Source organism: Kribbella sp. NPDC004536 (assembly GCF_042873835.1).
Classification (GTDB): Bacteria; Actinomycetota; Actinomycetes; order Propionibacteriales; family Kribbellaceae; genus Kribbella.
The window spans coordinates 505,890-562,355 of sequence record NZ_JBIALY010000003.1 but is presented as its reverse complement, the minus strand read 5'-3'; the positions used below and the strand labels follow the sequence as shown (position 1 = coordinate 562,355).

The 56,466-nt window shown below is 68.5% G+C and carries 55 protein-coding genes (2 of these 55 running past the window's edge); 23 read left to right on the top strand and 32 right to left on the bottom strand.

Translation table 11 applies throughout. From position 1 onward, the window contains the following. The 6 genes from ACFYRU_RS27880 to ACFYRU_RS27855 all read right to left on the bottom strand — a co-directional run. Positions 1-1,128: the 5' portion of a hypothetical protein gene (locus ACFYRU_RS27880; protein ID WP_387663706.1), read on the bottom strand. Its footprint begins 252 nt before the window's first position; 1,128 of the gene's 1,380 nt are visible here — the first part of the coding sequence; it begins with the start codon at positions 1,126-1,128; its stop codon lies beyond the left edge, outside the window. Further along, entirely contained in the window at positions 1,125-2,183 is a 1,059-nt protein-coding gene (locus ACFYRU_RS27875) for a glycosidase (protein ID WP_387663704.1), read from the bottom strand. Before ACFYRU_RS27875 ends, ACFYRU_RS27880 begins: the two co-directional genes overlap by 4 nt. 17 nt (positions 2,184-2,200) lie before the next feature. Beyond that, a complete protein-coding gene (locus ACFYRU_RS27870) occupies positions 2,201-3,019 on the bottom strand; it encodes a carbohydrate ABC transporter permease (protein ID WP_387663702.1) in 819 nt (272 codons plus the stop codon). Further along, positions 3,016-5,169, bottom strand: coding sequence for an extracellular solute-binding protein (locus ACFYRU_RS27865; RefSeq protein WP_387663700.1), 2,154 nt, complete (start codon positions 5,167-5,169; stop codon positions 3,016-3,018). The genes ACFYRU_RS27870 and ACFYRU_RS27865 overlap by 4 nt, the downstream gene beginning before the upstream one ends. Before the next feature lie 8 nt (positions 5,170-5,177). Continuing rightward, positions 5,178-6,200 carry a LacI family DNA-binding transcriptional regulator gene (locus ACFYRU_RS27860; protein WP_387663698.1) on the bottom strand — a complete coding sequence of 341 codons (1,023 nt, stop codon included), beginning with the start codon at positions 6,198-6,200 and terminating at the stop codon, positions 5,178-5,180. 67 nt (positions 6,201-6,267) lie between these two features. After that, the gene (locus ACFYRU_RS27855) at positions 6,268-6,498 is read right to left on the bottom strand and encodes a hypothetical protein (protein WP_387663696.1); all 231 of its coding nucleotides are present in this window, start codon (positions 6,496-6,498) and stop codon (positions 6,268-6,270) included. Positions 6,499-6,538: 40 nt separating this feature from the next. Between ACFYRU_RS27855 and ACFYRU_RS27850 the strand changes: the two genes are divergently transcribed. The 10 genes from ACFYRU_RS27850 to ACFYRU_RS27805 all read left to right on the top strand — a co-directional run bounded on the left by ACFYRU_RS27850 (position 6,539) and on the right by ACFYRU_RS27805 (position 15,329). Then, on the top strand, positions 6,539-7,375 hold the full coding sequence (locus tag ACFYRU_RS27850; protein WP_387663694.1) for an NAD(P)H-binding protein: 837 nt from the start codon (positions 6,539-6,541) through the stop codon (positions 7,373-7,375). Next, positions 7,372-8,034, top strand: a complete 663-nt coding sequence (locus tag ACFYRU_RS27845) for an alpha/beta fold hydrolase (RefSeq protein ID WP_387663692.1) — start codon at positions 7,372-7,374, stop codon at positions 8,032-8,034. The genes ACFYRU_RS27850 and ACFYRU_RS27845 overlap by 4 nt, the downstream gene beginning before the upstream one ends. A gap of 65 nt (positions 8,035-8,099) precedes the next feature. Further along, positions 8,100-8,285, top strand: a complete 186-nt coding sequence (locus ACFYRU_RS27840) for a hypothetical protein (RefSeq protein WP_387663690.1) — start codon at positions 8,100-8,102, stop codon at positions 8,283-8,285. Positions 8,286-8,333: 48 nt separating this feature from the next. Then, entirely contained in the window at positions 8,334-8,825 is a 492-nt protein-coding gene (locus tag ACFYRU_RS27835; protein ID WP_387663688.1) for a MarR family transcriptional regulator, read from the top strand. Between the two features lie 207 nt (positions 8,826-9,032). Further along, on the top strand, positions 9,033-9,836 hold the full coding sequence (locus ACFYRU_RS27830) for an endo alpha-1,4 polygalactosaminidase (RefSeq protein WP_387663686.1): 804 nt from the start codon (positions 9,033-9,035) through the stop codon (positions 9,834-9,836). A gap of 33 nt (positions 9,837-9,869) precedes the next feature. Further along, positions 9,870-11,177: an ABC transporter substrate-binding protein gene (locus ACFYRU_RS27825; RefSeq protein WP_387663684.1), complete on the top strand. Its 1,308-nt coding sequence runs from the start codon at positions 9,870-9,872 to the stop codon at positions 11,175-11,177. Continuing rightward, positions 11,177-12,100 carry a carbohydrate ABC transporter permease gene (locus ACFYRU_RS27820; protein WP_387663682.1) on the top strand — a complete coding sequence of 308 codons (924 nt, stop codon included), beginning with the start codon at positions 11,177-11,179 and terminating at the stop codon, positions 12,098-12,100. The genes ACFYRU_RS27825 and ACFYRU_RS27820 overlap by 1 nt, the downstream gene beginning before the upstream one ends. Next, positions 12,097-12,909 (top strand): carbohydrate ABC transporter permease, encoded by an 813-nt coding sequence (locus ACFYRU_RS27815; RefSeq protein ID WP_387663680.1) that lies wholly within the window; start codon positions 12,097-12,099, stop codon positions 12,907-12,909. The genes ACFYRU_RS27820 and ACFYRU_RS27815 overlap by 4 nt, the downstream gene beginning before the upstream one ends. A 6-nt stretch (positions 12,910-12,915) precedes the next feature. Beyond that, positions 12,916-13,839, top strand: a complete 924-nt coding sequence (locus ACFYRU_RS27810) for a carbohydrate kinase family protein (protein WP_387663678.1) — start codon at positions 12,916-12,918, stop codon at positions 13,837-13,839. Next, the gene (locus ACFYRU_RS27805; protein ID WP_387663676.1) at positions 13,836-15,329 is read left to right on the top strand and encodes an alpha-glucosidase/alpha-galactosidase; all 1,494 of its coding nucleotides are present in this window, start codon (positions 13,836-13,838) and stop codon (positions 15,327-15,329) included. Before ACFYRU_RS27810 ends, ACFYRU_RS27805 begins: the two co-directional genes overlap by 4 nt. Here the strand turns inward: ACFYRU_RS27805 and ACFYRU_RS27800 are convergent. The 3 genes from ACFYRU_RS27800 to ACFYRU_RS27790 form a co-directional block, all read right to left on the bottom strand. Beyond that, complete coding sequence (locus tag ACFYRU_RS27800) at positions 15,293-16,249, bottom strand: NAD(P)H-dependent flavin oxidoreductase (protein ID WP_387663674.1); 957 nt, start codon at positions 16,247-16,249, stop codon at positions 15,293-15,295. The genes ACFYRU_RS27805 and ACFYRU_RS27800 overlap by 37 nt on opposite strands. Positions 16,250-16,368: 119 nt before the next feature. Beyond that, on the bottom strand, positions 16,369-19,338 hold the full coding sequence (gene secA, locus ACFYRU_RS27795; RefSeq protein WP_387663672.1) for a preprotein translocase subunit SecA: 2,970 nt from the start codon (positions 19,336-19,338) through the stop codon (positions 16,369-16,371). A gap of 187 nt (positions 19,339-19,525) precedes the next feature. Continuing rightward, on the bottom strand, positions 19,526-20,737 hold the full coding sequence (locus tag ACFYRU_RS27790) for a winged helix-turn-helix domain-containing protein (protein WP_387663671.1): 1,212 nt from the start codon (positions 20,735-20,737) through the stop codon (positions 19,526-19,528). Positions 20,738-20,871: 134 nt separating this feature from the next. Between ACFYRU_RS27790 and ACFYRU_RS27785 the strand changes: the two genes are divergently transcribed. Next, positions 20,872-21,684: a S1 family peptidase gene (locus tag ACFYRU_RS27785; RefSeq protein WP_387663669.1), complete on the top strand. Its 813-nt coding sequence runs from the start codon at positions 20,872-20,874 to the stop codon at positions 21,682-21,684. Between the two features lie 61 nt (positions 21,685-21,745). Here the strand turns inward: ACFYRU_RS27785 and hpf are convergent, their stop codons facing one another. The 5 genes from hpf to mtrA all read right to left on the bottom strand — a co-directional run bounded on the left by hpf (position 21,746) and on the right by mtrA (position 27,623). Continuing rightward, positions 21,746-22,369 (bottom strand): ribosome hibernation-promoting factor, HPF/YfiA family, encoded by a 624-nt coding sequence (gene hpf, locus ACFYRU_RS27780; protein WP_387663667.1) that lies wholly within the window; start codon positions 22,367-22,369, stop codon positions 21,746-21,748. 216 nt (positions 22,370-22,585) lie between these two features. Beyond that, complete coding sequence (locus tag ACFYRU_RS27775) at positions 22,586-23,269, bottom strand: ComF family protein (RefSeq protein ID WP_387663665.1); 684 nt, start codon at positions 23,267-23,269, stop codon at positions 22,586-22,588. A 63-nt stretch (positions 23,270-23,332) separates the two neighbouring features. Next, complete coding sequence (locus tag ACFYRU_RS27770) at positions 23,333-25,114, bottom strand: LpqB family beta-propeller domain-containing protein (RefSeq protein WP_387663663.1); 1,782 nt, start codon at positions 25,112-25,114, stop codon at positions 23,333-23,335. Further along, the gene (mtrB, locus tag ACFYRU_RS27765) at positions 25,111-26,898 is read right to left on the bottom strand and encodes an MtrAB system histidine kinase MtrB (protein WP_387663661.1); all 1,788 of its coding nucleotides are present in this window, start codon (positions 26,896-26,898) and stop codon (positions 25,111-25,113) included. Before mtrB ends, ACFYRU_RS27770 begins: the two co-directional genes overlap by 4 nt. Before the next feature lie 47 nt (positions 26,899-26,945). Beyond that, positions 26,946-27,623 (bottom strand): MtrAB system response regulator MtrA, encoded by a 678-nt coding sequence (gene mtrA, locus ACFYRU_RS27760; RefSeq protein WP_141859693.1) that lies wholly within the window; start codon positions 27,621-27,623, stop codon positions 26,946-26,948. A 228-nt stretch (positions 27,624-27,851) separates the two neighbouring features. Between mtrA and ACFYRU_RS27755 the strand changes: the two genes are divergently transcribed. The 5 genes from ACFYRU_RS27755 to ACFYRU_RS27735 are packed head-to-tail and all read left to right on the top strand — an operon-like array spanning position 27,852 to position 32,896. Further along, complete coding sequence (locus ACFYRU_RS27755; protein WP_387663659.1) at positions 27,852-28,883, top strand: hypothetical protein; 1,032 nt, start codon at positions 27,852-27,854, stop codon at positions 28,881-28,883. Next, the gene (locus tag ACFYRU_RS27750) at positions 28,883-29,497 is read left to right on the top strand and encodes a DUF4129 domain-containing protein (RefSeq protein WP_387663657.1); all 615 of its coding nucleotides are present in this window, start codon (positions 28,883-28,885) and stop codon (positions 29,495-29,497) included. The genes ACFYRU_RS27755 and ACFYRU_RS27750 overlap by 1 nt, the downstream gene beginning before the upstream one ends. Further along, a complete protein-coding gene (locus ACFYRU_RS27745) occupies positions 29,494-30,636 on the top strand; it encodes a DUF4350 domain-containing protein (protein WP_387663655.1) in 1,143 nt (380 codons plus the stop codon). The genes ACFYRU_RS27750 and ACFYRU_RS27745 overlap by 4 nt, the downstream gene beginning before the upstream one ends. Then, entirely contained in the window at positions 30,633-31,604 is a 972-nt protein-coding gene (locus ACFYRU_RS27740; RefSeq protein WP_387663654.1) for an AAA family ATPase, read from the top strand. The genes ACFYRU_RS27745 and ACFYRU_RS27740 overlap by 4 nt, the downstream gene beginning before the upstream one ends. Next, on the top strand, positions 31,604-32,896 hold the full coding sequence (locus tag ACFYRU_RS27735; protein WP_387663652.1) for a DUF58 domain-containing protein: 1,293 nt from the start codon (positions 31,604-31,606) through the stop codon (positions 32,894-32,896). Before ACFYRU_RS27740 ends, ACFYRU_RS27735 begins: the two co-directional genes overlap by 1 nt. Here the strand turns inward: ACFYRU_RS27735 and ACFYRU_RS27730 are convergent. The 8 genes from ACFYRU_RS27730 to ACFYRU_RS27695 are packed head-to-tail and all read right to left on the bottom strand — an operon-like array spanning position 32,874 to position 40,292. Beyond that, positions 32,874-33,563, bottom strand: coding sequence for a phosphotransferase (locus ACFYRU_RS27730; protein WP_387663650.1), 690 nt, complete (start codon positions 33,561-33,563; stop codon positions 32,874-32,876). The two genes, ACFYRU_RS27735 and ACFYRU_RS27730, sit on opposite strands and share 23 nt — an antisense overlap. After that, positions 33,560-34,357, bottom strand: coding sequence for a VOC family protein (locus ACFYRU_RS27725; RefSeq protein WP_387663648.1), 798 nt, complete (start codon positions 34,355-34,357; stop codon positions 33,560-33,562). Before ACFYRU_RS27725 ends, ACFYRU_RS27730 begins: the two co-directional genes overlap by 4 nt. Beyond that, positions 34,350-34,691, bottom strand: coding sequence for an ArsR/SmtB family transcription factor (locus tag ACFYRU_RS27720; RefSeq protein ID WP_387663646.1), 342 nt, complete (start codon positions 34,689-34,691; stop codon positions 34,350-34,352). Before ACFYRU_RS27720 ends, ACFYRU_RS27725 begins: the two co-directional genes overlap by 8 nt. 22 nt (positions 34,692-34,713) lie before the next feature. After that, the gene (locus ACFYRU_RS27715) at positions 34,714-35,661 is read right to left on the bottom strand and encodes an ABC transporter ATP-binding protein (protein ID WP_387663644.1); all 948 of its coding nucleotides are present in this window, start codon (positions 35,659-35,661) and stop codon (positions 34,714-34,716) included. A gap of 3 nt (positions 35,662-35,664) precedes the next feature. Further along, on the bottom strand, positions 35,665-36,624 hold the full coding sequence (locus tag ACFYRU_RS27710; protein ID WP_387663642.1) for an ABC transporter ATP-binding protein: 960 nt from the start codon (positions 36,622-36,624) through the stop codon (positions 35,665-35,667). Then, on the bottom strand, positions 36,624-37,475 hold the full coding sequence (locus tag ACFYRU_RS27705) for an ABC transporter permease (RefSeq protein WP_387663641.1): 852 nt from the start codon (positions 37,473-37,475) through the stop codon (positions 36,624-36,626). The genes ACFYRU_RS27710 and ACFYRU_RS27705 overlap by 1 nt, the downstream gene beginning before the upstream one ends. Continuing rightward, a complete protein-coding gene (locus tag ACFYRU_RS27700) occupies positions 37,472-38,494 on the bottom strand; it encodes an ABC transporter permease (RefSeq protein WP_387663639.1) in 1,023 nt (340 codons plus the stop codon). Before ACFYRU_RS27700 ends, ACFYRU_RS27705 begins: the two co-directional genes overlap by 4 nt. 7 nt (positions 38,495-38,501) lie before the next feature. Next, positions 38,502-40,292 (bottom strand): ABC transporter substrate-binding protein, encoded by a 1,791-nt coding sequence (locus ACFYRU_RS27695; RefSeq protein WP_387663637.1) that lies wholly within the window; start codon positions 40,290-40,292, stop codon positions 38,502-38,504. A gap of 822 nt (positions 40,293-41,114) precedes the next feature. Here ACFYRU_RS27695 and ACFYRU_RS27690 point away from each other — a divergent pair. The 5 genes from ACFYRU_RS27690 to ACFYRU_RS27670 all read left to right on the top strand — a co-directional run bounded on the left by ACFYRU_RS27690 (position 41,115) and on the right by ACFYRU_RS27670 (position 45,385). After that, entirely contained in the window at positions 41,115-41,405 is a 291-nt protein-coding gene (locus ACFYRU_RS27690; protein ID WP_387663635.1) for a hypothetical protein, read from the top strand. Further along, positions 41,402-41,773: a type II toxin-antitoxin system death-on-curing family toxin gene (locus tag ACFYRU_RS27685; RefSeq protein ID WP_387663633.1), complete on the top strand. Its 372-nt coding sequence runs from the start codon at positions 41,402-41,404 to the stop codon at positions 41,771-41,773. Before ACFYRU_RS27690 ends, ACFYRU_RS27685 begins: the two co-directional genes overlap by 4 nt. Before the next feature lie 518 nt (positions 41,774-42,291). After that, entirely contained in the window at positions 42,292-42,894 is a 603-nt protein-coding gene (locus tag ACFYRU_RS27680; RefSeq protein WP_387663632.1) for a TetR/AcrR family transcriptional regulator, read from the top strand. A 2-nt stretch (positions 42,895-42,896) separates the two neighbouring features. Then, the gene (locus tag ACFYRU_RS27675) at positions 42,897-43,793 is read left to right on the top strand and encodes an ATP-binding cassette domain-containing protein (RefSeq protein WP_387663630.1); all 897 of its coding nucleotides are present in this window, start codon (positions 42,897-42,899) and stop codon (positions 43,791-43,793) included. Continuing rightward, positions 43,790-45,385 carry an ABC transporter permease gene (locus ACFYRU_RS27670; RefSeq protein ID WP_387663628.1) on the top strand — a complete coding sequence of 532 codons (1,596 nt, stop codon included), beginning with the start codon at positions 43,790-43,792 and terminating at the stop codon, positions 45,383-45,385. Before ACFYRU_RS27675 ends, ACFYRU_RS27670 begins: the two co-directional genes overlap by 4 nt. A gap of 2 nt (positions 45,386-45,387) precedes the next feature. Here the strand turns inward: ACFYRU_RS27670 and ACFYRU_RS27665 are convergent, their stop codons facing one another. Beyond that, positions 45,388-46,155, bottom strand: coding sequence for a DUF1206 domain-containing protein (locus ACFYRU_RS27665; RefSeq protein WP_387663626.1), 768 nt, complete (start codon positions 46,153-46,155; stop codon positions 45,388-45,390). 30 nt (positions 46,156-46,185) lie between these two features. Then, complete coding sequence (locus ACFYRU_RS27660) at positions 46,186-47,175, bottom strand: stage II sporulation protein M (RefSeq protein ID WP_387663624.1); 990 nt, start codon at positions 47,173-47,175, stop codon at positions 46,186-46,188. A 91-nt stretch (positions 47,176-47,266) separates the two neighbouring features. Between ACFYRU_RS27660 and ACFYRU_RS27655 the strand changes: the two genes are divergently transcribed. Next, entirely contained in the window at positions 47,267-48,226 is a 960-nt protein-coding gene (locus tag ACFYRU_RS27655; RefSeq protein WP_387663622.1) for an RDD family protein, read from the top strand. A 50-nt stretch (positions 48,227-48,276) separates the two neighbouring features. Here the strand turns inward: ACFYRU_RS27655 and ahcY are convergent, their stop codons facing one another. Then, positions 48,277-49,710 (bottom strand): adenosylhomocysteinase, encoded by a 1,434-nt coding sequence (ahcY, locus tag ACFYRU_RS27650; protein WP_387663620.1) that lies wholly within the window; start codon positions 49,708-49,710, stop codon positions 48,277-48,279. A gap of 113 nt (positions 49,711-49,823) precedes the next feature. Between ahcY and ACFYRU_RS27645 the strand changes: the two genes are divergently transcribed. Beyond that, positions 49,824-50,183 carry a MerR family transcriptional regulator gene (locus ACFYRU_RS27645; protein WP_387663618.1) on the top strand — a complete coding sequence of 120 codons (360 nt, stop codon included), beginning with the start codon at positions 49,824-49,826 and terminating at the stop codon, positions 50,181-50,183. On the opposite strand, the gene ACFYRU_RS27640 is transcribed toward ACFYRU_RS27645, so the two are convergent. The 7 genes from ACFYRU_RS27640 to ACFYRU_RS27610 all read right to left on the bottom strand — a co-directional run. Then, on the bottom strand, positions 50,180-51,139 hold the full coding sequence (locus ACFYRU_RS27640; RefSeq protein ID WP_387663616.1) for a cation diffusion facilitator family transporter: 960 nt from the start codon (positions 51,137-51,139) through the stop codon (positions 50,180-50,182). The two genes, ACFYRU_RS27645 and ACFYRU_RS27640, sit on opposite strands and share 4 nt — an antisense overlap. Positions 51,140-51,159: 20 nt before the next feature. Then, entirely contained in the window at positions 51,160-52,311 is a 1,152-nt protein-coding gene (gene manA / locus ACFYRU_RS27635) for a mannose-6-phosphate isomerase, class I (RefSeq protein ID WP_387663614.1), read from the bottom strand. After that, positions 52,305-53,381: an SIS domain-containing protein gene (locus tag ACFYRU_RS27630; protein WP_387663612.1), complete on the bottom strand. Its 1,077-nt coding sequence runs from the start codon at positions 53,379-53,381 to the stop codon at positions 52,305-52,307. The genes manA and ACFYRU_RS27630 overlap by 7 nt, the downstream gene beginning before the upstream one ends. A gap of 76 nt (positions 53,382-53,457) precedes the next feature. Continuing rightward, positions 53,458-53,667, bottom strand: coding sequence for a Trm112 family protein (locus tag ACFYRU_RS27625; protein ID WP_387663610.1), 210 nt, complete (start codon positions 53,665-53,667; stop codon positions 53,458-53,460). Beyond that, a complete protein-coding gene (locus ACFYRU_RS27620; protein ID WP_387663608.1) occupies positions 53,668-55,047 on the bottom strand; it encodes a phosphomannomutase/phosphoglucomutase in 1,380 nt (459 codons plus the stop codon). It abuts the gene before it with no gap. Between the two features lie 37 nt (positions 55,048-55,084). Further along, complete coding sequence (locus tag ACFYRU_RS27615; protein WP_387663606.1) at positions 55,085-55,840, bottom strand: ThuA domain-containing protein; 756 nt, start codon at positions 55,838-55,840, stop codon at positions 55,085-55,087. Further along, positions 55,833-56,466, bottom strand: partial view of a Gfo/Idh/MocA family protein gene (locus tag ACFYRU_RS27610; protein WP_387663604.1) — the 3' portion only. It continues 461 nt past the right edge of the window; only the last 634 of its 1,095 coding nucleotides appear in the window; its start codon lies beyond the right edge, outside the window; its stop codon occupies positions 55,833-55,835. Before ACFYRU_RS27610 ends, ACFYRU_RS27615 begins: the two co-directional genes overlap by 8 nt.

Genomic DNA, 56,466 nt, shown 5'->3' with positions numbered 1-56,466 from the left:
GGCGGCAAAGGCGGCGAGGTGGTGCTGACCGACGGCGACGAGAGCCTGTAAGCGGGCGTCGACGCCGTACGCGATCTGCGACCGGTCGATCGGCACGGGCAGCCAGCCGTTGTCCGGGCCGCCCGAGGTAAGCAGCAACGGGGTGAAGCCGGCCGTGTCACCGATCGCAGGCCCGAGGAGGTCCGGTCGGCTGAGCGCGGACGAGGCAGCGGCTAGCGCGGACGGCATCTGCGCACCCCAGGCGTGCCAGTCCGAGATGGACTCCGCCCACGGCAGCAACGCGCGGAACGGCCAGACCCGGGTCGAACCTGCACCGAGCTTCGCGATGCCCTCCGCGAAGCGGGCGAGCGCACGGCGCGCGGACGCCGACCCGCCGGCACGCACATAGGCCGCCAGTCCGAGCACGGCCTCGGAGGTCGCATCCGCGCCGTTGACAATCAGCCAGGCCGGGAGGCGACGCCCGTCGACGAGGTTGTACTCGCCGTATCGCACGAGCACCTGACGTTCGAGCGCCGCCAGAGCCAACTCGAGCCGATCCCGCAGGAAACCTGCGAAAGCGCCGTCCGTGTGCCGGAATGCGGCGTACCCCTCCCCCAACGCCCAGACAGTTCGCGCCAGCCAGTACGACGGGCCGGAGTCGGACGGATCCGGGAGTTCGACCGGCTCCGCGCTCGGGTTGAGGGTGCCGTCGGGCTGCATCCACAGCACGACGTTGCCGTTCGGGGACTGCAGGAACGTCAACGCCCGCAGGAGTTCCCGAGCCGCGTCGAGCGAGGCCGTACGACGGAACTGCTGCCAATGCCGCACGTACACAACGGCCGCCCGCGCGATGTCGTCCGCGTTGAACGCGCCCTGCCCGTACGTGTTCGTCGCGGCGTCGTACGTTCCACCGCCGACCCGCTTGTACGACCCGTCGGCCTGGTGTTCGGCGTACGTCCAGAGCACACCGATCGGCCCGGAGCCGTACGTGGCGTGGCCGGGCGCGGCCGGTGGTACGACCGCGGTGCGCAGGAAGTCGAGGTGGGCGAGGTTGGACAGTCGCCCGGCGGCGGTGGCCGGCAGGGAGACGCTGGATGCGGCAGCTACTGCGACTGCTCCGCCGAGGACGGTGCGGCGGGTTGGTTTCATGTCGTCCGGTCCAATCTGGCGACGCCGATGGCAGCGTCGGCCATTCCGTAGAAGACGTAGTACTGGCCCTCGATCTCTTCGATCGCAGTCGGGAAGACGACGTTTCCGACAGTTCCGACCATTTCCGCCTCGGTTTCGGGGACCAGCAGCGGCTCCGCGGTCCGGGCGATCACCCGGGTCACGTCGTTCGGGTCCAGGATCAGCGCACCGGCGGCGTACCGGACCTTCTGGGTGGTCGGGTCGAAGCCCTGCGGCTGTTCGCCGGTGACGCCGTGGTGCAGTACCAGCCAGCCCTCGGGCACCCGCAGCGGGGCTGGACCGGCGCCGATCTTGAGTTCCTCGAACGGGTACTCCGACATCGCGACCAGGCGGTGGTTCCGCAGGTGGACGAGGTTCCGTACGTCGGCCTCGACGTCCGCCACCGGTACGAACGACACCCAGATGCCGGGCCGGTCGTCGGTGATCCCGGCCGGCAGGTGCACGCCTTCGCCTTCGCGGAACCACCCGAGGTCCCACATCGGGCGATGCAGCATCGCGTACGACGGAACGCCGTCCGGCCCGGGTACCGGCTCCGGAAAGAAGACGGTGTCCTTGTTCGGGAACAGGTTCAGGTCGGTGTCCAGCTCAGGCTGGTACTCGAAGTGCAACGGGCCGAGCCGCCGCCACTCGCGCAGGTCCGACGACACAGCGAGCGCGGGCTTCGGGCCGAGCGGGCCGTACGCGACGTACGTCATCACGTGCAGCCCGAGCGACGGCACGTACGTCACCCGCGGATCCTCCACGCCCGCGTTGTTCTTGCCGCGCTCCCATCCCTCGTCCGGCGCGAGCACGACGCCTTCGCGCCGGACGCCGGCCGGCACTCCGTCGTCGAGCACCACGGCGGCCAGCCCGACCCGCGACACGTTGCCGGTAGCAACGAGCCGCGGGAGCAGGTACAGCTGCCCGTCCGGGGTGTGCCCGGTGGCCGGGTTCAGCACGCCCTCCGCCTCGAGCTCGTTGCCCGGCTCGGCCGTCATCAGTACGCCGACGCGGGTCAGGGTGTAGGGAACAGTCACGAGAAGCCCTTCTGGGATCAGCCTTTGACGCCGGACGACAGGTTCGTGGAGATGAACCGGCGCTGGAAGACGATGAACAAGGTCACGGCCGGCGCGGCCAGTACGCAGGCACCGGCGAGTACGGCGCCGAACGGGTTCGCCGCCCGCGCCGAGACAGTGGTCAGGTAGTTGGACAGCGAGACCGCGAGCGGCTGCAGGTCCTGCTGCTTGGTGATCAGGAACGGCCAGAGGAATTCGTTCCACGGCCCGATGAACGTCAGCAGTACCGCGGTGAGCAGCGCCGGCCGGACCAGCGGTACGGCGACCCGCCAGAGGATGCTCAGCTCCGACGCGCCGTCGATCCGGGCCGCGTCGAACAGTTCGGCCGGCAACTGCAGGAAGTACTGCCGGAAGACGAAGACCGCGGTGGAGTTGATCAGGAACGGCAGGATCATCCCGAGGTACGAGTCGGCCAGCCCGTAGCTGCGGACGATCAGCACGTACAGCGGGATCGTCAGCAGTTGGAACGGTACAACCTGGATCAGCAGCATCAGGTTGAAGACCACGCCGCGGCCGCGGAACTGCAGCCGGGCGAGCGCGTAGCCGGCGAGGACACCGAACACCAGCGTCCCGAGGATCACCCCGCCGGTGAAGATGCCCGAGTTGATCAGCGACCGGCCCAGGTGGATCGACTTGTTGATCTCGGTGTAGTTGTGCCCGGTCAGGTTGGCCGGGTTCGGGAACGCGCCGCCTACGGACGGGTCCGGTTCGGCCTGCAGGCTGCCGATCAGCATGTAGTAGAAGGGGAAGAGGAAGACGAAAGCCCCGACCAGCAGAGCGACGAACTTCAGCCTCACGACTCCTCCCTCCCGACGAACCGCCGTTCGAGCAGAGCCAGCAGCAGCACGCCGATCACCAGCAGCACCCCGATCGCGGCGCCCACGTCAGGATGACCCTGCTCGATTCCGCGCTGATACATGATCAGTACCGGTGAAGCAGATGCTCCGTCCGGACCGCCACCTCCGGTCAGCAGGTAGGGCTCCGTGAACAGGTTCGCTCCGGTCACCGTCGCCACCAGCACGACCAGCGTCGTCGCCGGCCGGACGCCGGGAACGGTCACGTTGAGGAACGATTTCCAGCGGCCGGCGCCGTCCATGGAGGCGGCCTCGTACAGGTCCTTCGAGACGTTCTGCAGCGCGGCCAGGTAGAGCAGGATGAAGAAGCCGAGCTGTTTCCAGGTGACATAGATGGCGACTGTTGGCATAGCAAGGCTCGAATTCACCAACCAGGACGGATCGGGGGCGAGGGGACCTAGGACTGAGTTGATGAGCCCGTTCGAGTTGAACAAGAAGAGCCAGACGCCGACGACCGCGACCGACGCGGTGACGTACGGGACGTAGTACGAGACGCGGAAGAAGGTGCGCCAGCGGATCGCGGCGTTCAGGGCGTTGGCCAGGCCGAGCGACAGGACGACGGTCAGCGGGACGTTGATCACCAGGAAGATCAGTACGTTCCCGAAAGCCCGCCGGACCGCTGGGTCCGACAAGACCGTCACATAGTTGGCGAACCCCACGAACGGCCGCTCCACCACCGCACCGGGTGCCGCGAAGAAGTAGTCGTGGAACGACATGTACACGGCGAACCCGAGCGGATACGCGAACACCGCGGCCAGGAACACGACGTACGGCGTGACGAACGCGGCGCCGATCGGATGCTCACCGAGGACGCGGAGCCGTCGTCTCATGACTGCTTGACGAGTTGATCGACCTTCTGTGCGGCGTCGTCCAAGGCCGAGCCGGGGTCCTGCTGGCCGAAAGATCACGGACTTGGAGTAGGCGTCGCGGAAGGTCTGCCAGATCGTGATCGAGTTCGGGACGTTCGGCACCTCGACGGTCCGGGACGCCTGGTCGGCGAACAGCTTGTAGTCGGGGTTCTTGGCGAAGTAGTCCCCGTACGTCGACGCAACGTCCTTGCGCAACGGCATCTGCCCGGTCGCGGCGAGGAACTTGCCGTCCTGTTCCTTGCTGGTGGCAAACTTCAGTACGTCAGCGGCCGTCCCGCGGTTCTTGCAGGCGGAGTACATCGCGACGTTCTTCGCGTCGGAGAACGTGTGAATCTCCGAAGCGGGCTTGCCGGACGAGGTCGGTACCGGCACGACACCCCAGTCGACCTTGCCCTTGTACGTCGCGATCGCCCACGGCCCGACCACGGCCATCGCCGCGGTCCCGTCGACGAACGCGTCACCGGTGTACTTCTCCTGCGAGGCCAGCTTGTCGGCGTACATCGTCCGCCAGAACTGGGCGACCTTCTTGCCCTCGTCGGACGCGAACGTTGCCTTGCCGTCGGCAACCAATTGCTTCCCGTCGGTCTCGGCCGCGTACAACGGGTAGAAGTCGAACCAGGACTGGAAGAACTCGTTGCTCGGCGCCGGGTAGATCGCGAACTTCGCCGCCTTCGACGCGACGACCTTCCGCGCCGCGGCCAGGAACTCGTCGTACGTCTGCAGCTTCGGATCCGTGATCCCTGCCTTCGCGAAGATCTTCTTGTTGTAGAAGATCATCACCGGGTTCGACTTCCACGGCAGCTGGTAGTACTTGCCGTCGGGCGACTTGTACTGCTGTGCGACGTCCCCGGACCGCTCCTCGATGTACGACGCGTCCAGCGGAACCAGGCCGCCCTGCTTCTGGAACTGCGACACCGAGGCCGGCGAGGTGTTGAAGATCAGGCACGGCGCGTTCCCGGCCGTGATCGCCGCACCGATGACCTCCTCGGAGGACTTGCCGGTGGGAATCTCCTGGGCCGTGATCTTCTGGTCCGCGTGTCCGGCGTTCCAGGCCGCGACCATCTGCTTGCCCCAGGCCACTTCCTCGGCGTTGTTCGAGTACCAGATCGTGATCGGCCCGCGCGCCTTGGCCGCGGCGTCGGCGTCACCAGCGCCACCGCCGCTCCCGCACGCGGCGAGCGAGCCGGCCAGAACGACGGCCAGCAGTCCAGCTTGCAACTTCATGGGTCCTCCTAGAGCGGGGGTGGTGCAGAGGTGGAGCGGCGGACGACGAGCTCCGCGGGCGGCAGTTCGACATCGGGTACGTCGGTGTCGCCGTCGACGACCCGGTTCAGGGTCCGGGCGGCCGCGACCCCGAACTGGAACGGGTCGGCGCGGACAGTGGTCAGCCCCGGGTGCACGTACTCGGCGAGCTCGCTGTCGTCGAAGCCGGCCACACTGAGGTCGTCCGGCACGGTCAGCCCGGCGGCCTGCGCGGCGCCCAGGCCGGCGATCGCCATCCGGTCGTTGGCGTAGACGATCGCGGTCGGCGGTTCCGGCAGCGCGAGCAGCCGCCGGGTCGCCTCGATCCCACCCGCCGCGGTGAAGTCGCCGGCCTCGACCGCCACCGGCGCCAGCCCGGCCGCGGCGAGGGTCTCGACGAACGCCGTGGACCGTGCGGTGGCGTGGACGAACGCGGGCGGGCCGGCGACATGCGCGATCCGGGTGTGGCCGAGCCCGAGCAGGTGCTCGACGACCGCGACGGTGCCCGGCCGGTCGTCGAGCGTGACGGCCGGGAACGGCGACTCGCCGTCCGGCCGGTTCAGCGTGACCGCCGGCAACCCGAGCTCGACCAGCAGGTCGATCCGCGGATCGTCGTGCCGGAGGTCGGACAGGAACACGCCGTCGACACGCGCGTCCTGCGCGAGCCGCCGGTACCCGTCGGCCTCGGAACCGTCGGCGACCACCTGCAGGACGAGCGCCTGGCCCCGGGTCGACAACACACTCTCGACCCCCGCGATGAACGCGGGGAAGAACGGGTCCGACGACAACACCGCCGGATCCCTGGTGATCACCAGGCCGAGCGCGAACGCCTTCGAGACCGACAGCGACCGCGCCCGGTTGCTCGGCCGCCAGCCGAGCTCGTCGGCGGCGGCGAGGATCTTGTCCACGGTCGCCTGCGCCAGCCCGGGGCGCCCGTTGAGCGCGAACGAGACCGACCCCTTGGACACCCCGGCCCGGCGAGCCACATCCGCGATCGTCGGCCGCTTGCTCACGGAACACCTCGTTCGACAGGATTTAAACCGGTTTAAACGCACACTAAACCGGTTAAAACCTCATCCGTCAAGACCTCGACAGCAGCGCGCAGCCATCGAGGACGTGCCCCTTCGTGATCAGTTCCACGATGTCGCCGGAGGGGTCGACGGTGCCCGTGACATGGCCGCCCGCGACGAGACGGAAGGCCGGCGCACCCAACCTCGCCTGGTACGCCGCCCGAATCCACGCCATCGAGTGACCCTCCGCGGGGATGTCGACTGCGGCGAGGGTCAGGTTGACATATCGTATGAGATTCATACGATATGAGTATCATATTAATCTCGCGGATGGAGTCATCATGATCGTGATCACGGGAGCGACCGGCACGGTTGGTCGCCCGCTCATTGCGCGGTTGACGGATGAGGGCGTCGCCGTACGTGCGGTCAGCAGGTCGACCGGCGCCCACCGGGTCGACCTGTCCCGGCCGGACGACGTCGCGCCCGTGCTGGAGGGGGCCAGTGCCCTCTTCGTGCACCCCCGTGCGGTCGGGGAGAACGCGACCGCGCTGCTCAAGTTGGCCGCCGAGCACGGGGTACGGCGAGTCGTGGCGTTGTCGGCGATCAACGTCGACGACGACCCGGCACATCAGCCGTCGCGCCTGAACGGCGACCGCAACAAGGAGGTGGAGGACGCGGTCGCGGCCGCCGGACTGCCGTGGGTGGCGGTGCGGGCGAGTACGTTCGCGGCCAACTCCATCGGCATGTTCGGCGCCCAGGCCCGCGCGGGCGACGTCGTTCGGGCCCCGTACGCGAACTTCGCCGAGGCCCCGATCCACGAGGCGGACCTGGCCGCGGTGATCGCACGTGCGCTGCTCGACGACGACCTCGACGGACGGATCACCGCCACCGGACCACAGTCGCTGACCCACGAGGAGATGGTCGCCGTCATCGGCGAGGTGATCGGTCGGCCGCTGCGTTTCGAGGAGGTCCCACCGGAACTGGCGGCCCGCGGACTGATCGCCAACGGCCTGCCGGAGGCTTTCGTCAACGCGCTGATGGCGAGGTACGCACGGGACGCCGGGAAGCCCGCGCCCGTCACAGCCGAGGTCGAGCAGATCCTCGGCCGCCCCGCCCGCACCTTCGCCCAGTGGGTCGCGGATCACGCGGACGCCTTCCAGGCGGCGGCCGCAGCATGACGATCGCGAGCCTCCGTACGCCGGACGCCCGCTTCGACGGGCTCGTGGACTACCCGTTCGAACCGCACTACGTGGACATCGACGCCGGCGGCACCCAGCTACGCGTCCACTACCTCGACGAACGACCTGATCCGGCCGACGCGTCCGGCGAGACCGTACTCCTGCTCCACGGCGAGCCGACCTGGAGTTACCTGTACCGCCATGTCATCCCGCCGCTCATCGCCGCCGGGCACCGCTGCGTCGCCCCAGATCTCGTCGGCTTCGGCAAGTCCGACAAGCCCACCGACCGGTTCGACTACACCTACCAGTCGCACCTCGACTGGCTCCGCCAGGTCGTTTTCGACCAGCTCGAACTGTCCGGCGTAACCATGCTCTGCCACGACTGGGGCGGGCTGCTCGGCCTGCGCCTGCTCGGCGAGCACCCCGACAGGTTCAGGCGTGTCGTCGTCACCAGTACCTCGCTGCCGACCGGTGACCGGGAGCCCAGCGGCCCGCTGTCCATCTGGCTGCAGCTCAGTCAGCGGTCCAACCGTTTCTGGCCGGCCAGGTCGTCGACCGCGGCACGGTCACGGAACTCGGTCCCGCCGTCCGAGCGGCGTACGACGCGCCGTTCCCGGACGAGCGCTACCTGCAGGGCGCCCGGCAGTTCCCGCTGCTGATCCCGCTCACGCCGTACGACGAGGCGACCGAACCGAACCGCAAGGCGTGGTCGGTCCTGCGGACGTTGTCCATCCCGTTCCTGTATGTGCACGCCGATCACGACTACGGCGTCGGGGAAGGGCGGACGACGCTGCGCGAGGCGATCCCCGGCGCCCAGGAGCTCGTCCTCGAGAACGCCGGTCATTTCGGCATCGAGGACCGCGGGCCCGACTTCGCGGCGATCGTGGCCGAATTCATCGAGCGGGGGTGACTCGGTACCGTATCGTGCGGAAGTCGTACCAACCGAGGGGCAGATCTTATGAGTCCGGCAGCTTCCGGCGACGAGGCACGGCGTAGCCGTCGGGTCGCATCCGAGATCAAGGACTCGCTGCGCGAGCTCAGCAACCAGCTCTCGCTGCTCAATCACCATGTCAGTGCGCAGCTCGCCCTGAAGGATGTCGACCTCGACTGCCTGGAGCTCATCACCCGGTCCGGCCCGATCAGCCCGAGCGCGCTCGCGCGGCGGGCCGGACTCCACCCGGCGACGATGACCGGCGTCCTCGACCGCCTGCAGAAGGGCGGCTGGATCGTCCGCGAACGGGACCCCGAAGCCGCTGACCGCCGCGCCGTGACCATCCGCGCCCTCCGCGACCGCAGCGCCGAGGTCTTCCAGTTGTACTCGGGTATGAACGGCACGATGGACGAACTCCTCGCCGACTACTCCGAAGCCGAACTGCAGCTCCTGGCCGACTTCCTCCGGCGCACCACGACCGCCGGCCGGAACGCCACCGCGGCGCTCGGCAACGCCTGACTCGTGCGCAGTGCCGCACTATCGGCGGCAATTCGCGCACTTGTTTGCAGTCTCCCCTTGACCGCACCGTCACCTCGTCGCTTAATCTGATCCGCAGTGACGCACCCAGCCGGTACCAGGCCAGACAGCCTGCAGTCCGGTTTTACGGCGCCAGGGTCGGTGCGAGACCCGAGGCGGGGTCGCGTCCCCGGGACCGATGGAGCAATCGTGTCCAGACTCATCCGCCGCCTCGCTGTCGCCGCCGCGGCCACCGCCCTCGCAGTCACCGTCCCCACCCTCAATCGGAATTCCGCCGACGCGGCCGTCACGTTGCCGCCGGCACACGCCAAGTTCGACTACCAGATCGGCGGCGCGTACACCCCGCCAGCAGGCGTCCAGGTGGTCACCCGCGACCGGACCGCCGCACCGGCGGCCGGCCTGTACAACATCTGCTACGTCAACGCCTTCCAGGTCCAGCCCGGCGAACAGGGCCAGTGGGCGTCCGACCTGCTGCTGCGCGACGCCGCCGGCAAGCTGGTGATCGACGAGGACTGGGGCGAACCGCTCCTCGACCTCCGCACCGCCGACAAGCGGAACCGGATCGCCACCAAGGTCAACGGCTGGATCGACGGCTGCGCCGCCGCGGGGTACAAGGCGATCGAGCCGGACAACTACGACAGCTACACCCGTTCGAAGAAGTTGCTCACCGCGGCCCAGGCCGAGGCGTACCTGAAGCTGGTGGCCACCCACGCACACAGCAAGAACCTGGCCGTCGGCCAGAAGAACACGGTCGAACTGGCCGGTGACCGGCAGGCCGTCGGCCTGGACTTCGCAGTCGCCGAGGAATGCGGCCAGTACGACGAGTGCGCCGACTACGTCGATGCCTTTGGCAACAACGTGATCGTGATCGAGTACACCGACAGCGGCCGCCGGAAAGCGTGTTCGCAGTACGCCGGAACGTTGTCGATCGTGCAGCGGGACGTGGACGTCTCCGTACCGGGTGATTCCGGGTACGTCCGCAAGACCTGCTGAAACTCCTTTCCTGCTCCCTTTCTGGAGACCCTCATGTCCCAGCATGCTCGAAACCTGTCCCGTCGCGACGTCCTCCGGGCCGCGGCCGGTGCTGCCGCCGCGGTGACTGGCGCCGGAACGCTGGCCGCCTGCGGCAAGAAGGACGACGGCGCCGACGCGAACGGCGTGGTCACGCTCGATCTGTGGCACGGCCAGGTGGACATCGGCAAGGCCGCGATCGACTCGCTGATCGCGGCCTTCAACCAGAGCCACCCGAAGATCAAGGTGGTCGGCGGCGGTGGCGGGGTGACTGCGGACAGCATGCTGCAGAAGGTCACCGCCGGACTGGCGGCGGGGTCCTACCCGGACATCGCGTACATCTTCGGGTCCGACCTCGCCAGCCTGACCAAGAGCCCGAAGGTCGCCGACCTGACCGGGCAGCTCAAGATCGACGACTACTGGCCGGCCGCGAAGGACGCGGTCAGCGTCAAGGGCAAGGTACGGGCCGCGCCGGCGCTGCTCGACTCGCTCTGCGTGGTCTACAACAAGAAGCTGTTCTCCGCGGCCGGTGTCGCCCCGCCCAAGGACGGCTGGACCTGGGACGACTTCGTTGCCACGTCCAGACAGCTGACCAATCCCGCGAAGGGAATCTTCGGCACCGGCTGGCCGGGCGTCGGCGACGAGGACACGGTCTGGCGGATCTGGCCGATGATCTGGGACCTCGGCGGCGACGTGGTCAGCGGCGACGGCAAGAAGGTCGGCTTCGACTCCGTCGGCGCGCAGGCGCTGGAAACGCTGGACAGGTTGCGGACCGACAAGTCGCTGTACGTCGACCCGAAGCCGGGCAGCGAGCAGCTGTACCAGGTCTTCCTCGGCGGCCGGATGGGAATGGTTGCCACCGGCCCCTGGCAGCTGCCCGAACTGAAGGACAACGGGCTCGAGTACGGCGTCGTACCGCTGCCGTCGTACTCCGGGAAACCGGTCACGATCTCCGGTCCGGACACCTGGACGGTCTTCGACAACGGCAAGGCCAAGGTGAAGGCGGCGACCGAGTTCGTCAGCTGGCTGGCCGATCCGGCGCAGGACATCCAGTGGGACATCAAGGGCGGCAGCCTGCCGATCACCAGGGCGACCGCGGAACTGCCCGCCTGGAAGAAGCACTCGGCGGAGACCAACGGGCTCGAGGTGTTCGTGAAAGCCCTCGACACCGCGAAGGTGCGGCCGACGATCACCACGTACCCGCAGATCTCGCAGCATGTCGGCGAGGCGATCTCCGCGGTGCTGCTCGGGAAGCAGAGTCCGGCGGACGCGCTGAAGCAGGCCGTCGACCAGTGCAACCAGGTGCTGGCGGTGCCGAGCTGATGGCCAGTGTCGTCGGGACGTTCACCGTGGATCCGCGCAGCCGGGCGGCCAAGCGAAGGGTCCGCGGTGAGAGCGCGACCGGTTGGGCGTTCGTGAGTCCGTCGGTGGTGATCATCCTCGGGCTCAGCGTCGTACCGGTGCTGTGGTCGTTGCTGTTGTCGTTCCAGGTCAACGATCTCGTGTCGCCGTCCGAGTGGGTAGGCCTGGCCAACTACAAGGCGCTGCTGAATGATCCGGCGTTCGGTTCGGCGGTCTCGCACACCCTCGTCTACACAGCGCTCTACGTGCCGTTGAGCGTGGTCGCGGGGCTGGCGATCGCGATCGCGCTGGACCGGAAGATCGCGTTGATCGGGCTGTACCGGACGCTGGTGTTCGTACCGTTCGTGGTGTCGGCGGCGGCGCAGGGGGTGCTGTTCTCGTTCGTACTGGATCCTGAGTTCGGGGTGGCGAACTCCCTGCTGCACAAGGTCGGGCTGCCCGCGCAGGGGTTCTTCAGCGATCCGGGGCAGGCGCTGTACCTGCTGGTCGCGATCTCGTTGTGGAGCGGGACCGGGTTCTGCGTGATCGTCTACCTGGCCGGCCTGCAAGGGGTTTCGAGCGACCTGGTCGAGGCGGCCCGGATCGACGGCGCGGGGCGTTGGGGCGTACTGCGGCACGTGACGCTGCCCGCGCTGACGCCGGTCACCGTCTTTCTGCTGCTGTTCCAGACGATCAACGCGTTGCAGGTGTTCGACCTGGTCTTCGTCACCACGAAGGGCGGGCCGCTCGGGTCGACCACCGTGATCGTGTACTTCATCTGGGAGAAGGCGTTCAAGACCTTCACGGCCGGCTACAGCGCGGCAGCCGCGTACACGCTCGCGGTCGCGCTGCTCGTGGTCGGGGTTGCGTTGCAGATCTACCGGCGGCGGGTGGCGGCCCGATGAAACGCATCAGTGGTTGGCATTTCGTCCTCGCGCCGTTGGCGTTGTTGTTCGCGCTGCCGTTGGTGTGGCTGCTGGTCAGTTCGGTCATGAGCAACGCGGAGATCAACCGTTTTCCGCCCGCGTTGTGGCCGCACGGCATCAAGTTCGACGGGTACCGGTACGTGCTCGGAAACGCGTTGTTTCCGCGCTGGTTCCTGAATTCCTTCGTCGTTTCCGCGGTTGCCGTCACCGCGAACCTGGTGCTCGGATCGCTCGGCGGGTATGCGTTCGCGCGGATCCGGTTCACCGGGTCGAAGCTCGTCCTCGGGCTGATGCTGGCGACGATGGTGATCCCGTTCCAGCTGACGATGATTCCGACGTTCCTGGTGATGAAGGACCTCGGGCTGATCGACACGCTCGGCGCACTGATCGTTCCGTCGCTGGTGACGCCGCTTTCGGTGTTTCTGTTCCGGCAGTTCTTCGTCTCGCTGCCGCGCGAACTCGAGGAAGCGGCCTGGATCGACGGGTGCGGGCGGCTGCGGATCCTCGTGTCGATCGTGCTGCCGCTCGCGCGGCCGGCGTTGAGCACGGTCGCCGTGCTGACGTTCCTCGCCACCTGGAACGACCTGACCTGGCCGTTGATCGCGATCAACAGCGACTCCACGTACACCCTCCAGCTGGGACTCACGACGTTCCAGGGGCAGCACCACACCCAGTGGTCCGCCGTGATGGCCGGCAACGTCATCACCGTGCTGCCCGTCCTGCTGGGGTTCCTCCTGGCCCAGAAGGCGTTCATCCGCTCGCTGGCCTCCACCGGACTCAAAGGCTGACCAAATATGTTCGATCTGCTCGTGATCGGTGACGCGAATCCCGACGTGGTCGTCGGGCCTGTCGACCAGCCGATCCTCTTCGGCCAGCGGGAACGGCTCGTTCCCAACGGCTCCCTCGTGCTCGGCGGCTCGGCCTCGATCATGGCCTGCGGCGCGGCCCGGCTCGGCCTGCGGGTCGCCTTCGCCGGACGTGTCGGGGACGATCCGGCGGGCGACTTCGTCCGTACGTCGCTGGCCGACCGCGGTGTCGACGTCGAAGCGCTGGTGGTCGATCCGTCGCTGCCGACGCCGCTGACCACGATCCTGGTGTCGGGGGACGATCGCGCGATCCTGACGTCGCCGGGATGTTTGCCCAGCACTGCTGCTGAGGATGTGCCGCTGTCGTTGTTGCGGTCTGTGCGGCACGTGCATGCGGGGTCGTTCTACTTGATGCCTCGGTTGGCAGCTGGGCTGGCGGGGGTCTTCAAGGAGGCCAAGGCTGCGAAGGCCACTACCTCGTTGGATCCGAATGACGATCCGGCCGGCAAGTGGGACCAGATGGTGCTCGATCCGGTGTTGCGGGTGACCGACTATTTCCTGCCCAACGCGGCTGAGGCGCTGGCGCTGACCGGTCACCACTCGGTCGAGGACGCCGCCGGCATCCTCGCGCGCCGCATGGCCCGACGCGGGACGTACGTCGTAGTCAAGAACGGCACAGACGGAGCACTCGCACACAACGGCTCCAAGGTCATCACTGCGCCGGCGCTGAAGGTGGACACGGTCGACGCCGTCGGCGCGGGTGACAGTTTCGATGCCGGTTGGGTGGCCGCCGTACTCAACGGATCCCGGCCGGAGCGCGCCCTGGCGATCGCGGCTGTTTGCGGCTCGCTCTCCACCCGCGCGGCCGGTGGAACAGCGGCTCAACCGACCTGGGAAGAGGCAACAGCATGACGACGATCGCCTTCATCGGAGCAGGCAGCGTGGTGTTCGCCCAGGGGCTGTTGGCGGACCTGTTCGGGCTCGAACTCGGCACGCTGGAGATTCGGCTGCACGACATCGATCCGGAGCGGCTGGAGACGGCGGCGGCCGCGGCGGCGTACATCGCTCGGGAGCACGGCGTGAGTCCGCGGATCACTGCGCACCTGGAACGGCGGGCCGCGCTGGACGGTGCGGACTTCGTGATCAACATCGTGCAGGTCGGGATGAATGCCGCCACGCACACCGATTTCGAGATCCCGGCGCGGTACGGGCTGCGGCAGACCATCGGGGACACGCTCGGCGTCGGCGGGGTGTTCCGCGCACTGCGTACGTTCCCGGTCCTGCGCGGGCTCGCGCAGGACATCGCCGAGGTCTGCCCCGACGCGTGGCTGCTCAACTACACGAACCCGATGGTGATGAACGTCTGGTACCTGAAGGAGCTCGGCGTACGGAACGTCGCCGGCCTCTGCCACTCGGTGTACTGGACGATGCAGGGCCTGTCCGAGCTGGTCGGCGTACCGTACGAGGACGTCACATACCTGGCCGCCGGGGTGAACCACCAGTCGTGGGTACTGCGGTTCGAACGCGGCCGGGAGAACCTGTACGACCGGCTCGACGAGGCGATCGCGGCGGACCCGGAGCTGCGGCGGCGGGTCCGGGTGGACATGTACCGGCGGCTCGGGTTCTACCCGACGGAGACGAGCGAGCATTCCTCCGAGTACGTGCCGTGGTACCTGGGGCATGCGAGCGAGGTGGAGCGTCTCCGACTACCGATCGGCGCGTACCTGGACATCGTCGCGGAGAACCTGGCGACCTACGAACACACGCGAACCGCCTTGAAAACAGGCGACCGGGTCGAGGTAGAACCCACGATGGAATACGCCCCCCAAATCATCCACAGCATCGCAACCAACACCCCCCGCACCATCTACGCCAACGTCCCCAACACCACCCCCCACCCAACCACCAGCCACACAACCACAGGTCGCCCAACCACAGGTCACGCAGCCACAAGTCGCGCAACCACAGGTCACGCAACCACAGATCACGCCGCCACCAGCCACGCAACCACAGGTCACGCAACCACAGATCACGCCGCCACCAGCCACGCAACCACAGGTCACGCAAGCACGGGTCACGCGGCCGCTGGGCTCATCCCCAACCTGCGGTCCAGGGCTATCGTCGAGGTTCCGTGTCTGGTGGACGGTTCGGGCATCCGTCCCACCGCAGTCGGCGAACTCCCAGCCCAGTGCGCCGCCCTCAACCGCTCGTACCTGAACGTCGCCGAACTAGCCGTACAAGCCGCACTCACCGAGGACCCGAGAGCAATCCGCCAGGCGCTCATGCTCGACCCGGCAACCGCGGGAACCCTACCGGTCGAGCAGATCTGGCAACTCTGCAACGACCTGGTACTTGCTCACCGCAACTACTTGGACCCGCCGTTGAGAGCGATCCTCAAGTAATCGCGGTACGCCGCGAACCCAGCAACCACCTCCGCCGCCGTCGGCTCACCGTTCAACGCGCCGACCCCTTGACCCGCGTAGATCGACGCGCGGGCCGGGTCGGCGGCCCGCGAGCCCTCGGCGTACTCGGCATGCCCCACGTCGTCGGACTTCAGCTCCTCCTCACGCCCTTCCCAGGCGTCGAAGTACGCATTCCGCAACGCGCGCCCACCGAACTCGTCCGGCCACCCCGCCCGCGACGCCGCGTCGAACACGGTGCCGTACACCGTCTCGGTCTCGTCCGCCTCGATGATCCGCCGCCGCGCCGGTTCCTTGGTCTCCGCCTCGAGACAGGTGAGGAACGCCGTACCGATCCACCCACCGGCAGCCCCCGCCGCCAGCACCGCGGCCAGACCGCGCGCACCCGAGATCCCTCCGCCCGCGAGTACCGGTAGGTCGGTCAGGTCCAGAATCGCTTGCAGCAAAGGCAGCGTACCGACCGCGTTCCGCCCGTGCCCGCCGGCTTCGGCGCCCCGGGCAACAATCACGTCGACGCCGGCCGACACCGCCGCCCGCGCATCGGCGACCGTACCCGCCTGCGTCGCGACGACGATCCCGGCGTCCCGCAGCGGACCGACGTACGGCGCATATTCCCCGAAGCTCAACGAAACCAGCGCCGGCCGCAGCTCGAGTACCGCCTCCAGATGCTCAGGACGATCCGCCACCGACCACGCCATCAACCCGATCCCCCACGGCTTCCCACCCGCCGCAGCAATCGCTCCCTCCGCCCGGATCCACTCAGCCGAAACCGCCGACCCGGCCCCCAGCATCCCCAACCCACCAGCCGCCGACACCGCCGCGGTCAGCGCTCCGCCGCTGACGTTCGCCATCGGCGCCTGCACCACCGGTACCGCCACCCCGAACCGCTCACTCAGCCACATAACCCCAGCGCACCACACCCACCACCCCCACCGCCATGCCAAGCGCCACATCCCGCGGCCGACCACGCAGAACGGCCGGTCCCGGGTGTCCCGGGACCGGCCTCTCTGAGGGTGGGGGGTTAGAACTTGTAGGCGTCGGACTGGGGGTCGCCGTGGCAGCGTTTGTATTTTTTGCCGGAGCCGCAGGGGCAGGCGGCGTTGCGGGGGGTGCCGGCGTACTCGAGGTTGCCTTCCTCGACGGCGTCCTGGTGCATCGCGACCTCGTCGTCGCCGTCGATGGTCGGAGCGGAGTACGTCAACCGCTGCGCGCGGGGCTCGTTCGTGAGGCCCTTCGCGCGGAGCCGCGGCGCCTGCCGTGGGGTGTCCTGCGGCCGGTCCTCGTCGTCGGACGAACGGGCGAACTCGGCGACCGGTGCGCCCGGCGTGAGGATGTCCTCGATCCGGCGGCCGGTGAGGTTGTCCTCGTCGGCCAGCGCCGCCTCGGAGGCGAGCTCCATCTCGGCCCGCATCGCCTCGACGTCCACCTCGACGTTGAAGATGAAGCCGACCGACTCCTCCTTGATCGACTCCATCATCGAGGCGAACATGTCGTAGCCCTCGCGCTGGTACTCGACCAGCGGGTCGCGCTGCGCCATCGCCCGCAGGCCGATGCCCTCGCGCAGGTAGTCCATCTCGTACAGGTGCTCGCGCCACTTGCGGTCCAGCACGCTCAGCACGACGCGGCGCTCCAGCTCGCGCATCGCCTCCTCGCCGAGCAGCTCCTCACGCGCCTCGTACGCCGCGTGTGCCTCGTCGAGGAAGCGCTCGACCAGGAAGTCCTGGGTCAGGCCGGCCTTCTCGCCGCCGGCCTCCTCGATCAGCTCCTCCTCGGTGAGCTCGGACTTGTACAGCGTCTTCATCGCGGTGAAGAGCGCGTCCAGGTCCCAGTCCTCGGCGAAGCCGTCCGCGGTCGCACCCTGTACGTACCCGGTGACGGTCTCGTCGAGCATGTCCTGCACCTGGTCGCGCAGGTCGGCGCCCTCGAGCACCCGGCGGCGCTCGTCGTACACGACGTGCCGCTGCCGGTTCATCACGTCGTCGTACTTGAGGATGTTCTTCCGGGTCTCGAAGTTCTGCGCCTCGACCTGGCCCTGTGCGGAGGCGATCGCCTTGGTGACGACCTTGTTCTCCAGCGGCTGGCTGTCGTCGTTGTTGCGCGACATCGCCCAGTCGACCATCTCGCGCTTGAACAGCCGCATCAGGTCGTCCTCGAGCGAGAGGTAGAACCGGGACTTGCCCGGGTCGCCCTGCCGGCCGGCGCGACCGCGCAGCTGGTTGTCGATCCGGCGCGACTCGTGCCGCTCGGTGCCGAGCACGTACAGGCCACCGAGCTCGCGGACCTCCGCCTGCTCCTCCTTGACCTGCTTCTCGAACCGCTCAAGCATCGCCGGGTACTCGGCCTCGTACTCCTCGATGGCCTCGGCCGGGTCGATGCCGCGGGCGCGCAGCTCCTTGTCGGCGAGGAACTCCGGGTTGCCGCCGAGGATGATGTCGGTACCACGGCCGGCCATGTTGGTGGCCACCGTGACCGCTCCCTTGCGGCCGGCCTCGGCGACGATCGCCGCCTCGCGCGCGTGCTGCTTCGCGTTCAGCACCTCGTGCTTGATGTTCTCCTTGAGCAGCTGCCGGGACAGCCGCTCGGACTTCTCCACCGAGGTCGTGCCGACCAGGATCGGCTGCCCGGTGGCGTGCACGTCGACGATGTCCTTGACCACCGCGTCGAACTTGGCGTCCTCGGTGCGGTAGATCAGGTCCCGCTCCTCGACCCGGATCATCGGCTTGTTGGTCGGGATCGGGACGACGCCGAGCTTGTAGACCTTGGAGAACTCGTTCGCCTCGGTCATCGCCGTACCGGTCATGCCGGCCAGCTTGTCGTAGAGGCGGAAGTAGTTCTGCAGCGTGATCGTCGCGAGGGTCTGGTACTCCTCCTTGATCTCGACGCCTTCCTTGGCCTCGATCGCCTGGTGCAGGCCCTCGTTGTAGCGGCGGCCGTGCAGCGTCCGGCCGGTGTGCTCGTCGACGATCAGCACCTCGCCGTCGTCGACCACCACGTAGTCCTTGTCCCGGTGGAACAGGTCCTTGGCCTTCAGCGCGTTGTTCAGGTAGCTGATCAGCGGGGTGTTGGCCGACTCGTACAGGTTGTCGATGCCGAGCCGGTCCTCGACCTTCTCGATCCCGCGCTCGAGGATCGCGACCGTACGCTTCTTCTCGTCCACGTCGTAGTCGGCGACCCGGCGCTTGGTCTCGTCGATCTCGAGGTCGGTGACGCGCGGGTTCTTCCGCTTCAGGTCCGCCTCGTCGGCCAGCGTCCAGGCCTTCAGCGAGTTCGCGATCCGGGCCATCTCGACGTACCAGCGCTGCGAGTCCTCGGCCGGTCCGGAGATGATCAGCGGGGTCCGGGCCTCGTCGACCAGGATCGAGTCCACCTCGTCCACGATCGCGTAGTTGTGCTCGCGCTGGACGCAGTCCTCGATGCTGCCCGCCATGTTGTCGCGCAGGTAGTCGAAGCCGAACTCGTTGTTCGTGCCGTAGGTGATGTCCTTGCTGTACGCGATCCGGCGCTCGGCCGGGGACATCTCCGGCAGGATCACGCCGTAGTCGAGGCCGAGGAAGTGGTACACCCGGCCCATCCACTCGGCCTGGTACTTGGCCAGGTAGTCGTTCACCGTGACCACGTGCACGCCCTTGCCGGACAGCGCGTTCAGGTACGTCGGCAGGGTGCCGACCAGCGTCTTGCCCTCACCGGTCTTCATCTCGGCGATGTTGCCGAGGTGCAGCGCCGCGCCGCCCATGATCTGGACGTCGTAGTGCCGCTGGTGCAGGGTCCGCTTGGCCGCCTCCCGGACCACCGCGAAGGCCTCCGGGAGCAACTGGTCGAGGGACTCCCCGTTCTGGTGCCGCTCCTTGAACTCCGCGGTCTGATCGCGCAGTTCTTCGTCGGTCATGTTGACGAAGTCGTCCTCGATGGAGTTGACCATCTTCGCGATGCCCTGCAGCTGGCGGAGGATCTTGCCCTCGCCGATCCGCAGGACCTTGTCGACAACCTTCATGGTGGGGAGTTCACTCCTTGCTGCTGAAACCTGGGGACGGCCGAACGCCGACAGGGCACGTCCGACCCGTCGCGGGAAGGCGTGCGACCCCCATCGTACGGGGCCGGGTGTGCCAAGCCACGCGGGCAGCGTGCCTTCAGCCCTACCCGACCACGCTCAGGCGGGGCGGAAAGTTCCCAGCATCGTCTCAGAAACCGCGTAGAGCGTCACTCAGCGCGGGCGACAGGTCACCCCCACCGGCCACCCGGACCTGCTCCAGGCCGAGCCAGCCGGCCAGCTGGACCAGCTCGGCGGCCAGTTCCTCGGCGGTCTCCACCGGCGCCTTCGGCTCGGCGTGCGCCGACTGGACCAGCAGTACGCCGCTCGCGCGGTCCGCCTTCAGGTCGACCCGGGCGACCAGCCTGTCCCCGAGCAGGAACGGGAGCACGTAATACCCGTGGACGCGCTTCTCGGCCGGGACGTAGATCTCGATCCGGTACCGGAAGTCGAACAGGACCTCGGTCCGGGTCCGCTCGAACACCAGCGAGTCGAACGGGCTGACCAGGGCGCGGGCGTTCACCCGGCGCGGCAGCCGGGCGTCCTTGTGCAGATACGCCGGGCGCTTCCAGCCGTCGATCCGGACCGGGAGCAGTTCGCCCTCCTCGACCAGCTCCGCGATCGCCTGCAGCGTCGGCTCCGGCGCGGTCCGGAAGTAGTCCCGCAGGCACTGCGCGGTCGCCACCCCGTGCGCCCGGGCCGCGATCGACACCAGCCCGCGGTGCGCCTCGTCGAGGGTCGGCGTCGGCGTGTCGACCACCGAGCGGGGCAGCACCCGCTCGGGTACGTCGTACAGCCGCTCGAACTGCTGGTTGCGCCGGGCGACGGTGATCTCCCCTGCGAAGAACAGGAACTCCAGCGCGCGCTTCACGTCCGACCAGTTCCAGCCCCAGTTGTCCCGGGCGCGCTCGACGTCGTCGTCGATCTCGCGGGCGGTCAGCGGGCCGTGGTTCTGCACGTCGGCGAGGACCTGCTTGATCAGGTCCGGCCGCTCCTTGGCGATCGACCGCGGGCCGCCCCACGCCTCGGTGGTCGCGCGGGCCATCCGCCAGCGCATCAGCGGGTGCGTCTCGACCGGGATCAGCGAGGCCTCGTGCGCCCAGTACTCGACCAGGCGGCGCGGGGCCTTGCCGGCGGCCCGGTCCAGCAGGTCCCGCGGGTACGGCCCGAGGCGGGAGTAGAGCGGGAGGTACTGCGTACGGCTGAGCACGTTCACCGAGTCGATCTGGATCAGCCCGATCCGGCCGAGCACCCGGGCCAGCGCCCGCGCGTCCGGGACACCCTTCGGGCGCGGGTCCATGAACCCCTGCGCCGCGAGCGCCACCCTGCGCGCCTGAGCCGTCGACAGCACCTCGGTCGTCATGCCGCGAATTCTGCCTGGCCGCACCGACATAACTTGCAAGTTACCCAAAGTGGGAGGTGCGCTACGGATGGTGTTCGGGAGAACCTGCCAGCAGGCCGTCCGCCCGTGCGGCCCCTATCACCCTGGAGTGAGGCATGACAGGAAAGAAGCAGGTGGTCCGCGCTGCCCTCGCGGCCGGCGTCCTGACCGCGGCGTCCCTCGGCGCGGTGGCCGTGGCCGGCACCGCGTCGGCCGCGCAGTCGCCCGACGGACCGACACCACGAATCGTCGGCGGCACGATCGCCCACACGGCCGACGCACCGTGGGCCGTCGCACTGAACAACAGCGGCTCGCCGTCGCCGAGCGGCCAGTGGTGCGGCTCCACGCTCGTCAAGGCGAACAAGATCATCACCGCCGCGCACTGTGCGCAGGAGGCCGCGAGCACCTACACCGCGATCCAGGGCCGTGACGTGCTGACTCAGACCGGTGGAAAGACGTCGAAGATCAGCAGCATCTGGGTGGACCCGGAGTACGGCAAGTCGGCGGCCCACGACGTCGCGGTGTTGACGCTGGCGACCCCGTTCGACGGCGTACCGACGCTGGCGCTGGAGACCGACAAGGCCGCGGACACCGCCGGCGCGGCGTCGGTCGTGTACGGCTGGGGCTCCACGGAAGGCACCGGACCGGAGGACACCTTCCAGAAGGTCGAGGTACCGGTACTGGGTGACGACTACTGCGCGAAGGCGTACGCGAGCCAGGGCTACACCCCGGACGGCGAGATCTGCGCCGGCTACGAGCAGGGCGGCAAGGACTCGTGCCAGGGCGACTCCGGCGGCCCGCTGGTCCTGAACGGCCGCCTCTTCGGTGTCGTCTCGTGGGGCGTCGGCTGCGCGGACGCCGGCAACCCGGGCGTTTACGCGCAGGTCGCGACGTACGCAACCGAGCTGCAGCAGCAGATCGACAGCTGAGCGGGAAACGAAGGGGCCGGGCTGAGTGCCCGGCCCTTTCGTGTGTGCTCCTCCCGAAGTCTCAGACGGTCAGCCGGATCACGCCGTAGTCGTAACCGCGACGGCGGTACACCACGCTCGGCTGGTTCTCGTCGGCGTCGACGAACAGGTAGAAGTCGTGCCCGACCAGTTCCAGCTCGTAGAGCGCCTGGTCCAGGGTCATCGGCTTGGCGGAGTGGGTCTTCTCGCGCATCACCAGCGGACCGTCGCCGGTGACCGTGAGGGATCCGTACTTGTGCGTCGCCACCTCTTCCTCGGCGACTGGTTCCTCCACTACTGATGTGCCGCCCTGCGGCTGCTTCGCGTTCACGTGCCGCAGGCCTTCCGGCGAGCGCTCACCCCGGTGCACCCGGCGCCGGTCGGCCGCCTTGCGGACCTGGGACCGGAGCCGGTCCAGGCAGACGTCGAACGCCGCCGCCTTGGTCTCTCCGCACGCCTCTGCGCGGACCACAGGACCCTTGGTGTACATCGTGAGCTCGACACGCATCGCCCGATCGTGCTGTCGCGGGTTCTTCTCCTGGCTGACTTCCACCTCGCACCGCAGTACCCGGTGATCGACTTTCTCGATTCGCTCGAGTTTTTCCTCGACGTACTGCCGGAAGCGGTCACTGACCTCGCAGTGATGACCCTTGACAACGACGTCCACGGAAACCTCCATCGATCGGCGACTTCTTTTACGTGTCCGGACCCCCGTACTCGTGCTGACGGGTTCCGAAACGAGAACACCCGCTGTCGAACCTGTCGGACCCCGTGGCGAGGAATCCGGCTGATCCGGTCCTCCGCCACTCCACTGCCCGACAAGCCCTAGCGGGTGTCATAGGCCAACGCTAGTCGGCTTCGGCGAAAACCGGTAGAGAAGTTCTCATGAACCAGACGCCCGATGTCGCGCGGTGGCGGCCAGCACGGCGCATCCGAGCACCTGGATTCCCGCCGATTCCAAGGCACGGCAGGCCTCGCTGAGCGTGGAACCGGTGGTGATCACGTCGTCGACCAGCAGGACCGGTTGATCGATCAGCGTTTCAGCCCAGCGCGAACGCAGCCCGAATGCGCCGTCCAGGTTGGCGGTACGGCGTTCCGCGGACAGCCCGGCCTGGTCGTCGGGACGGCCGACGACCCGCAGCGCCGGTGCGGTCCGGGCGTCGATCCCCTGTCTGCACAGGGATCTGACGGCAGCCTTCGTAATTCGCCGGAGCGGATCGTGCCCGCGCCGCCGGACCGTTGCCCGCGGCGACGGAACCGGGCACACCCAGACCGCTCGCCGCTCACCGAGCGCGGCCCGGACAGCCTCCGCGAGCAGCCGGCCGAGCGGTCCGGCCAAGGTGTACCGGGCGTTCTCCTTGTGCGCCACGATCAGCCGGCGGAGCTCCCCGGCGTACGGCGCGGCGGCGGTCGGCGGCGGCAGACCCGGGGGTCGCGGATCCGGCCAGGCACGGAACGGAGTCGTCCCCGTCAGTAGCCGACGGCAACCACCACAGAGAGTGACACCGGGCCGCTCACACCCCGCACACCGCCCACCCAGCACCAGATCCACGAACCCGCCGAACACCACCCAACCGTCCCCGAGCCTGCTCCCGCGACGCAACCGGGCAGCTGGAAGCCTGTGGACAACTCAGCCTGGGTAGGTCGGGACGATCACCGGGTGGTTCTTCTCGCTGTCCATCGTGACCCAGGCGAGGTCCTTGCTGAGCCAGTGGATCTGGCCGTCGTCGTCCTGGATCACCGGGAGGGTGTCCTTGTTCGGGTTCGAGGCGACGCGTTCCGGCGTGAAGTCCGGCGTCGAACCGGGCAGCAGCTGCAGGCTGGAGCCGTCGGCGTTCACCGACCAGACCTGGTGCTTGGTGTTGCCGGGCGAACCACCGGCGCCGATCACGATGATGCCCTGCTTGCTCCACGCCGCGTCGGAGATGTTCGTCAACGGCAGCCGCAACGGACGGAAGGCCCCAAGCACCAACTGCTTGCCGTTGTTCGTGGTCTGCACCGTCGCGGTCTCGACGTAATTCTGTGTGGTGCCGGCGGTCTGCATCACCAGGAGCACCCGTACGCCGTCAGGCGCCATCCGCAGCGCCACCGGGGTGTCGCCCTTGAAGTCCGTGGCGATCGGGGTCAGCCCGGGCGTGTCACCGGTGTGCACCCGGAACCGTGGATGAGCAGTGTCGGCCCGGTCCAGGACCCAGAGGTTGCCGTCGTAGTCGTAGCTCGGCGGCAACGTCTCGCCCTCGACCTTGAAGGTCCCCTCCTTGTCGTCCTTCCCGGTGGGGTCGAGCAGCCCGTAGACCACGTCGTGCCCGTCGAGCGTGACGATCGCCCCGGCGTCGCCTCTCGGGGTGACAGCGAACGACTGGGCCTTCTTGCCGGCCAGAGGACCGTTGTTGACTCCCTGGGCCTCCACGTTGGTGGAGCCGTCCAGGCCGACGATCCGCTGCGGCTGGTCGTTCATGATCCCGTACAGCCGAGTCATGGAGGTGCCTGGCACCTGCGGGTCGAACTGGCTGAAGTTGGCGAACGGCAGTACTTCCGGATCGTCCGGGAGCAGCGGTGCGCCGCCGACGGTGATCTTGGCGCGGAGATTGAGCTGGTTGAGCGTCCAGACGATCTGTGCGGCCAGCAGCCGCCGGTCCGGGTCACGGAGCGAGCCCGCGGTGTCGTTGAGCGCCACGGTGGCCACACCGAGGTCAACCGGGACCGAGACCTGCACCTCGGTGCCAGGGGGCGCTGCAGAGACCACACCGTTTCCCAGGCGGCTGGTGGGACCCTTCAGCAGCTCCTGGATCAGCTGTGTCGCGGCTTGACCGGACGGCAGCGTCTGCGGGAGGTAGACCGGGTCCGGGACCAGCATGTTGCGGCCCTGGTTGAGGAAGTACAGGTCGCGAGGTGCCAGCTTCAGGTCGACCTGGTTGCTGCCCAGGTACGCGCCCGGCGGCGCCGAGTCGACGCGGAGCTGGTCGTTGACCTTCTTGAGCTTGAAGAAGAAGTCGGCCTTGGCGTTGGCCGGCGCGGGGATCCACTCGCCGCGCTCGTCGATGGTGGCGATCATCTTCGCCGACAGCTGGATCCCGTCTCCTTTGCGGGTCAGCGAGTCGGGCTGCTGGTCGTACACGACCGTTTGCTTCTCCGGCTTCCAGGCGCCGGCCGCTTCCGGGGTCATGTACTGGCGGGCCACGTCGTAGGCCTGCGAGTCCGACATCGCCTCGAGGAAGCCGTTGACGATCGCCATGTCGCCGACGTTCGGCCGCGGCGGCTTGGCCTCGACGCCGACACCGCCCAGGTCGGGCGCCTGCCCGGCGCGGTCGCCGCTGCGGATGGTGCCCTTGGTCGGTACCGCCGCGCAGCCGGCCAGCATCGCCATTGGCACCAGCAGGGAGACCAGTACCACGAGCAGCCGGCGCCTCACCGGTCCTCACCGCCGTTCAGTTTCTGGTACGGCGCGCCGACGTCGACGAGCTCCGTGATCACGCGGGTGGCGTCCGCCGGGCGGGGCGGCAGCGGCGAACCGGTGAGCGCCACGTCCGGGCGGCGCGGCAGCGTCAGCCGGAAGTACGCGCCCTCGCCCGGCGAGCCCCACGCATCCAGCCGGCCACCGTGCAGCCGGGCGTCCTCGAGCGCGATCGACAGGCCGAGGCCGGTACCGCCGGTGGTCCGGGCCCGCGCCGGGTCGGCCCGCCAGAACCGGCTGAAGACCATCTCGGCCTCCTCGGCGCGGAAGCCGACCCCGTGGTCGCGGACCGCCACGGCGGCCGCGTCGTCGTCGAAGGCCGTGCTGATCTTGATCGGCAGGCCCTCGCTGTGCTCGATCGCGTTGCCGATCAGGTTCCGCAGGATCCGCTCGATCCGGCGCGAGTCGACCTTGGCCCGGCACGGCGCCGGCATGTCCAGCTCGACCGGGCAGCCCTTGCGTTCGAGCAGCGTCTCGTGGTTCTCCAGGACCCGGTTGACGATGTCGCGCAGGTCGACGTCCTCCAGGTCGAGGGCGGCCGCGCCGGCGTCGAAGCGGCTGATCTCGAGCAGGTCGGCGAGCAGTTCCTCGAACCGGTTGAGCTCGTTCTGCAGGAGCTCGACGGAGCGGCGGCTGATCGGGTCGAACTGGTCGCGGCTCTCGTGCAGCAGGTCGGCGGCCATCCGGACCGTGGTCAGCGGCGTCCGCAGCTCGTGCGACACGTCCGACACGAACCGCCGCTGCAGCCGGGACAGCTCTTCGAGCCGACGGATCTGCCGTTGCAGGTTGGAGGCCATCTTGTTGAAGGAGACCGCCAGCCGGGCCAGGTCGTCGGTGCCGCGGACCTGCATGCGCTCCTCGAGCTTGCCGGCCGCCAGCCGCTCGGCGATCCGCCGTGCCATCCGTACGGGCGTCACGACCTGCCGCGTGACCAGCCAGGCGATAGCACCGAGCAGAACGATCAGCAGCAAGCCCGCGGTGACAAGAGCGCGCTGTACGACGTCCAGGGTCTCCTGCTGCGCCGTGAGCGGGAACAGGAAGTAGATGGAGTACTTGTCACCGGTGGAGTCGATCCGGATCTGGGAGCCGATCACCAGGCCCGGGACGCTCGGGCTGTCCCGGTAGTTGATCTGCGTGTACGTGTCCCACAGCTTGTCGCCGTCGCTGACCACGGAGGACGCCAGCGCCTGCGGGATCGAGTCACTGTCGACCAGGCCGGTGTACCGGATCGCGTTGGACGCCGCCTGGTCGGTCGGAACCAGTAGTACGTCGTACAAGCCGGGGCGGTTCGTACCGAGGACAAGCTCCGACAGCTGCTGGTTGACGGTGTTGCGGTTGGCCGCGTCGATCGAGGCGGACAGCTGCTGCAGCTGCGCCCGTACCTCAGCCTGTGCGCTGGTACGGCGGGACTCCAGGACACCGTCGGTGACCTGGCTCATCATCACCCAGCCGACCAGGATCAGTACCAGCGTCGACATCAGCAGGGTGCCGGTCACGATCCGGGCCTGGATCGAGCGCCGCCAGATGTCCGGCCAGTGCTTGGGATGGGTACGCCACGGCGGCTTCGGCTGGGCAGACCAGTCCGCCGCGGCGGACGTCAGCTCCAGCTCCGTTCCGCGGGACTCGGCCTTCTCCTGCTCGGGCGGGGCCGACTGCCCGGTGCCCGGCGAAGCGCCCTGCGAGGTGCCCCGAGAGGTGCCCCGAGAGGTGCTCTGCCCGGACTCGGTCGCCGGCTCCACCACGGTGGCGTCGGCGGCCGCCTGCGGCTCTTGGCCGCGACCGTACTCGATCAGTCCGCACCAGCCTTGTATCCGACACCGCGGACCGTGACGACGATCTCCGGGTGCTCAGGGTCCTTCTCGATCTTGGAGCGCAGCCGCTGGACGTGCACGTTGACCAGCCGGGTGTCGGCGGCGTGCCGGTAGCCCCAGACCTGCTCCAGCAGCACCTCGCGGGTGAAAACCTGCCAGGGCTTCGACGCCAGGCAGACCAGCAGGTCGAACTCCAGCGGCGTCAGCTGGATCGTCTCGCCGGCCCGCTTCACCGAGTGGCCGGCCACGTCGATGGTCAGGTCGCCGATGGTCAGCGACTCCGGACCGGGCTCGTCCATCCGGCGCAGCCGGGCCCGGATCCGGGCCACCAGCTCCTTCGGCTTGAACGGCTTCACCACGTAGTCGTCGGCGCCGGACTCCAGCCCGAGCACGACGTCCACGGTGTCGCTCTTCGCGGTCAGCATCACGATCGGCACGCCGGACTCGGCCCGGATCGCCCGGCAGACGTCGATCCCGTCCATCCCGGGCAGCATCAGGTCGAGCAGCAGCAGGTCGGGCTTGAACTCCCGGAACGCCGGTACCGCTTTGTCACCGGTCGCGCACAGATAGGTGTCGTAGCCCTCGTTGCGCAGCACGATGCTGAGCATCTCCGACAACGCGGTGTCGTCGTCGACGATGAGGATGCGGCCCCTCATCGTCCGGTTACCGTCTGCCACGCCCATAGCTCCTTGCCGTCCGCTTGCCGACCGATCGGGATGCGCGCGGCAGGTGCCGGGCCGTACGCACTACGGATAGTGTCCCATTCCCCGGGTAGTGCACACGCCGGATCGCCGTATGACCCCAGGTTGGGCTGTGATCAACGGGGATCATGGTGCACAGCCGGGGTCCACCACAACTCCGTCACCCTGGAGGGGAGGTACGCAGTGGCCGATCGGGAGGCCGACCAGAGCATGCGGTTGCACGACGACGTGGCCGGTGAGCCGCTGCGTCCCTGGCTGCCCGCCGACCTGCTGGACAACGCGGCCCGGACGATCTCCGACAACAAGACGATCATGCTGGGCCTGCCGGTGCTGGCCGGGATCGCGCTGGTCGCACTGCAGGCCGTACTGACCGAGGTCGCCGTACCAGGTGGTCTGAGCGGGTTCTTCGGAGCGGACGACCCGTTCGGACAGGCCGGGGCGGCCTTGCTGCTCACGTACGGCGTGCAGGTCGTGCTGTTCTCGGTGGTGTCGAGCATGCTGGCGGGGATCATCGCCCTGGCCGCGGTCCGGAGCCAGCTGGCGCACCGGGCCGGTCCACGCGAGCTGATGCGGCTGGTACGGCCTGCGCTTCCTGCGCTCGCTGCTGTCGGCCTGGTGCAGTCCCTGTCGTTCGTACTGCTCATCGGTGGCTGGGGCCTGGCAGTACTCGGCATCGGGGCTGGTGCGGACGCCGCGATCTCTTCTGACGTTGCAGGCGCTGTCGCGCTCATCATGATGTTCGTCGGCGGGGTACTGGTGCTGATCTTCGGGATCCGGCTCGTCCTCGCCGGCACGGTCGTACTGATGGAGGGCAGGCACTCGCCTGACATCGGCCTGTACATCCCCGAGCGGGTAGGGGTTTGGGGGGCTTTGCGGCGGTCCTGGCGGCTGGTGCGTGGGAAGTTCTGGCGGGTGTTCGGGATCCTGCTGTTCGGCGGGCTGGTGGTGAACATCATCAGCTACGCACTGCAGTTCGGTGTGACGTCGCTGATGATCACGGTCGGCTCCTGGGCAGGCCCGGACGGCAGCACCGCGGCCACGGTGGTGACGATCGTGCTCGGGGCCGCGGTCGGCGTCGCGACCTTGATGACGCTGATCGCGAGCCTGGCGTTCATGTCCGCCGTGCAGGCCCTGATCTATCTGGACCTGCGGGTCCGGCGGGAGGGCCTTGACCTGTGGATGCGTCCGGCACTGCGGTCCGGGGGGCCTGCGTGATGTTCTTCCCGCTGGAGCCGCCCGTCGACATCGACCGGGACCAGGCCGCCCGAGAGGCGGCCAAGGAGCTGTCGAAGTCGGCGTACCGGGACTCGGGCTCGCTGATCGAGAAGGCACTCGGCAAGGTGGTCGGCTGGATCCAGGACCTGCTGGACAGCCTCACGGGCTCCTCGCCGAACGGGCACGCCGGTCTGGCGATGCTGATCGGTCTGCTCGTGCTGATCGTGGTCGTGGTGCTCTGGCGGGCCGGTGTGCTGCGGACCAGTCGCAGGGTGAAGTCGCAGGCCGTCTTCGACACCGCCCGCCCGCGGAGCGCGGCGGAGTACCGCGCACTGGCTGAGCGGGAGGCGGCATCGGGTGACTTCACGTCGGCGATCCGCAGCCGGTTCCGCGCCTGCGTGGCCGAGCTGACCGAACGCACCGTACTGGACGAGCGCCCGGGGCGTACTGCGTACGAGGTGGTCACCGACGTCCCAGCACTGCGAGCCGTACTGCAACCGGCTGCTCATGCCTTCGCGGAGGTTGTCTACGGCAACCGTCCGGGGACCCGCGAGCGGTACGAGGCCGTGGTGACCGCTGACAACGCAGCACGGATCGCCAAGGTGGCCGTATGAGTACGTCGATGAGCCGGGACGTCGGCGAGACGTGGCGGGCCCTGCGTACACCCCTGCTCGTGACAGCTCTCGTGGTGCTGGCCGCGATCGGCGTACTGATCGCTACGTCGGCACGGACCTCAGGACCGTTCAGCCCGGACTCCACGAAGTCCGACGGCGCACGGGCGCTGGCGGCGTTGCTGGAGAACCACAACGTCGCCGTACACAGCACTGAGTCGCTGGACGACGCCGCACAACCAGGCGACGGCAAGGCGCTGCTCGTGGGGCCGTCCGGTGCGCTGGACGACTCCGACTGGCAACAGATCGTCAAGGCTCGCTGGAGCCACGTCATCCTCATCCGGCCGAGCACACGAGCTCTGACTGCGCTTGCGCCCGGTGTGTCCTTGAGCGGTGACTCCGTGACGTCGCGCAGCCGTGAGCCAGGCTGTGACCTCCCCGCCGCGGTCAAGGCCGGTACAGCCACGGTCAGCGGGCCGACGTACATCGCACCGGAGAACGCGGACACCTGTTACGGCGACGGCATCCACAACACGGTGGTGCGGCTGCAGGTCGGCGAGCAGACCGTCGACGTGATCGGTACGCCGTTGTCGTTCACCAACGACCAGCTCGCGGACGACGGCAACGCGGCGCTGGCGCTCAACCTGATCGGTACGCATCACGACCTCACCTGGTACCTGCCGCAATGGGAGTCGACCGGCGTCGACACCCCGGACGGCGACAGCCCGCCGTTGATCCCGCCGGCCGTCCGCTACATCGGCTGGGCGCTTGCGTTCGCAGTACTGGTCGTAGCGATCTGGCGCGGCCGGCGGCTCGGCCCTGTCGTCGCGGAACGGCTCCCAGTGATCGTGCACGCTGCCGAGACCACAGAGGGCCGCGCGCGGCTTTACCGTCGCTCCAGAGCCAGGGACCGTGCTGCTGCGGCTTTGCGGGAGTCAGCGCTCGGCCAGCTGCACAAGGCGCACGGCATCCCGAGACGGGCCGACCAGTCAGCCGTTGTCGCTACCGTCGCAGCACGCACCGGTAGAGACCCAGCGATGCTGTACGAACTGCTCTACGGTCTCCCGCCACTGTCCGACGCCGCTTTGATGTCCTTGTCCCAGGAACTCGACGTACTGACGCAGGAGGTACGACACCCGTGACGACTACCGAGGTCACCGCCGACCAGGCCCGGCAGGCGCTGGTCGCGCTCCGGACCGAGATCGGCAAGGCGGTGGTCGGCCAGGACACCGCTGTGACCGCACTGGTACTCGCTTTGCTCTGCCGCGGCCACGTGCTGCTGGAGGGCGTTCCTGGTACGGCGAAGACGCTGATGGTGCGGGCTCTGTCGACCGCGATGCGGCTGGACACCAAACGGGTGCAGTTCACCCCCGACCTGATGCCGGGTGACGTGACCGGCTCGCTGGTGTACGACGCGAAGACGTCGGAGTTCGAGTTCCGCCCCGGCCCGGTGTTCACGAACATCCTGCTGGCGGACGAGATCAACCGGACGCCACCGAAGACACAGGCCGCGCTGCTGGAGGCCATGGAGGAGCGGCAGGTCACCGTGGACGGCGAGCCGCGCAAGCTGCCCGTTCCGTTCGTCGTCGCCGCCACCCAGAACCCCGTGGAGTACGAGGGCACCTATCCGCTGCCCGAGGCGCAGCTGGACCGGTTCCTGCTCAAGGTGACGCTGGACATCCCGCCACGCGACGCAGAGATCGCCGTACTGGCTCGCCACGCGCAAGGCTTCGATCCGCGCGACCTGGCCGCTGCAGGTCTTCGTCCCGTGGCCGGTCCGGAGGATCTTGAGGCCGGCCAGCAGGCCGTACGCCGCGTAGCGGTGCGGGACGACGTACTGGCGTACGTCGTCGACCTGTGCCGCGCCACGCGCCAGTCGCCGTCACTGCAGCTGGGTGTATCGCCCCGTGGTGCTACTGCGTTGCTCGCCGTTTCCCGTGCGTGGGCGTGGCTCTCCGGCCGGGACTACGTGATCCCGGACGATGTGAAGGCGATGGCTCGTCCCTGTCTTCGGCACCGGATCCAGGTGCGGCCGGAGGCGGAGCTGGAGGGTGTCAGCCCGGACGCAGTACTGGAGAGCGTGCTCGCTACGGTGCCGGTGCCACGCTGATGGTTCTCACTGGCCGGGCCGGCATCTTGGCAGCCGCTGGAGTGGTGTTCGTCGCTCTGGTGATGCCGTCGTGGGCTGGGGTCGGTGTGGTGGTCGCTGCGGTGCTGGCGGTCTGTCTGGTGGACATCCTGCTGGCCGGGTCGCCGCGGCGGTTGCAGTTCAGCCGTGAGGGCGACAGCGCCGTACGGCTCGGTGAGCAGGCTGTGGTGAACATGCTGGTCACCAACCCGGGCCGCCGGGTGAAGGGGCTGCTACGGGACGCATGGCCGCCGTCGGCCGGCGTACTGGATCGCCCGCACAAGCTGGACGTGCCGCATGGTGAGAGGCGTCGGCTGACGACGCATCTAGTACCTACGCGGCGGGGCGATCGGCAGGCTGTTCGCGTGACCGTACGGTCCGTTGGGCCGCTGGGGTTCGCGGGCCGGCAGGGGTCGCACGTGGTGCCGTGGACGGTGCGGGCGTTGCCTCCGTTCAAGAGCCGCAAGCACCTGCCGTCGCGGCTGGCCCGGCTGCGGGAGCTGGACGGGCGTACGGCGTTGCTGGTCCGCGGGCAAGGTACGGAGTTCGACTCGTTGCGGGACTACGTACCGGGCGACGACGTCCGCAGCATCGACTGGCGGGCGACCGCACGGCGCGGGAACGTCGTACTGCGGACCTGGCGGCCGGAGCGGGACCGGCAGGTCGCGATCGTGATCGACTCCGGACGGCTGTCCGCGGGGCGGGTCGGCGACGCGCCGCGGCTCGACCACGCGATGGACGCCGCGCTGCTGCTGGCCGCGCTCGCCACCCGAGCGGGTGACCGGGTTTCGTTGCTGGCTTGCGATTCCGCCGTCCGGGCCGACGTACGGCGTCCGGCGCCGGAGGACGTCCTGCCGTCGTTCGTGAACGCGCTGGCGAACGTCGACGCGGAGCTGGTGCAGACCGACTTCCGGATCGTCGTCTCCCAGGTCCTCGAACGTCTCGGTCAGCGCTCACTGGTCGTCCTGCTGACCGGGCTGGATCCCGCCGCGATCGAGGAGTCACTGCTCCCGGTCATCGGACCGCTGCTCCGCCGTCACGTGGTCCTGCTCGCCTCGGTCGCCGATCCCCGGCTCACCGAGCTCGAGTCCAGCCGCACGGACCTGGTCGAGGTGTACGGGGCGGCATCCGCAGCCCGTACCCGCCTGGACCGCGAACGCCTGACCGCCACCCTCACCCGCGCCGGGGTGACGGTCGTCGACGAGCCGCCGGACAAGATCGCGCCGGCTCTGGCCGACACGTACCTCGCGCTCAAGAAGGCCGGGCGGCTCTGAGGGCTGCTTCGAAGGTGTGGCGGTTGGTCGTGACGAAGGCATGTTCTCGGTGGGACCAGGCGATTCGTTCCGGTGCTGCTTCGCACGGTCTGTCGGCCCAGAACTGTGCGTTGTTCAGCTGGCTTTGCAGGATGGCGTCGGTCAGCGGGGTGGTGTCCTCCAGGCCGTAGGCGTTCGCCAGGACGGCTACTTGGTGGGCTTGCCTCAGGGGGTCCGCGTGTTTGGAGGCTATGCACCAGGTCCAGGCGGCGTAGCCCAGGTCTTCCAGGGGGTCGCCGGGAGCGGCCAGGTCGAAGTCGAAGATCGCGGTGGGGACGCCGTCGTTGAAGACGAAGTTGGTGGGGGCTGGGTCGTGGTGGCAGACGACCTTGTGGTCGCCGGCGAGGTGTGTGTTGCGGGTGGCGTCGTGGAACGCGCGCAGGATCACGGCCGCCGCGGCTATCTGTTGGTCTTCCCAACGTTGATATCGCGACGGCACGTCGCCTTCCAGGTAGGTCAGGATGTCGCGGCCCTTCTCGTCCCGACCTAGGTAGTTCGGTGTGAAGTCCTTGTCTGCAAGGAGTTCCAGGAGGACCGCCGTGAAGGACGATGCGGGCCGACGTACGGTGTCGCCGACCCGCACGACACCGGGCGTCATCCGGCCGCCCGTGAGTGGCTGTTCGATCACGGCATCGTCGGCCGTGCTTGCAGGAACGTCCAGCGGTGCCCTTCCAGGTCCTCGGCCTCGTAGCACTTGTACCCGTGCTGGTGGATCTCGCTCAGGATCTTGGCGCCACCCTCACTGGCCTGCGCGAAGTGCGCGTCGAGGTCGTCGACGTACACCCAGGTCGCGTGATCCGCTGCCGGTGCGCCCGGCTCGCTCCGGCGGAGCAGGACGATCGAGGACGCGCCCGCGTGCAGCTCGATCCAGGACGGCTGGCGGCCCTCCTCCGGCACGCGGTCCCAGGTCTCGAGCCCGAACACCGTGTGCAGCCAGCGCGCCGCGGCGGCCGGATCCTCGTACGACAACGCGACCGCGAGCCGACCGACCTCGCGTACCTGGTGCGGCGCCGTGTCGCGGCGGGCAACCCAGGCCGGGAACCAGTGCAGCACGTTCTGCCAGGAGTAGACGGCCTCGGTGCCGCCAGGGATCAGTGCCTCGACCACGGTCACGCGGGTGCCGTCAGCGATCGGGTCGAAGGTCACCGTGGTCTCGGTGTCGTCCGTCGAACTCCGGTACTCGAACCGCACGCCCGGCTCCCACGCGGTGATCACGCCGCGCTCCAGCGCGTCGTCGGCGTACACCTCGAGGATCCGGCCGCCGACACCCGGCTCGACCCGGATCTCGATCGCCCGGGACGAGTCCCAGAAGTTGATCGGGCCGCGGACCCACCACAGGTCGATCTCCGCGGTGAAGACCTGGAACGCGGTGGCGGGATCGACGGGGACCTCCACGGACGCGGTCGCGGACGGTTCAGGCATCGGACTTCCCCTTCTGCTCGACATGTCGTTTGAAGGCACCCAACTGATCGCGCCAGTGCGCCTGGACCTGGTCGAGCCAGGCCTGCACGGCGACCACGGGCTCGGGGTTCAGCCGGAACACGCGAACCCGCGCGTCGTCCGGCACCCGCTCGTCGGCGACCAGGCCGGCCTCCAGCAGGATCCGCAGGTGCCGGCTCATCGCGGGCGAGGACGACCCGGTCGCGGCCGCCAGTTGCCCGGCGCGCTGCGGCCCGTCGCCCAGCAGCTGGACAACCTGCCGCCGGGTCGGATCAGCCAGCACCTCGAAGAACCGGTCCACCTGATCTTGCGCCATGACGCAATAGTTCTACTTCTTGTTAACTATTGTCAACGGCTGGAACCAAGTGACAGGCGACCTGGTGGCCTTCGGCGGCCGGCAGGACGTCGAGCCGGGTGCTCTTGCAGGCGTCGGTTCCGTTGCCGGCGGCCACCAGTTGGCAGCGTGGATGGAAGCGGCAGCCGGACGGGATGCGGGTCGGGTCAGGTGGTTCGCCGGTGAGGACGATCCGGGCCGGAGATTCGGGAAGGACGGAGAGCAGGGCCTTCGTGTACGGGTGCTGGGGGTGGGTGAGGACGTCTTCGGTCGGGCCGGTCTCGACGATCCGGCCGAGGTACATGACGGCGACCCGGTCGGCGATGTTCCAGGCCAGGCCGAGATCGTGGGTGACGACGAGCGCGGACAGGCCGAGGTCGTCGCGCAACCTCAGCAGCAAGGCCAGAATCTCACCCCGCACCGACGCATCCAGCGACGCCACCGGCTCGTCCGCGACCAGCACCTTCGGCTCCAACGCCAAAGCCCCTGCAATCACGACACGCTGACGCTGCCCGCCGGACAGCTCATGCGGATACCGCTGAAAGAACCGCTCCGGCGGCCGCAGCCCCGCCCGCGCCAACGCGGAGGCAACCAGCGCCTCCTGGTCAGGCAGGCCGTGGATGCGGGGACCCTCGGCCACTGCTTCGTAGACGGTGTGGCGGGGATTGAGGGAGCCCATCGGGTCCTGGAGGACGAGCTGGACCTGGCGGCGGAAGGCGCGGAGCGCGCGGGTCGAGTAGTTCAGCGGCGTACCGTCGTACGTGATCCGCCCAGCACTCGGCCGTTCGAGGCCGAGCAGCGTCCGGGCGAGCGTGGTCTTCCCGCAGCCCGACTCGCCCACCAGCGCGACGATCTCACCGGCCCCGACGGACAGGTTCACACCGTCGACGGCCCGCGCCCGGCGCCCGCCACGGCCGGAGAACTCGACCCGCAGATCAGTTGCCTCTAGCAAAAGTCACTCCCCCACCAGGACACAGGCAGCGGCCCGGTCACCCGACACCAGCAGTTGTACGTCGGTACTCGCACAGGTCTCGAGCGCGACCGGGCAGCGCGGATGGAACGTACATCCGCCCGGCAACTGCTGCGGATCCGGCGGATCGCCGGCCAGCCCGCGCGGCGCGAGTCGGGACACCGGATCGCCGACGGTCGGGAACGCCGCCGCCAGCGCCTGGCTGTACGGGTGCTTGAACTCCCCGTCCGCCGGTCCCACCTCCACCAGCCGGCCGGCGTACATCACCGCGAGCCGGTCACAGACGTCGGCAAGTACGGACAGGTCGTGCGAGATCATCAGCAGCGAGATCCCGTGGTCCGCGATCAACTGCCGGATCAACGTCAGCACCTGCGCCTGCACCATCAGGTCGAGCGCGGTCGTCGGCTCGTCCGCGATGATCAGCTGCGGCGCACACGCGAGCGCCATCGCGATCATGACTCGTTGCCGTTGGCCACCACTCAGCTCGTGCGGGTAGCTGCGCGCTCGCCAGGCGGGCAGACCGACCTGTTCCAGCAGTTCCTTGACGCGGGCCTCGGCGGCCGGGCCGGAGGCCAGCTTGTGTACGACGAGAGGTTCCGCGATCTGGTCGCCGATTCGCCGTACCGGGTTGAGGCCGTGCTGTGCGCCCTGGAAGACGATGGACGCCGACGACCAGCGGACGGCGCGGAGGCGGCCCCACTTCATCGTCAGTACGTCCTCGCCGTCGAGCAGGACTCTGCCGCCGACCACGGCTGATCGCGGGAGGAGGCGGAGGAGGGCGAGCGCTATCGAGGACTTTCCGGAGCCGGACTCGCCTGCCAGCCCCAGTGCTTCCCCGGCTGCCAGTTCCAGCGAAACTCCACGCACCGCTGGAACCTCGGCGAATGAGCCGGCGCGTCCCGAGCTGATCCGGTAGGTGACCGAGAGGTCTTCGAGTTCGAGCATCAGATCTCCCGAGCGCGCAGGCGTGGGTTGAGTACGGTCTCCAGAGCCCTTCCGCACAAGGTGAAAGCCATCACGACCGTGACGATGCACAGGCCCGGTACGAGGATGTACCACCAGGCGCCGGCGGTTGCCGCACCCCAGTCGTACGAGCCGCGGAGCATCGTGCCCCACGACGTCTTGTTCGCGCTGACGCCGAGGAACGCCAGCGTCGACTCGGTGACGATCGCGCTCGCGACCTCCAGCGTCGTACTTGCCAACAGCAACGGAGCGACGTTCGGCAGCACGTGCCGGGTGGCGATGTGCCAGTGCCCGCCGCCGAGCGCGAGCGATCGTTCGATGTACGGCCGCGCCTCGACGGCCAGCGTCTGCGCCCGGATCAGCCGGGCCGTCGACGGCCAGGACGTGACGCCGATCGCCACGATGATCGTCGCGGTCGAGCCGCCCAGGATCGCCGCCAGTACGAGCGCCGTAACCAGCGACGGGAGCACCAGGAACCAGTCGGTGACGCGCAGGATGATCGCACCGATCCAGCCGCGGAAATGCCCGGCCGCGATCCCCAGTACGGTCCCGATCACCATGCTCAGCAGGGCCGCGAGGAATCCGATCAGCAGCGACGTCCGCGAACCCCACCAGATCATCAGCAACACCGACCGCCCCGACTCGTCGGTGCCGAGCGGGTGGTCGAGGCTCGGCGGTGCCAGCTTGGCGCCGGTCCCGCTGACCACGTTCGTCACGCCGGCGTCGATGAAGAGCGGCGCAACCAGCGCCAGGACGACGGCGACCGCGAGGATCACCAGTCCAGCAACGCCGCCGCGGTGTTTGCGGAAATCGTTCCAGAACGTACTGCTCATGCCGACCTCACCCGGGGATCGAGGACGTGGTAGACCACGTCGGCAAGCGTGTTCATCACGATGACGGACACCGTGATCAGCAGGAAGGTCCCCTGCATCAAGGTGAAGTCCGGCACCCGGATCGCCTGGTAGAACAGCTGCCCGAGCCCTGGCCAGCTGAAGATCGCCTCGACCGTCACCGCACCCCCCACGACGAACCCGATCCGCATGAACACCAGCGTCACGGTCGGCAGCAGTGCATTCGGTACGGCGTGCCGGCGGCGGATCTCGTCGTCGCGCAAACCCTTCGCCCGCGCGGTCGTGATGTAGTCCTGGCCGACCTCTTCGATCACCGAGGACCGCATCACCAGCAAGTACTGCGCATAGACGACCGCGACCAGCGTGAGGCACGGCAGCACCATGTGCTGGCCGACGTCGAGCACACCCGCGAACCCGTCCGGCTTGTCGACGCTCGAACTGCCGCGGGTCGGGAAGATGCCCGGGATCGGGCCGATCCCGGCCGCGAACACCATCAGCAGCAACAGCCCGAGCCAGAACGTCGGCACCGACCACAACACCAGGGAGATCGCTGTCGAGATCTTGTCGAAACGGCTTCCCGGTTTCCAGCCGGCCCGGGCGCCCTGCCAGAGACCGAGGCCGACCGCCATCACCAGCGCCGTACCCGTCAGCAGCAGCGTCGACCCGATCCGCTCACCGATCAGGTCCAGGACCGGGCGCTTGTACTCGTACGAAACGCCGAGGTCCAGTCGCAGCGTCTGCGAGACGAAGTGCAGGAACTGTTCCGGAATCGGCTTGTCCAGGCCGAGCCGCGCGCGTTCCAGGTCCAGCTGCTCGGGTGTCATGTTCCTGCCCTGCGCGAGCGCGCGGACCGGATCACCCGGCAGCAGCCGGAACAGGAAGAACGTCGCGACGATCACCATCACGATGCTGAGCAGCGCCCCGCCGGCCTTGGTCGCCGCGTACCGCAGCAGACCATGCCGGACCGGGGACTGCTCCAGCTCCTCTACGACGCTCGTCATTCAGCCGTCATTCGCGCTCGTCGGCCGCGCCGCGACGGCGCCGCGCGAGGAACAACCCGCCGATCGCCAGCACGACGACGCCGGCCGCGACCCCCGCGATCAGCCCGCCGTTCGATCCACCGTCGGCCTTGGCGTCCGTCGACACCGCCTCGAGCGTGTAGAACGGCCAGTACCCCGAACCGCCGTACAGCAGCCCCTTGTCCTCCGGGATCGGCGTGATGTTGGCGATCCGGTCCTTGCGGTACCCCTCGAGGTCGTTCGGGTAGTACAGCGCGATCACCGGCGCGTCGACGTACAGGCGTTCCTCCATCTTCTTGATGATGTCGGCGCGTTTCGTGCGGTCGAGTTCCTTCTGCTGCTGCAGGTACAGGCTCTCGTACGTCGGGTCGCAGTAGAACGACTCCGTACCGCCGCCCTGCCCGGTCGCGGTCGGACGCCGGCTGCACAGGTGCGTACCGAGCACCTCCTCCGGGTCCGGGTTCACCGACCACCCGCTGATCGCGATGTCGAAGAGCGCCGTCGTACCGGTCTCCTCGGTGAACTTGCTGGAGTCCAGGCGCTTCGTGGTCAGCGTGATGCCGATCTGCTTGAACCAGCCGGTCAGGTACTCGGCGAGCTTGTCCTCGATCGGCGTGTCGGTATGGATGCTGAACCGGAACTGCAGTTTCCGCGACCCGTCGGGCATCGTGCGTACGCCGTCCGGACCCTTCTTGTAGCCGGCGTCGTCGAGGATCTTGTTGGCCTTCGCGAGGTCGAACGTGACCTTCTCGGCGCCGCTCGCCTGCCAGAAGAAGCCCTTGTACAGCGGCGGAATGATCGACCCGTCAGCCGGTTTCGCCAGCCCGCCCTGCACCTCGTCGACCAGCTTCTGCTTGTCGATCGCGTAGTGCAGCGCGGTCCGTACCCGCGGGTCCTTCAGCGCCGGATGCCCGTCGCCGATCGGCTTGTTGTCGCTGGTGGTCGCGCCGTGGTTGATCTGCAGGTACGTGGCCCGCCGGCCCTGGGTGTTCCACTGGACGATGTTGTCGTCGCCCTTCAGCGACTCGAAGTCCGGCGGGTTCAGGCGGCCGATCAGGTCGATGTCGCCCTTCTTCAGACCGACGATCGAGGCCGCGGGGTTGTCGTAGAAGATGATCTGCAGTTCGTCGATCTTCGGCCGGCCGCGCCAGTAGTCCGGGTTCGCCTCCAGCCGGACGAACTGGTCCTTCTTGTGCTCGACCGCGACGTACGGCCCGCTGCCGACGGTCGGGTACGTCTCGCCGTCGTACTTCGAGATGTCCTTGATCTTCTCCCACACGTGCTTCGGCATGATCGGCACCGGGTTGTCGAGCATCGACGCCTGCGGGGTCTTGAGCTTGATCGTCAACTCCTGGCCGTTCGCGCTGACGCTCTGGAAGTTCTCCACCGCCGGCCCGTTCCCGGTCTTCGCGCCGTCGTCGGTCATCATCTTGTTGAACGTCCACGCCGCGTCGTCGGCCGTGATCGGCTGGCCGTCCGACCACTTCGCCTGCCGGATCTTGAACGTCCAGGTCAGCCCGTCCGGCGACGTCGTCCACGACTCCGCCAGATCCGGACTCGGCTGCAGCGTCTTCGAGTCCGGTACGGTCAGGAACCCGTAGATCATCCGCTGGATCGACCCGGTCACCAACCGCACCGCCAGGAACGGATTCATCGAGTCGACCGCCTGTGTCACCCCGATCTTGATGACCTTCTTCTGCCCCGGTCCGGCCGCCACCGCCGTCCCCGGTACTACCGCCAGCAGACACAACGCCGCCAGCACCGCCATCAACTTCCTCATCGGGCCGCGCCCACCTTCCCCAGCCGGTGTTGGTGTTTGGGGAAGAAACCACACCACCCACCACACCCGCGTCAACGACATACCACCACTTGTCACACGTAAGTAACCTTCTTACCGGCCCACACCACTCAATCCCCGGGAAGGGGCCGACCCGTACGGGCGGATGGGACGTACGGGTGGGTGGGGGACGTACGGGCCGGGTGCGACGTACGGGTGAGTGGGACGTACGGGCGGGCGCGACGTACGGGGCGTGGGAGGTACGGAGCTTGGGACGTACGGGGGTGGGACGTACGGGTGGGTGAGGGGTGCAGGTGGTGAGGGGTGCAGGTGGTGAGTCGACCCGCGCGTGCTGCGCAGGCGCTAGTTCGTCGCTTCGCTCCTCAGACGCACCTACTCCGCACACCCCACCCACCCCCGGGCTGCCGCCCGGACCATCCACTTCCGGCTCCCGCCGGGAGGGTCCCGGCTCCCGCCGGGGAGATTCCGGCTCCCGCCGGGAGCATGCTCGCTACCGCTGGCGAACTGCTGTCCCGGGTGCCGCGCTGCATCACGCCGGCGGAGCGACGGCGACCGCATGCGAAGCGGACCGCTCGCCAGGTGGTGTGACCCAGACCGTCACGTCAGCCGGCACCACCAACCCGGTTCTGGCGAACACGAAACCGCCGGAGACATGCGCCTGATCTGCCGAAGGTTCAACCCGGCAATAAGTGCCATCCCCCGGTCTGTCATCAAAGAGTCGGAAGCTCATCCGACCGCCGGACCACGGTTACCGTCAGAGACCGCCAAGCGAGCGGATTGCGCCACGGCGACTATCATGGACTTATGAGCAAGCTCCGGCGGAGGGCGCATTCGGCCACGCGAGTCGCTGACGAGGCGGCAGCGAAGGCCGAGAGCGGCGCGCCCAAGTCAGGCCGCCGGGTCGGCAAAGCCGGCGTTGCGGGGAAGCTTCGCAAGGGGGCAGTCCGCCGGACCAGGATCCAGCGGGCAGCCGATCAGGCGAGCGAGCCGACGAGAGTCGACGATCAGCTTCGCGCCTCGGACGATGATGTCTTACGCATAGCAGATGCGATCGCTCAGCAACGCGCCGAACTCATGGACCGCCTCGCCCAGTGAGGGAGGTCGTCTATCTCACCACCGACCAGGTGGTGCGGATCAATGCGCGGTTCGGCGGCGTCGTTCGCGAACGCGGCACTGTTGACGCCGCGACGATGCGATGTGCTCACAGCTATGGCGGGGCCGAGTTCTATTCGACTGTGTGGGAGAAGGCAGCCGCCCTGTTGTGGGCACTGGCGACGACGCAGGGATTCATCGACGGGAACAAGCGCACGGCCTGGACCGCGATGGAGACGTTTCTCGCTCTGAACGGCGAGTTCCTTCGAACGAGTGTTGTCGATGCTCATGTCTTTGTTCTGGCAATCGCAAATAGGGCGATCGAGCATGAGCAGGTAGTCGAATGGCTCATTCAGCACAGGCGGAGCTAGGCGTCTATCGCTGACGGTGAACCCGGCGCCTAGCTCAATTGCCGTCTGCACTGGCGAGAGGCGCCGGGGTTGGGGAAGTCACGGGCATACGGGCCCTGCGTTGGAGCAGTTCCCTGCGCGTCCAGTCGTCCGTCACGCCGATAAGTCCGGCGTTGAGTGAGCACCTGGCAGTCGCACGCGAGCGCCAGCGAGCAACCCGTCGGCGGCAGCCGACAACTTCCCGGCGGCAGCCGGAAGCAGCCCGGCGCTAGCCGGAAACCTCCGGCGGGAGCCGGAAGTTGATATTCCGGGCGCTAGCCCGGGGGCGGGTGGGAGCGTGCGGAGTAGGTGCGTCTGAGGAGCGGAGCGACGAACTAGCACCTGCGCAGCACGCGCGGGCCGTCCTTACTCACCACCTGACACCTACCCTCATCCCCCGCCCACTCACCATCACCTCACCCGCGCCAACTCCTACACACATCAGTACTTGACTACACGGTTGTGTAGTAGTTTGCTTTTGTGTGTAGGGAGGAAGGGTGATGGATCGGCGGGTTGGGGATTTGACGGCGCGGGCTCGGATTCGGGATGCGGCGTTGCGGTTGTTCGGGGAGCGGGGGATCGAGGGGGCCTCGATTCGGGACATTGCGGCTGAGGCGGGGGTTTCGTCGGGGTTGGTGCGGCATCACTTCGGGTCGAAGGAGTCGTTGCGGGAGGCGTGTGACGACTACGCGCGGGAGCGGATGCTCGAGGTGAGCGCGGAGCTGGCGACCAGCGCGGGGGTTGCGGCGCTGGATCCGGTGGCGTTGCATCCGCGGGTGTTTCCGCTGCAGCTGTACCTGGTCCGCTCGATGCAGGACGGTTCGGAGAAGGCGACGGCCCTGTTCCTGGAGGCGGTCAGCGCGATCGAGGACTGGTCCAAGGGGTACGGGATCGAGCCGCAGGACCGCCGGGCGTACTCGGCGGCGCTGGCGGCGATCAAGTTGAGCGTCTTCCTGTTGCGGGACCAGGTGTCGGAGGCGCTCGGGGAAGACATCACCACGCCGTCCGGGTACGCACGGATCGGCCAGGGGCTGCTGGACGTGTTCAGCATCCCGATCATCACTGCTGAACAAGTGGAAGCCATCCGGAAACAGGAGAAGTGATCATGCCGGCTGCGATCAGCACGGAAGGTCTGGTCAAGCGGTTCGGGCGCACCCACGCCCTGGACGGTCTCGATCTCGCGGTGCGAACCGGTGAGGTGCACGGGTTCCTCGGCCCGAACGGCGCGGGGAAGACGACCACCATTCGCATCCTGCTCGGAATGACCCGCGCGGACGGCGGTACGGCGACCGTCCTCGACGGCGACCCGTGGTCGGACGCGACCGCGCTGCACCGGCGGCTCGCGTACGTACCCGGTGATGTGACGCTGTGGCCGAACCTGTCCGGCGGCGAGGCGATCGACCTGCTCGGGCGGATGCGCGGCGGCGTGGACAGGAAACGCAAGGCGGAACTGCTGGAGCGGTTCGATCTCGACCCGCGGAAGAAGGCACGTGCGTACTCGAAGGGCAACCGGCAGAAGGTCGCGCTGGTCGCCGCGTTCGCGTCGGACGTCGAACTGCTGCTGCTCGACGAGCCGACGTCCGGCCTGGATCCCTTGATGGAGGAGGTGTTCCGCGAGGTCGTGCAGGAGCTCACCGACCGCGACGGGCGGACCGTGCTGCTGTCCAGCCACATCCTGTCCGAGGTCGAGGCGTTGTGCGACCGGGTCACGATCATCCGCGCGGGTCGCGCCGTCGAGACCGGCACGCTCGACGAACTGCGGCACCTCACCCGGACGTCGATCCAGGCCGAGCTGGTCGGTCCGCTGGACGGGCTCGCGCAACTGGCCGGCGTCCACGATCTGCAGGTCGGCGACGGCAGAGTCCGGTTCGACGTCGACACGGACGAGATCAACCCGGTACTACGCCGGCTCACCGAGATCGGCGTACGGAGCCTGGTCAGCCAGCCGCCGTCCCTCGAGGAACTGTTCCTGCGGCTGTACGAACCCGAGGCAGCGCGATGAGGGAAATGAAGACCCTCGCCGGTACGGGCGGCCTGATCCGGCTGATCCTGCGCCGCGATCGCGTCGTACTGCCGCTGTGGATCGTACTGCTGACGGCGATCTCGGTCAGCTACGTCAAGGAGTACGGCGATCTGTTCCCGACGCCGGACTCCCGGATCAGGTACGCGAGCAACGCGGGCTTCATCACCTTGTACGGCGAGCTGTCCGGGCCGAGCCTCGGCGAGTTCGTGACCTGGCGGCTCGGGTTCGTACCGGTGATGGTCGGGCTGATCAGCCTGCTCACGGTGATCCGGCACACCCGGGTCGAGGAGGAGTCCGGACGCCGGGAGTTGCTTGGGGCAACTGTTGTGGGGCGGCATGCGCAGCTCGCGGCGGCGCTCATCACCACGCTTGGCGCCAACGCACTGCTCGGCATTTTGCTTGCCCTGGGCATGCACAGCCAGAACCTGCCGCTCGACGGGTCGGTTGCCATTGGCATCGAATATGCCGGGACTGGTTGGTTGTTCGCTGGCGTTGGTGCGGTCGCGGCGCAGTTGACGGCGAGTGCGGGGACGGCTCGTGGGATTGCGATCGGGGTGCTCGGGGCGGCTTATGTATTGCGGGCGGCCGGGGATACCAGTGCGCATACCAACGGGCCGCTCGCGTGGTTGTCGTACCTTTCACCGATCGGATGGGCACAGCGGATTCATCCGTATGCCCAGAACCGTTGGTGGTTGGCGTCGGTGATCCTGGCGGTGACAGTCGTGCTCGTCGGTGCGGCGGTCGGGCTTGGGGTAAGGCGGGATGTGGGGGCGGGGTTGCTGCCGGATCGGCTCGGGCCGGCGGATGGGGCGATCGGGTCGGCGTTCGGGCTGGCGTGGCGGTTGCATCGCGGGCTACTGGTTGCGTGGACGGCCGGATTCGCCTTGCTGGGCTTGCTGTTCGGCGGTGTCGCGAAGGGCGTCGGCGACCTGATGCGCGACGACCCGACGATGCAGCAACTGTTCCAGCGGATGGGCGGCGCGGCCGGGCTGATCGACTCGTTCCTGTCCGGCGTGATGATGCTCGTCGGTCTGATCGCGTCGGCGTACGCGGTCCAGGCCACGCTCCGGATGCGGGTCGAGGAGAGCAGCGGCCGCGCCGAACCGGTGCTGGCGACCGCAACCAGCCGTTGGCAGTGGGCCGCGAGCCATCTCGTGTTCAGCCTGCTCGGCCCTGCCGTCGCACTGCTCGCGGCGGGCGTCATGCAAGGGCTGGCGTACGGCGCCGCGATCGGCGACGTCGGCGGTCAACTGCCGCGCATGGTGGCTGCCGCACTCGCGCAGTTGCCTGCGGTGTGGGTACTGGCCGCGGTGGCGATCGCCGTCTTCGGCTTCTTCCCACGCGCGTCGATGGTGTCCTGGGCCGGACCGGCGATCTGCATCGTGATCGGCCTGGTGAGTGCGGGCGTCGCGACGGCCAGCTGGATCCGCGACATCTCCCCGTTCACCCATCTCCCGTCACTGCCGGGCGGCTCCGTCGACGCCGGCTCGCTGATCACACTGCTGGCGATCGCCGCCGCCCTCAGCCTGGCCGGACTGGCAGCTCTACGCCGGAGGGACCTGCCGGCGTGACCTCAGTGGCGGGCGTTGCGGGACCAGATGAAGCAGTACAGGCCGAAGCACGCGATGCCGGCTGCTAGTACGGTCAGCAGGGCGGCGCCGAACGGCTGGTCCTTGATCGTGTGCAGCGCCGTGTCGAGACCGCCGGCTTTCTGCGGCTCGTAGCTGATCGCGGCCCAGCCGAACAGTCCGCCGACGACCAAGAACGCGAGGCCTTTTGCGGCGTAGCCGATCCGGCCGAGCAGGATCGTGACGTCCGAGACCCCGCCGGCCAGGTCGTCGGTGAACTTCTTCGTGATCGCCTTGTACAGCTGGTAGCAGGCGATCCCGATGATCACGACGCCGACTCCCACGATCAGCACCCGGCCCGCGGGATGGGCCATCAGCCGGGCGGACAGCGTACGTTGTGTGCCGGTGCTCGAGCCGCCGGCACCGACCGCGACCTTGACCGCGCTCACACCGAGCACGATGTAGACGATCCCGCGGCCGGTCGAGGACAGCCGCTTCTGCAGGCCGAGGTGGCCCCAGCCCACTTCCAGCACCCTCCACACGACCAACACGAACAGACCGGCCGCGACGATCCACAACAGCACACCGCCGAGTGGCGTCTGCGCCAACTCCTGCAGTGCACCTTGCTGGGATGCCTCCGGCGCGGGCTTGCCGAACGCGAGTTGCAGTGCGATCCACGCCACCAGCAGATACACGAGGCCGTACGCGACCAGACCGAGCGTGATCGCCATCTCGTACGCACGACTGTGCCGTACTTCCTGGGCGGTACTCATACCCGTCCCGGTGCCCAGACCTGAAACAGGTCAGGCGGAAACCGGTGCTGTCGCGTCCGCTTCGTCGATGTCGCCGTAGTCACCGTGGCGGTAGGCCCGACGACCGAGAGTCCAGACGTACGTGAAGAACGCCAGCTCGACCACGATGCCGATCGTGACGCGGACCGGCGCCGGCAGGAACGGGGTGACGAAGGCTTCGATCAGGCCGGTGACCAGGAGAACCGCGGCCAACCCGATCGCCATGCCTATGGTGGCCCGTCCGGTCTGCGCCAAGGCCTGCATGCGCGTGCGTGGTCCTGGAACGACCCAGGACCAACCGAGACGCAGTCCGGCTGCTGTGGCGATGAAGACGGCTGTGAGCTCGAGCAGACCGTGTGGGGTGATCAGGCTGAAGAACAGACCGCCCTTGTCGTTGGCGATCATCAGGCCGGCGCTCAGGCCGAGGTTCATCGCGTTGTCCCACAGTACGAAGACCGACGGGACCAGAAGGATGCCGAGCGCCAGTACGGCCGCACTGATCGTGGCGTTGTTGATCCACACCCGAAGAGCGAAATCCTGCGCCGGGTTGTCGGAGTAGTACGACTGGAAGTCGTGGTTGACCAGCTGTTTGACCTCGTCCGGCGTAGCGATCGAGCCGATCACCTCCGGATGCGCCAGCACCCGCCAGGCGGTCCAAGCGGCCACCAGGTAGAACAGCACCCCGATGGTGATCCACCAGCGCCGAGACGCGTACAGCGCCGCGGGGAAGCTGACCAGGAAGTACTTCGAGATGTCGCGCCAGACAGGCGCCTGCGCACCGGTCACGGCACCACGTGCGTCAGCGATCAGCCCGGACAGCCGGCCGATGGACACAGGGTCGGCTCCAGCTGCTCGCAACGCCGCCAGGTGCGTGCCGACGCGCTGGTACAGCACGACGAGCTCTTCGGCCTCTGCACCACTCAGCCGGCGCTGACGGCGGGTCAGGCGCGCCAGGCGGTCCCACTGCGGCTGGTGCACCGACACAAACGCTTCTACGTCCACCGCCACCTCCTCCACCCGACTGATGGCAGACTAGCCGGACTGAGTATCTACACGTATCTACGCAGTGTCTACGCAGGAGGGGGGCGACGTCGTGTCTCAGCTGGTCACCGGTGAAGCGGTCGTCCTCCAGGTGCGGATCGCCCGGATGCCGACACGGGCCCTGGCCTGCGCGATCGACATGATCCTGCAGGTCGTCGTACTGATGGTGCTGATCGGTCTGCTGACCGGTTTCCTGCTCGGGAGCCAGTCCAGCGAGGCGCTGGCGGTCGCGCTGATCTTCATCGTCGTACTGCTCGTGGCGGTCGGCTACCGGGTCGTGATGGAGACGCTGACGCGTGGCCGGACGATCGGCAAGATGGTGCTCGGGCTGAAGGTGGTCCGGGACGACGGCAGCTCGATCCGCTTCCGGCACGCGCTGGTACGGACGCTGATGTGGTTCTTCGTGGACTTCGCGCCGTGGTTCGCGGCCAGCCCCGGGATCGTCGCGAGCCTGATGAACAAGCAGGGCAAGCGGATCGGGGACATGGTCGCCGGTACGGTCGTGATCCGCGAACGGCAGCAGTCGATGGCGTCGCCGCCGCTGTTCGTACCAGGCCCGCTGGTCCAGTGGGCGCAGTCGCTGGAGCTGTCCCGGCTGTCCGACGAACTCGCCAACGCGGCCCGCGACTACCTGGCCCGCTACACCGAGCTCCTCCCCGGCCCGCAGATCGCCCTCGGCGAGGCCCTGGCCGCCCGGGTCGCCGCCGTCACCGCACCCGCACCGCCGCACCCGATCATCGCGCCCGCGTTCCTCTCGGCCGTTCTCGCCGAACGCCGCCGCCGCGAACTACACCGCCTGGCGACCCAACGCCCGGTCCCCACCGGCCCGTTCAGCCAGCCGAACCCGTACGCCGTGCCACCAGGCCCGTTCGCCCCGCCGAACCCGTACGGCGCGCCGGCACCGCTGCCCGTACCGCCCCCGTTCGTCCCACCCCCACCGCCCACCGGCCCGCGCCCCGCCACGGTGAACGCGCAGGGCTGGGCGGCCCCGGGAAGCAACGGCTGGACCTGAAACCAGAAACACCCCGCAGACGACGAGTCTGCGGGGTGTTTCCAGGAACCTCAGTAGCGGTAAGCCTCAGCCTTGTACGGGCCCTCGACCGGTACGCCGAGGTACGCGGCCTGCTCCTTGGTCAGCTCGGTGAGCTTCACGCCGAGCGCGTCGAGGTGCAGCCGGGCGACCATCTCGTCGAGGTGCTTCGGCAGCACGTACACCTCGGTCGGGTAGTCGGCGGTCTTCACGAACAGCTCGATCTGCGCCAGCACCTGGTTGGTGAACGAGTTCGACATCACGAACGACGGGTGCCCGGTCGCGTTGCCCAGGTTCAGCAGCCGCCCCTCGGACAGCACGATGATCGTGTGACCGTCCGGGAACCGGAACTCGTCGACCTGCGGCTTGATGTTGACCCGCTCGATCCCCGGCACCTTGTACAGGCCGGCCATGTCGATCTCGTTGTCGAAGTGGCCGATGTTGCCGACGATCGCCTGGTGCTTCATCGCGGCCATGTGGTCGGCGGTGATGACGTCCTTGTTGCCGGTCGTGGTGACGAAGATGTCGGCGATCCCGACCACGTCGTCGACGGTCGAGACCTGGTACCCGTCCATCGCGGCCTGCAGCGCGCAGATCGGGTCGATCTCGGTGACGATCACCCGGGCGCCCTGGCCGCGGAGCGACTCGGCACAGCCCTTGCCGACGTCGCCGTACCCGCAGACGACCGCCACCTTGCCGCCGATCAGGACGTCGGTGGCGCGGTTGATGCCGTCGATCAGCGAGTGCCGGCAGCCGTACTTGTTGTCGAACTTCGACTTGGTGACGGAGTCGTTGACGTTGATCGCCGGGAACAGCAGCGCGCCGGCCTTGTGCATCTCGTACAGCCGGTGCACGCCGGTGGTGGTCTCCTCGGTGACACCCTTGATGCCCTGGCCGATCGTGGTCCACTTCGACGGCGACTCGGCGAGCGTGCGGGTGAGCAGCTTCAGGACGACGCCGTACTCCTCGGAGTCAGCGGTCGACGGGTCCGGTACGGCGCCCGCCTTCTCGAACTCGGTGCCCTTGTGGACGAGCATCGTGGCGTCGCCGCCGTCGTCGAGGATCATGTTCGGGCCGTCACCGCCCGGCCAGGTGAGCGCCTGCTCGGTGCACCACCAGTACTCCTCCAGCGTCTCGCCCTTCCAGGCGAAGACCGGGACACCCGCGGGGGCATCGGCCGTGCCGTTGCCGACGACGATCGCGGCGGCCGCGTGGTCCTGGGTGGAGAAGATGTTGCAGGACACCCAGCGCACCTCGGCCCCGAGTGCCACCAGGGTCTCGATCAGCACCGCGGTCTGGATGGTCATGTGCAGCGAGCCCATGATCCGCGCACCGGCCAGCGGCTTGCTGTCGCCGTACTGCTTGCGCATCGCCATCAGGCCGGGCATCTCGTGCTCGGCCAGCCGGATCTCCTTGCGCCCGAACTCGGCCAGGCCGAGGTCCGCCACCTTGTAGTCGAAGGTCATGCCGCTCCCCTGCTGAAGACTGTGATCACTACCTGCCTGAGCCTAGAGGGCCGAGCGACGCGGTTTGATCGCTCCAGGCGCGAAATTGACACCGGAATGTCAGGATTGATGCTATGCGCATCACCGAGGCCGCTCGCCAACTGGGTACCACTCCGCGCATGCTGCGCTACCGGGAGGCGCTCGGGCTGCTGCCGCGCTCGCGGTCCGAGCACACCGCGCAGCGTCAGTACGACGACCGCGACCTGGCCGCCGTACAACTCGCACTGGATCTCGAACGCCGGTACGACGTGACGCCGGCGGCGCTCGCGTTCGCGCTGCGGGCGCTGGCCGAACCGTCCGTCGCCGCGGACATCCGCAACCTCGGCTACCGCACCGGCCGCCTCACCGCACCGCCCACCCAAGCCGAGATCGACCGCAACCGCGCCCTCCGCTGGCTCGGCCGCTCCGGCGTCCTCCCACCCAGACCTCGTTAGTGGGACGGGGCCTCGGGGACGGTGGGGCGGGGGTCGGTGACGTGGTTCTCGACGTAGACGTCGGGTTCGAGGTAGATGTGCACCGATATCGGCTCGGCGGCGCGGATCGCGCGTTCGGCGGCGTCGATGGTCTCCGCGACCACGGCCGCGTCGGTGGTCGGCTCGACGCCAAGCTTGGCGGCGACCAGCACCTCCTCCGGGCCGAGGTGCAGCGTCTTGATGTGGATCAGCCGCTGGACGCCCGGGGTGTTCTCGATCGCGGCGACGATCCGCGCCTGCGACTCGCGGGTCGCGGACTCGCCGAGCAGCAGCGACTTCATCTCGATCGCCAGGAAGATCGCGACACAGACCAGCAGCGCGCCGATCGCCATCGAACCCAGGCCGTCGAACACACCGTTGCCGGTGGCAAGCGTCAGGACGACGCCGAGCAGCGCCAGCACCAGGCCGGTGAGCGCCGCGAAGTCCTCGAGCAGGATCACCGGCAACTCCGGTGCACGGGCGTTCCGGACGAACCGCACCCAGGACACCGACCCGCGGATCTTGTTCGCCTCGACGATCGCGGTCCGGAACGAGAAGCTCTCCATCGTGATCGCGAGCAGCAGCACGACGACCGGGACCCACTTCCAGCTGTCGATCCCGTGCGGGTCGTGGACCTTGTGGTACCCCTCGTACAGCGCGAACAGACCGCCGACGCTGAACAGCACGATCGACACGATGAACGAGTAGACGTACCGCTCGCGGCCGAATCCGAACTGGTGCAGTTCGTCGGCCGCCCGCTTGGCCCGCTTGCTGCCGACCAGCAGCAGCACCTGGTTGCCGCAGTCGGCCGTCGAGTGGATCGCCTCGGCCAGCATCGAGGCCGACTGGGTCAGCGCCCAGGCGGCGAACTTGGTGACCGCGATCCCTGCGTTCGCCAGCAAAGCCGCGACAACGGCCTTGTTCCCGCCACCAGCCATGGTTGTTCAGATCCTCCGGATTAGCGTGCGGACACGACGAACGCCGTGCCGGAACCACGCAAGATACAGGGTCCTTCGGGTCCCGCGGCGAACGCCGACTGACCCGCGGACAACGTCACAGCAGATTCTTTGCCTGCGGCATCCACAGTTCCGTCGACGCAGCAGACGATCCGCGGGCCGACGCCGTCCACGGTCCGCTCGTCGCCGTCCAGGTCGACCCGGCGGACGGCGAAGTACTCGCACCCGGTCTCGTACACCCCGTCGGCCGTCGCGGTCAGTACCGGGTCGGCGAGCGGCTCGAAGTCCACCACCGAGACGAGTTCCGGTACGTCGATGTGCTTGGGTGTGAGGCCGCCGCGCAGCACGTTGTCCGAGTTCGCCATCACCTCGAAGCCGAGGCCGTTCAGGTACGCGTGCACGTTGCCGGCCGGCAGGTACACCGCGTCGAACCGCTGCAGGCGCACGCGATTCAGCAACAGCGCCGCGAGCACCCCGGGGTCGTCCGGGAAGTCCGCGCACAACTTGCCGAGCGTCTCGCACTCGAGCTCGAAACCCTCAGCTCCCCGAGCGACAGCCGCGCCGAGAGCAGCGACGAGTGGACGGATCGCGTCCCGGTCGCGGCTCATGAAATCGGTGAACGCCTCGCGCAGCTTGCCGTCCCGCAGCAGGTCGGCGAGTTCCTCGAAGCCAACTACCTTGAGCGCATCCAGCAATGCGACGGTCCGGTCGAGCGGCCGGAAACCGACCAGTGCGTCGAACGGTTCGAGCGCGATCAGGATCTCCGGCTTCGGCCAGGCGTCCTTGTAGTTCCGGTCCGCGGCGTCGCGCGGGATGCCCGCCGCCTCGTCCCGCTGGTACCCGTCGATCGCCTGCTCCCGCGAGGGATGTGCCTGGATCGACAGCGGCCGCGCCGCCGCGAGCAGCTTCGCCAGGAACGGGAACCGGCCGTCGAACCGCTCGGCCGTCTCCTCCCCCAGCACCGCCGCCGGGTCGAACGACACCACGTCGTACAAGGTGTCCCCGGACGGCAGCACCGACGGCGCGGACTCGTGCGCGCCCATCCACATTTCCGCCTGTGGCTTGCCGGTCGGCTCGACGCCGAGCAGCTTCGGCAGCGCGGTCGGCGAACCCCACGCGTAGTCGCGGATCGTGTTCTGCAGCGGGACTACCACGCCGGGTCCTCCGACGGGATGCCCGGCTCCGAGGGGTCGTCCGCCGCCGCCGTACCGTACCGGCCGAGACCGAGGCCGAGGTACGCCGCGGCGTACCGGCCGTGCTGGGTCAGGGCGGCGTACCGGGCGATGTCCGTACCGTTCGCCTGGGTCACCGTGTACACCCGGACGTCGTGCGCCTGCGCCTTCTGCTCCAGCTTGCGCCGGTGTTCCGCGACGCCGCCGTCCTCCGTGCCGTCGTCCAGTACGACCAGCGCGGGCCGCAGCTCCTCCGGCTTGTCGAACGGGTCCGCGAACAGGTCCCGCGGCGGCTGGTTGAGTACCGGCAGCAGGTGTCCCGCGTCGGCGGCGAGCGCCGGCCGGCCACTCGCCAGCCGGAGCGCCTCGACCACCCGTCGCGCGGCCCGAGCCGCGAGCACCGAACCGCCCCAGACCAGCGGCAACGCGTCGGCGAGCACCAGCGCGAGATCCTTGGCCGGGTTGGACGAGACGTCCTGGTTGGGCGAACACTCGATCGCCACGTCGTCCAGCATCGACGCGACGGCCTTGTGGTCGACCTCCGGTCCGAGATCCATCTGGTGCAGCGCCTGCAGGACGGCAACCGCGGACGCGAGCTGGTCGTCGGACTGCGACGGCAGCCGGATCGCGTGCCGCAGTCCCGCGGACGCGATCGCCACCGGCGAGTCCTCCGGAGCCGCGACCATCAGCCCGCAACCCCGGCGTACGGCTTCACCGGCCGCCGAGACCGCGTCCGGGTCCTCGGTGGCACCGCCCAGTACGACGACCAGGTCGAGCGGACCGGCCCAACCGGGCAGGCCGGGACCGGGCCAAGCGAGGAACGGGACCGGGCAGACCGGTTCGAGTACGGCGCGCACCAGGCGGGCGTCCCGGCCGGCGGCGACCACGGCCCGCGGCCGGAACCCGTCCGAGGTCAGGCCGGACAGCACGTCCTCGGACGCTTCCAGCTCGGCACGGACCCGGGCACCGGCCATCGCCAGCCGCCGCAGCAAGTGGTCCGCCGCCTGCAGAGCGGCCGGATCATCCAGCCGCGTGTCATCAAAGAAGCTCATCCACGTCCTCGCTTCGCTCCGGGCGCGGATGAGGCACGAGGCACGCTGTGCTTGATGGTGAACTCGCTTCGCTCGTTCACGAGCTACTCGCGGGCTCGGTCTCCGCGCGGGTGTCCCGCGCCTCGTCGATCAGCAGGACCGGGATGTCGTCACGGACCGGGTAGGCCAGCGCGCAGCCCGCGTTGGTGCAGATCAGCTCGTTCGCCTCGTCGTCCACCCGGAACTCCGAGCGGCACTTCGGGCAGACCAGGATGCTCAGCAGGTCCGGGTCCAGATTGACTGCCATTCAGTTCTCCCTCGAACCGGTGATCAGGGCCAGTACTTCGTCGCGGACGCGTTCCATGCCGGCGGTGTCCGCGGCCTCGACGTTCAGCCGCAGCAACGGCTCCGTGTTCGACGCACGGACGTTGAACCACCACTGTCCCGCCGACACCGTCAACCCGTCCAGCCGGTCGACGGTCACGCCCTCGACGCCAGAATAGGTGTCCTCGATCGCCGCGACGGTCGCCGCCGCGTCCGCGACCGTGTTGTTGATCTCGCCGGAGGCGACGTACCGCTCGTACTCCGCGAACAGCTCGCTGGCCGGCCCGTCCTGCTCGCCGAGCGCCGCCAGCACGTACAGCGCGGCCAGCATGCCGGTGTCGGCACGCCAGAAGTCGCGGAAGTAGTAGTGCGCGGAGTGCTCGCCACCGAACACCGCGTCGGTCTCGGCCATCTTCTGCTTGATGTTCGAGTGCCCGACCCGGGTCCGGACCGGGACGCCGCCGTGCTCGGCGATCAGCTCCGGGACCGCCCTGGACGTGATCAGGTTGTGCAGGATCGTCGCGCCCGGGTGCTTGGCCAGCTCGCGGACGGCCACCGCGGCGGTGATCGCGCTCGGCGAGATCGGGTCGCCCTTCTCGTCCACCACGAAGCAGCGGTCGGCGTCGCCGTCGAACGCGAGGCCGAGGTCGGCACCCACCTCGCGGACCTTGGCCTGCAGGTCGACCAGGTTCTTCGGGTCCAGTGGGTTCGCCTCGTGGTTCGGGAAGTTGCCGTCCAGCTCGAAGTACATCGGCACGATCGTCACCGGCCCGTCCGCGAACACGGCCGGTACGGTGTGGCCACCCATGCCGTTGCCGGCGTCGACGACCACGGTCAGTGGGCGGATGCCGCTCAGGTCGACCAGGTCGTGCAGGTGGTCGGCGTACGCGGTGAGCAGGTCCTTGTGGGTGACGTGACCGCGGGTCGAGCCGGTCGCCGACGGCTCGGTCAGGGCCTTCGCGACCAGGTCCGCGATGTCGCGCAGGCCCGAGTCGTTACCGACCGGGGCGGCGCCGGCGCGGCACAGCTTGATGCCGTTGTACCGCGCCGGGTTGTGGCTCGCGGTGAACATCGCGCCGGGCAGGTCGAGCCGCCCGGACGCGAAGTACAGCTGGTCGGTGGACGCCAGGCCGATGTCGATCACGTCCGCGCCGGTGGAGGCGACCCCTTCGGCGAACGCGGCCGCCAGCGCCGGGCTGGACGGGCGCATGTCGTACCCGATCACCACGGCGCCGGGACCCGCGAGCACGTCCAGCACCTCGACGAACGCGGCACCGGTGGCCCGGGCGACCGACTCGTCCAGCTGCTCGGGCACGACCCCGCGCACGTCGTAAGCCTTGAAGATCCCCGCAACATCAACCATGCACGGACCCTATCCGGCCCACCGACCAGCGTGCAGCTCAGGCCTTCTCGAACCAGCCCGGTGTGCCGCGGTGGTGCACGGTCGGGAGCTGGCGCGGGACCACCGGAGCGGCCCACTTCGCCGCGTTGGCGATGATCTGCTGGACCTCCGGCTGGTGGTACGTCGGGTACTCCTGGTCGCCGGGGCGGAAGTAGAAGACCCGGCCCTGACCGCGGCGGTAGCAGCAGCCCGAACGGAACACCTCGCCGCCGGAGAACGAGCTGACGAAGACCAGCTCGTCCGGCTGCGGGATGTCGAACAGCTCGCCGTACATCTCCTCGCGCTCGATCACCAACGGGTGCGGGACACCCTGCGCGATCGGGTGCCCGGCCGCGACCGTCCAGATCAGCTCACGGTCGTTCTCGGCGCGCCAGTCCAGCGAGCACGTCGTACCCATCAGCTTGATGAAGATCTTCGAGAAGTGCGCCGAGTGCAGCGCGATCAGGCCCATCCCGGACAGTACGTGCTGCTGGACCCGCTCGACGACCGCGTCGTCGACGTCGCCGTGGGCGGCGTGCCCCCACCAGGTGAGTACGTCGGTGTCCGCGAGCACCTCCTCGGTCAGCCCGTGCTCCGGGTCCTGCAGCGTGGCGGTACGAACGACCACCTCGGCGCCGAGCTTGTCGCGCAGCGCCGCCGCGATCGTCTCGTGCATGGTGTCGGGGTAGATCTTGCGGACGGTCTCGTCGCGGCTCTCGTGGACGTTCTCGCCCCACACCGTGACGCGGATCGGACCCTGAGTTGTTCTAGGCATGGAGTACAACCTCTCGTCCCGCCTTCGCCGAGGCGTAGCAGGCGTCGATGATCTCGGTCCGCAGCAGCGCCTCGGACCCGTTCTGGCCTTCCCACTCACCGCTCCGCACGATCCGCACGAACTCCCGCACGACCGCGCGGTGCCCGAGCCCGGCGCCGGTGGCCGGCTTCACCTCGGCCGGTACGCCGGCCACGTCGGTGAAGATCCGCAGCGTGTCGGTGGTGGTGTAGTTCTGCACCTCGATCTTCGCGCCGCCCTCGGTACCGAACAGCTCGATGCCGAAGTTGTCGCCGGGCGCCCGGAACGTCGCCCAGCTGGTCTCCAGCTGCAGCGCGCCGCCGCCCTTCAGCCGCAGGTACGCGGTCGCCAGGTCCTCGACCTCGAACTTCGAGCCGAGGGTGTCGACGGTCGGGCGGTCCGGCGTACTCGCGCTGCCCTTGCCGCGCGGGCCGAGCTCGGCGAAGGTGTCCGCGGACACCGTGCTGATCTCCGGCTCACCCATCAGGTGCAGCGCCATGTCGAGGATGTGCACGCCGAGGTCGATCAGCGGCCCGCCGCCGGACAGCTCCCGGTTGGTGAACCAGCCGCCCATCCCGGGGATGCCGTTGCGGCGCATCCAGTGCGCC

Coding starts and splice junctions, on each gene's coding strand:
- ACFYRU_RS27645 (WP_387663618.1), top strand. CDS start 49,824: ATGCGCATCACCGAGGCCGCTCGCCAACTGGGTACCACTCCGCGCATG.
- ACFYRU_RS27725 (WP_387663648.1), bottom strand. CDS start 34,357: ATGCCTGAACCGTCCGCGACCGCGTCCGTGGAGGTCCCCGTCGATCCC.
- ACFYRU_RS27710 (WP_387663642.1), bottom strand. CDS start 36,624: ATGCTCGAACTCGAAGACCTCTCGGTCACCTACCGGATCAGCTCGGGA.
- ACFYRU_RS27865 (WP_387663700.1), bottom strand. CDS start 5,169: ATGAAGTTGCAAGCTGGACTGCTGGCCGTCGTTCTGGCCGGCTCGCTC.
- ACFYRU_RS27625 (WP_387663610.1), bottom strand. CDS start 53,667: ATGGCAGTCAATCTGGACCCGGACCTGCTGAGCATCCTGGTCTGCCCG.
- ACFYRU_RS27855 (WP_387663696.1), bottom strand. CDS start 6,498: ATGAATCTCATACGATATGTCAACCTGACCCTCGCCGCAGTCGACATC.
- ACFYRU_RS27615 (WP_387663606.1), bottom strand. CDS start 55,840: ATGCCTAGAACAACTCAGGGTCCGATCCGCGTCACGGTGTGGGGCGAG.
- ACFYRU_RS27620 (WP_387663608.1), bottom strand. CDS start 55,047: ATGGTTGATGTTGCGGGGATCTTCAAGGCTTACGACGTGCGCGGGGTC.
- ACFYRU_RS27835 (WP_387663688.1), top strand. CDS start 8,334: ATGAGTCCGGCAGCTTCCGGCGACGAGGCACGGCGTAGCCGTCGGGTC.
- ACFYRU_RS27745 (WP_387663655.1), top strand. CDS start 29,494: ATGAGTACGTCGATGAGCCGGGACGTCGGCGAGACGTGGCGGGCCCTG.
- ACFYRU_RS27800 (WP_387663674.1), bottom strand. CDS start 16,249: ATGTGGCTGAGTGAGCGGTTCGGGGTGGCGGTACCGGTGGTGCAGGCG.
- secA (WP_387663672.1), bottom strand. CDS start 19,338: ATGAAGGTTGTCGACAAGGTCCTGCGGATCGGCGAGGGCAAGATCCTC.
- ACFYRU_RS27705 (WP_387663641.1), bottom strand. CDS start 37,475: ATGAGCAGTACGTTCTGGAACGATTTCCGCAAACACCGCGGCGGCGTT.
- ACFYRU_RS27845 (WP_387663692.1), top strand. CDS start 7,372: ATGACGATCGCGAGCCTCCGTACGCCGGACGCCCGCTTCGACGGGCTC.
- mtrA (WP_141859693.1), bottom strand. CDS start 27,623: ATGAGGGGCCGCATCCTCATCGTCGACGACGACACCGCGTTGTCGGAG.
- ACFYRU_RS27720 (WP_387663646.1), bottom strand. CDS start 34,691: ATGGCGCAAGATCAGGTGGACCGGTTCTTCGAGGTGCTGGCTGATCCG.
- ACFYRU_RS27785 (WP_387663669.1), top strand. CDS start 20,872: ATGACAGGAAAGAAGCAGGTGGTCCGCGCTGCCCTCGCGGCCGGCGTC.
- ACFYRU_RS27820 (WP_387663682.1), top strand. CDS start 11,177: ATGGCCAGTGTCGTCGGGACGTTCACCGTGGATCCGCGCAGCCGGGCG.
- ACFYRU_RS27735 (WP_387663652.1), top strand. CDS start 31,604: ATGGTTCTCACTGGCCGGGCCGGCATCTTGGCAGCCGCTGGAGTGGTG.
- ACFYRU_RS27640 (WP_387663616.1), bottom strand. CDS start 51,139: ATGGCTGGTGGCGGGAACAAGGCCGTTGTCGCGGCTTTGCTGGCGAAC.
- ACFYRU_RS27670 (WP_387663628.1), top strand. CDS start 43,790: ATGAGGGAAATGAAGACCCTCGCCGGTACGGGCGGCCTGATCCGGCTG.
- ACFYRU_RS27675 (WP_387663630.1), top strand. CDS start 42,897: ATGCCGGCTGCGATCAGCACGGAAGGTCTGGTCAAGCGGTTCGGGCGC.
- ahcY (WP_387663620.1), bottom strand. CDS start 49,710: ATGACCTTCGACTACAAGGTGGCGGACCTCGGCCTGGCCGAGTTCGGG.
- ACFYRU_RS27695 (WP_387663637.1), bottom strand. CDS start 40,292: ATGAGGAAGTTGATGGCGGTGCTGGCGGCGTTGTGTCTGCTGGCGGTA.
- ACFYRU_RS27690 (WP_387663635.1), top strand. CDS start 41,115: ATGAGCAAGCTCCGGCGGAGGGCGCATTCGGCCACGCGAGTCGCTGAC.
- ACFYRU_RS27805 (WP_387663676.1), top strand. CDS start 13,836: ATGACGACGATCGCCTTCATCGGAGCAGGCAGCGTGGTGTTCGCCCAG.
- ACFYRU_RS27825 (WP_387663684.1), top strand. CDS start 9,870: ATGTCCCAGCATGCTCGAAACCTGTCCCGTCGCGACGTCCTCCGGGCC.
- ACFYRU_RS27630 (WP_387663612.1), bottom strand. CDS start 53,381: ATGAGCTTCTTTGATGACACGCGGCTGGATGATCCGGCCGCTCTGCAG.
- ACFYRU_RS27680 (WP_387663632.1), top strand. CDS start 42,292: ATGGATCGGCGGGTTGGGGATTTGACGGCGCGGGCTCGGATTCGGGAT.
- ACFYRU_RS27850 (WP_387663694.1), top strand. CDS start 6,539: ATGATCGTGATCACGGGAGCGACCGGCACGGTTGGTCGCCCGCTCATT.
- ACFYRU_RS27750 (WP_387663657.1), top strand. CDS start 28,883: ATGTTCTTCCCGCTGGAGCCGCCCGTCGACATCGACCGGGACCAGGCC.
- ACFYRU_RS27815 (WP_387663680.1), top strand. CDS start 12,097: ATGAAACGCATCAGTGGTTGGCATTTCGTCCTCGCGCCGTTGGCGTTG.
- ACFYRU_RS27665 (WP_387663626.1), bottom strand. CDS start 46,155: ATGAGTACCGCCCAGGAAGTACGGCACAGTCGTGCGTACGAGATGGCG.
- ACFYRU_RS27810 (WP_387663678.1), top strand. CDS start 12,916: ATGTTCGATCTGCTCGTGATCGGTGACGCGAATCCCGACGTGGTCGTC.
- ACFYRU_RS27790 (WP_387663671.1), bottom strand. CDS start 20,737: ATGACGACCGAGGTGCTGTCGACGGCTCAGGCGCGCAGGGTGGCGCTC.
- ACFYRU_RS27700 (WP_387663639.1), bottom strand. CDS start 38,494: ATGACGAGCGTCGTAGAGGAGCTGGAGCAGTCCCCGGTCCGGCATGGT.